Here is a 56,979-nt window from a genome sequence, read left to right on the forward strand (position 1 = left end):
AGGCGCTGCACTGAAACATCTTGCGCGGGCTGCCGTGCAGGACGCAGTGGGCTTGGCACCCGCAACGCGGGCAGCGGAAGCCGTCCGGCCATCGGGCCCGCTCCAGCGCCGCCTCGCACTGGGCCTCGGTGCCGTACTGGGCGATGAATGCCGGCAACGACATCCCCGGCTGAAACTGAATCCGATTCTGCGCCATGGTGGCACCCTCCGCTCGCTGTGTAGCCTCAGCGTACGCCCGGGGGTGGCTCACCCTGTGAGCCTGGCTGACTCTCGTCGCTAATCAGGAAAAGGCAAGCAGCCGAATCGGAAGCTACTGCACACCCGCGGCGGAACCGGTGCCAGCCGGTCCGCGGTGAGTAAAACCCCGATAGCGGTCAGGCCGGGCGGTGGGGACAGGCGTGGTCGTTACAGTCGCCGTACAGGACCAGGGCATGATCCTTGATGGAAAAACCGTGGTGCTGGGCCACCTCGCGCTGGCGCCGCTCGATCGTCTCGTCGAAAAACTCCTCGACCCGCCCGCACTGGTTGCACACGATATGGTCATGGTGGCCACCACGCTCCAGCTCGAACACCGCCTGATTGCCCTCCAGGTGCAGACGACAGACCAGCCCGGCCGCCTCGAACTGGGTCAGCACGCGATACACCGTGGCCAGGCCGATCTCCTCGCCGGATTCGAGCAGCTCGCGATAGATCGCCTCGGCCGTCAGATGCCGGGTCTCCGAAGTCTCGAGGATCTCGAGGATCTTCATCCGCGGCAGCGTGACCTTGAGTCCCGCCTTCTTGAGATTACTGGTTTCCATTGCCTGTTTTCCCGGTCCGATCCGCTTGAGAGCGGCGGGACGCTTTGGTGTACCATGCGCGTTCACGGCCCACCAGACGCCGAGGACCGCCCGCTCAGATGATCAAGATTCTCATTTCTATCGCCGTGGCCGCAAGCCTGCTGAGCGCCTGCGGCGGCCTCAACCAGTTCCGTCTGGATGTACAACAGGGCAACGTGATCGACCCCGTCCAGGTGGCGCAGATCCAGCCCGGCATGACGCCGCAGCAGGTCCGCTTCCTGATGGGGTCGCCCCAGCTGGAGCCCGCCTTCCGCGCCGATGAGCGCTGGGACTACGTCTACTACCGCCGCCCGGGCTTCGGGGCGACCGAGCGCCAGCGGGTCACAGTGCATTTTGCGAACGGCGTGGTCAGCCACGTGGATGCCGACATCCCGCAGCCGGTCGCGCTGGACGAGCACCCGGTGGACATGGACAACGACTGACGCTCGCCCGCATCCCCGAAGTGCCGCGGGCTCACAGGGCTCTCGCTATTCCTCCGCGTTCTCCGGCCCTGCGTCCTTCTTCGATTCGCCCCCGGCTTCCGCATCGCCCTTGCCCGGCTTCTTCTTGCGCCCCTTTCCGGCGCGCTGGCGGCGCACCTCCTTCGGGTCCGCGATCAGCGGACGGTAGATCTCGATACGGTCACGCGGCCGCAGCACGGTGTCGCGCCGGGTAATCTTGCCGAAGATCCCGACCTTCGCATTCTCCAGATCAATCTCCGGAAACTGCAGCTCGATCTCGGACTGGCGCAGCGCGGTATCCACCGTGGTGCCCTCGGGCACCACCAGTGGCAGGATCACCTGGCGGTCGGGCCGCGCATAGGCCACCTCCACGCGGATCATGCCGTCCGCGGCGGCCGGGGCCACGGGACTATCCGGCACCGTGGACCTCGCGCGCGCGCTGGACAAAGGCATCGACCAGCGAATTGGCAATCTGGTTGAATACCGGCCCGATCGCGAAGGCCATGATGCGGTTGGCGAACTCGAATTCCAGCTCCAGGGCGATACGGGTCTTGCCGCCCTCCACCTGGCTGAAGGTCCAGGTCCCGTGCAGTCGCCGGAACGGCCCGGAGACCAGGCGCATGTCGATGCTCTCCGGGCGTTTCAGGGTATTGCGGGTGGTAAATGACTTGTGCAACGCGCCCTTGGCCAGTTCGATCGTGCCTTCCACCTCGTGCTCGCCGCGCGGGCGCGCCGACGCACTGCGACAGCCCGGCAGGAATTCCGGATAGGCATCGACGTCGTTCACGAGATTGAACATCTGCTCCTGGGTGTAGGGCACATCCGCGTAGCGGCGAATCCTCGAGGCCATCAAATCAACTCCACCGCACGCAGGAAGACAAACAGGATCGCGACCGGAGCAACGAAGCGCACCAGGAAGTACCAGACCTGATACAGAGCCGGGTGCTTCATGCGCAGCTCGGACTGCACCGAGCGCTCGGTCATCCGCCAGCCCACGAAGATCGCGATCAGGAAGCCGCCCAGCGGCAGCAGGATGTTGGCCGTCACGTAGTCCAGCAGGTCCAGGATGCCCATGTCGAACAGGGTGTAGTCGGACCAGACGTTCAGCGACAGCAGCGCGCCAATCCCCAGGAACCAGGCCCCGATGGCGATCATCGCGGTCGCCATCACCCGGGTCAGACCCATGTTCTCGACCAGGAAGGCGACCGCCGGCTCGATGATGGAGATCGCCGAGGTCCAGGCCGCGAACACCAGCAGCACGAAGAACATGGTGCCGAAGTACAGTCCGCCCGGCATATCGGCGAACGCCAGCGGCAGGGTCACGAAGATCAGCCCCGGCCCCTGCTCGGCCGACAGCCCGGCCCCGAGCACGATGGGGAAGATCGCCAGCCCGGCCATGATCGCCACCAGGGTATCCGCCCCGACCACCGCCGCCGAGGTGCGCGCGATGGACGCCTCGCTCTGCAGGTAGCTGCCGTAGATCATGATCGCGCCCATCCCGAGACTGAGCGTGAAGAAGGCCTGGCCCATCGCCAGCAGCACCGCATTCGCCGACAGCGCGGAGAAATCGGGATACAGCAGGAACTGCAGGCCGGCGAAGAACTGACCCTCGACCATTGCATAGCCGACCATCACCACCAGCATCACGAACAGCAGTGGCATCAGGATCGTCACCGCCTTCTCCAGGCCCGACTGCACCCCGCGCGCGACCACCATCGCCGTCATCACCATGAAGATGGTGTGCCAGGCCAGCAGCGCCTCCGGGTCCGCCAGCATGTTGCCGAACATCGATTCGGAACCGTCCGCGTCCAGCCCGAGGAAGCCGCCCGTGCCCGATTTGAAGACGTACGACAGCGACCAGCCGGCCACCACGCTGTAGAAGGACAGGATCAGGAACCCGGCGAGGACCCCGATCCAGCCGATCATCCCCCAGGCGCGCGTGAGCCCCTCCTCGCGCGCCAGGGCGGACATCGTGTTGATCGGGCTCTGGCGCCCGCGCCGCCCCAGCAGGATCTCCGCCATCATCACCGGCAGGCCGATCAGCAGGATGCAGCCCAGATACACCAGCACGAAGGCCCCGCCGCCGTTCTCGCCGGCGATATAGGGGAAGCGCCAGATATTGCCGAGGCCGACGGCCGAACCGGTGGCCGCCAGGATGAAGGCCAGGCGGGTCGTCCATTGCCCGTGGATCGAGGTCGTGGCAGGCATCAGTGGCTCCTTTGTGAGCGGAGACGGAAGGCGTGTGCGCGGCCATCGCGCCCGGGCAGCGCCCGGGCCCGGGCGCACAGCGCGTCGCCGAGTCCGCCGGAATTGTGGGGCAGCGGGTCCTCAGGCTCAACTTTCACCACGGATGCAGGCCCATGCCGACTGCTTCGCCGCGCCGCCTGCAGTACACTGCGCGGGTTATGGGAAAGAAGAAGAAACAAGGCGGCGACAACTCCAGCACCATCGCGCTCAACCGCAAGGCGCGCCACGATTTCTTTATCGAGGACCGCCTGGAGGCGGGGCTGGAGCTGGAGGGCTGGGAGGTCAAGTCCATGCGCGCCGGGCGCGCGCAGCTCAGCGAGGCCTACGTGCTGCTGCGCAACGGCGAGGCCTTCCTGTTCGGGGCCCACGTCACCCCGCTGCCCACCGCCTCCACCCATATCAACCCCGACCCCAGCCGCACGCGCAAGCTGCTGCTCCACCGCTCCGAGATCAACCGCCTGGTCGGCGCGGTGGAACGCAAGGGCTACACCCTGGTACCGATGGCCCTGTACTGGAAGCGTGGCCGCGCCAAGCTCGAGATCGGGCTGGCCAAGGGCAAGAAGGAATTCGACAAGCGCGCCGCCAAGAAGGACAAGGACTGGGAGCGCGAGCGGGCGCGGATTTTGAAGCACAACTAACGCCGCGGCACCCCGCCCGCCGTCCCCGTTCCGGCTCGCGCCGGTCGCCCCGGCCCCATCCCTCGCCGTTTACGGTCCCTTCGTCCGGCCGCCTGCCTCGTGGTGGCTGGTCCTGGTTCGTCGTCTGGTGTTTACGGTGGCTCCGGTCCACATACTGCCCGGCGCTGACTCGCCAGCGCGCCCCGAGGCACTTTCTTGCTTGCCCAAGAAAGTGCCCAAAGAAGGGCACCCGGATTTCGCCCGGGAACCTCGCTCCGGACGCGCTGGGCCGGCGGCGCTGAACTCGCTACGCCTTCGGCTTCGCTCAGACATCCAGCGCCTTCTCCCGGCCCGAGAACCCTTCCGCAAGGGGCTCCATACGGGAGGCGAAGGTCAAAACCGAACGTGTCCCCACGTTTGCGCCTAACCATAGGCAACGCCGTCCGAAAGCCCCCGGCGCCCGCTGCGCGGGCGCGGCACGCAACGGCCGAGGGCCGAGCGTGCCCAAGATGTGCGAAGACCTAGCCTTCATCCACTGGCAAGACCATCGGGACGGCCGTTGTTTGGACCTGCCTCCCCGTTGTCGTCGCGCCGAGCGGAGAGGGTTTTCGCGGGAGAAAAGGCGCTGGATGTCTGAGCGAAGCGCAGCGTAGCGAGTTCAGCGCCGCCCGCGAAAAGCCTCGGAGCGAGGGAAACCCCGGCCCGCACAGCGGGCCGGGGTCGCGGCAGTCGGGCGTGTTTCTTGGGTACTTCTTTGCACGAGCAAAGAAGGACCTCGCGGCGCGCTGGCGAGTCAGCGCCGGGCAGTATGCGGACAGAAGCCACCGTAAACACCCGATGCTGAACCAGACCTAGCCACAACAGGGCAGGCGGCCGAGCGAAGGCACCAGAAGGCCGGAGCAGCTCCGCCGCCGGACGACGGAATCAGGCGTTGGCGCGCCAGCGGCAGGTGCCGCCGGCTGCCTCGTCGAGGGTCTGCAGGAGCGCCTCGTGCGCCGCCTGCTCCTCCGGCGTCGGCTCGATCACCGGAAGCGGCTTGCCCGAACGCCGCGCCTGGACGGGCCCGGCCGCGGCGTCGCCGTCACCCCCGGCATCCAGCGTCAGCGCCACCTGCCCCCCGGTCATCGCCAGATAGACATCCGCCAGCAGCTCGGCATCCAGCAGCGCCCCGTGCAGGGTGCGCCCGGAACCGTCCACCTCGTAGCGCTTGCACAGCGCATCCAGGGAGTTGCGCGCCCCGGGATGCATGCGCCGCGCCATCACCAGCGAATCCAGTACGGTGCAGACCTCGGCCACCTCGGTCGCCGGCGCCGCATCACCCAGCAGACGCAGTTCATGGTTGATGAAGCCGACATCGAACGGCGCGTTGTGGATGATCAGTTCCGCACCACGGATGAAATCGACGAACTCACCGGCCACGTCGGCAAAGCGTGGCTTGTCGGCGAGGAATTCGTTGGTGATCCCGTGGACCTCGACAGCGCCGGCGTCGATCTCGCGGTCCGGCTGCAGGTACTCGTGGAGCTTGCGCCCGGTCGGACGGCGGTTGTCCAGCTCCAGACAGCCGATCTCGATGATGCGGTGGCCGTCGGCAGGCTCCAGGCCCGTGGTCTCGGTATCCAGCACGATCTGGCGCATCGCGTTACCCCTCAGTTCTCGATCGGTTCACCGGCCAGCAGGGCGTCGATGCCCGCATTGGCCAGTTCATCGGCACGTTCGTTCTCCGGATGGCCGCTGTGGCCGCGCACCCAGTACCACTCGATATCGTGACGCTGGGCCTGCGCGTCCAGCGCCTCCCACAGGTCGCGGTTCTTGACCGGGGATCCGCTGGCGGACTTCCAGTTGCGCCGTTTCCACCCGGGCAGCCACTCGGTCACGCCCTGCTTCACATACTTGGAATCCGTGACCAGTTCCACCTTGCAGGAGCGTTTCAGGGCCTCCAGCGCGCGGATGGCGGCGGTCAGTTCCATGCGGTTGTTGGTGGTCTCCGCCTCGGCGCCGTAGAGCTCGAGCTCGCGCCCACCGAAGCGCAGGATCGCGCCCCAGCCGCCGGGACCGGGATTGCCGCGGCAGGCCCCGTCGGTATAGATGTACACACGTTCGTCAGCCATGCGTTCGGCGGGCTCCGGAATGATCGGTGCGCGAGGATACCAGCCCCGGCCGCATCGCGGGGTTGGGCATCGCAAAGCGGAACCGCTGTGCCGGGCGCAGGGGCATGTCCACACGTTTGTGGGCGACGGTCAGGATCATGCTGGCCAGCGGTGGCAGGCCGCGCAGGGTCCAGGCGTCCATGGTCGCCAGGCGCTTTTGCCAGGCGGCGGGCAGCCCCGGCGGGAGCAGGCTCAGGCTCCACTGATCGAGGACCTCCAGATCCGCCGCCTCCAGTAGCTCGCGATACTGGCGCCGGCGCAGTCCCTCGGGCACCGGTGAGGCGCGCACGCCGTTGCGCCCAACGTGCTGCAGGCGGTTGCCCTCCAGCAGAAACACGCGCCCCTCGGGTTCCAGCACGCGGGCCGCCTCGGCCACAACCGCCTCCGGATGGTCGCTCTGCGCGCAGGGATGGGCCAGCACGATGCGCCGGGCGCAGTCGGACTCCAGCGGCCAGGCCTCCGGATCCATGCGCAACACCGGATGCGTCGAGGCAATGCGGACCAGCGGCGCCTGCAGGGCGTCGCTGTCCTCCAGGATCGGCACCGGGGCCAGCTCCACGGCCAGGTCGCCGGGGCCCGGGTCACCGTAGCGACGAATGCGTTCCAGAAAGCGCTCGCGGACCCTGCGCCCCTGGGGCTGGGCGTACCAGTGCGCCAACCAGTTCAGGAACGGGTCTTGGTGATCCCCCATCTCTGGTTTATCCTCCAGCGCCATGAAACTACGCCTCCACTCGCGGCTGACCACCGCCATGACCCTGGGCCTGACGGCACTCTTCGCCTCTGCCTGTAGCCTACACGACTCCGAGCGCACGCTGGATACCTCGGCGGCGGATCAGCCCATCGTGGAACCGCGCACCACCGAGGATGTGCAGGCCGCGATGGAACGCCAGAGCCGCGACGCCGCACAGCGCGCCGCCGAGACGGATGACCTGTGGGAGCGCGCGCGCCTGGGCTTCGGCTTCAACGATGCGCTGGACCACGAACGCGTGGAGCGCTACATCCAGCACTACCGCGACCACCCGCGCATTATCGAACACAGCACTCGGCGGGCGGAGCCCTTCGCCTACTTCATCCTGTCGGAGATCGAGGCGCGCGACATGCCTGCCGAGCTCCTGCTGTTACCGATCGTCGAGAGCGGCTTCGTCGCCCAGGCGACCTCGCGCAGCCGCGCGGCCGGGATCTGGCAGTTCATGCCGGCCACCGGCGACTACTTCGACCTCGCGCGCGACCACTGGTACGACGGGCGCCGCGATGTCTACAAGTCCACGCTGGCCGCGCTGGACTACCTCCAGGCCCTGCACCGCCGGTTCGACGACTGGTACCTGGCGCTGGCCGCCTACAACTACGGCCAGGGCAACATCCAGCGCGCGATCGACCGCAACGCCGCACGCGGCGAGCCCACCGACTACTGGAGCCTGGACCTGCCCGCCGAGCCCACCGCCTACATCCCGCGGCTGCTGGCCCTGCGCCACCTGTTCCTGGACCCGGACAGCCACGACATCGCCATCACGCCCATTGCCAACGAGCCGGCCCTGGAGATGATCGAACCCGGTCGCCAGGCGGACTTCTCGCTGATCGCGGAACTCGCCGACCTGGACACCGAGACCCTGAAGCAGCTCAACCCGGGCTATCACCGGCACGCCACCCATCCCGGCGGCGCGCAGCACCTGTTCGTCCCGCGCGAGGCCCTTCCGGTCCTCGAGACCGCGCTGGAGACACGCGATGACGAACCTCTGATCCGGTTCCGGGAGTACACCGTGCGCATGGGCGACAACCTGGGCCGGATTGCCGAACGCACCGGCACCCGGGTGGCGGTGCTGCGCGACATGAACAACCTGAACGGCGACCTGATCCGCGCCGGGCAGACGCTGCGCCTGCCAGCCAGCGCCTCCGGCGAGGACACCCCGGTACAAGTCGCCGGCGACAACGGCCAGCCCGCCGAGGATTACGAGGTCCAGCCGGGTGACAGCCTGTGGCATATCAGCCAGCGCACCGGCATGTCCATCGGGGCGCTGCGCGCCGCCAACGGTCTGGAGCCGGACGCGATCCTGCGCCCGGGCGACACGCTGAAGGTCGTGCGCGCCGATCCCGAGCGTGGCCCCGATGGCCGGCGCGTCGAGTACGAGGTCCGCCCCGGCGATTCCCTGTCGACCATCGCCCGTCGCCACCAGGTCAGCATCGGGGATCTGCGCCGCTGGAACGGGCTGAACGGCGACGGCATCCGCGCCGGCGAGACCCTGACCCTGTACCTGGCCAGCGCCGACCGGGAGACCCTGGCCCAGGGCGACGCCTGAAACAAGGCGCCCCACGAAAAAGCCCCGGGCAGGACCCGGGGCTTTTTTCGTGGGGAAGCGGGCGGCGCCTGCCGCCCGCGCGACACCGGAGATCAGGCGGCCCGGCGATCGCCCTCGCCGCTGGCATCCACTCGGTTCCAGGCCTGCATGCCGCCCACCACGTTGTACACCTGGTGGTAACCCAGGCGCTGGAGGATGGATCCCGCCACGGTGGAGCGGTAGCCACTGCCGCAGACCACCGCCACCGGCTCGGCCTTGTCGATCCCGGGGATGCCGGTGCGGGTATCGGCCACCGGCTGATTGACCGCGGCCTCCGCATGGCCGGCCTCGAACTCGGAGACGGCCCGAACATCGACCAGGCGCAGGCGCCCGTCGGCGATCGCGGTCCGCGCCGCTGGGGCATCCAGCTGGGCAAGCGTGGCCAGGGGCAGCCCGGCACTGGCGTATGCCGCCATGCCACCGCGGACAAAGCCCTCGATATAGTCACGGCCGGTGCGTACCAGCTGGCGCACGGCCTGCTCGATCACCGCGGGATCCCCGTTCCGGTCCACCAGCACGATCGGAGTATCGTCCGGCGTGACCCAGCCGGCCCAGTTGGCGAAACCGCCGTCGATGCCGATGCCCAGGGCCCCGGGGATATGACCGCCCCCAAAGGCCAGCGGATCGCGCAGGTCGATCACCGTCACCTCGCCGGCGGCGGCACGGCTCGAAACCGCGTCCGGGTCCAGGGCCGTCATGCCAGGCAGCGGGATCACCGCCTTCGGCCCCTCGGAGTTGATCCGCTTGTTGCGCGGATAGAAATCGGGGATCGGCGGCAGCCCGTTCAACAGCTGGTGCACAAAGGCGTCCTCGTCCAGCGACGGGTCCAGGTACGGGTTGGTCCGACGCTCGTAGCCGAGCGTGGAGACCGGCCGACCGGCCATCCCGGCGCCACAGGCCGAGCCCGCACCGTGGCCCGGATGCACCTCGACCCCGTCAGGCAGATCCGCCAGCTTCTCGCGCACGCTGTGGAACATCTGCCGCGCCAGCGCCTGCTTGGCCTCCTCGCCGAGCAGGTCCGGCCGACCCAGGGAGCCCACGAACAGGAAGTCACCGGTGATGATCGCGATCGGATCCTCGCCGGAGCGGGCCCCGTCATAGACCACGAACATCAGGTGTTCCGGGGTGTGCCCCGGTACATGGCGGGTCTCTATGCGTACATTGCCGAGCTGGACCGCATCCCCCTCGACCAGGTCCTCGTGCGGGAACTGCACCTGAAAATGCTCGCCCGCATCGTGCCCGGACAGCAGCAGACGGGCGCCGGTCTTGTCCGCGAGTTCGCGGGCGCCGGAGGCGAAATCGGCGTGGATGTGGGTATCCATCACGCGGGTGATGCGATAGCCGTTGCGCTCGGCGTACTCCAGGTATACGTCGACGTCGCGCTGCGGATCGATCACGGCGATCTCGCCGCTGCCCTGACAGCCGACCACGAAGGAATGCTGGGACAGGCCGGGATCGACAAAGCGTTCAAATATCATGCGGACCTCCTCGCGTTGGCTTTTGCATGAATGTCCGACTATTTTGGTCAGGTATTAGCGCAAAAGTTCCTGGCCACGCGAGTCTGCGCAACGGGTGCCTCGTCCACCCGCCGGCCGAATCCACCACGAAGCCACGACATAGGGCAAGGTCAAAGGCGCTTCACAGGAAGACAGGAAGGTCCGAAGGAATCAATGCAGCCCAAAAAACACTGAGGGCGGACCGTAGCCAGGGAGGGTCCAGCCAATCCCATCAACAGCCTTCTAACCTTCCACCCTTCCTGTCGATTGCTTTTGCCCTTGGTTTTTTCGTGTCTTGGTGGTGACTCTTGTCGGACGGCAGGAGACGATCGGCGCGGAGGGCCGCGACTCGGTTACGCGGGTGTATCGGACTCCCAGGGTTCCAGGCGGGTCGTCTCCGGGTCCAGGCCCGCGGCGCGGAAGAGCTGTTCGAAGCGGCGTTGCGGCAGGTGCAGGCGGAGCTGGATCGATCCGTCCGGCGTGGTCTGTTCGGCCTCCACGGCCTTTTCCTCGTAGAGCTGGGCACGCAGCCGACCGGCCGCGGCCGGCAACTCGAACCAGCCCTGGGTCATGGACTCGGTGAAGGTCTCGGCCAGGCGCTGTTCCAGGCGCGCCACGCCCTCGCCGGTACGGGCCGACAGCCAGAAGGCGTCATCCGCCAGGCCGAAGCGCTCGTCCGGATCCTCGGCCGGGTTCTCCAGCTGGTCGATCTTGTTGTAGACCCGCCAGCAGGGCACGTCCTCGGCACCGATCTCCGCGAGGACCTCCTCGACCTGGCGGATGCGCGCAGCGCGCTCCGGGTCGGCGGCGTCGATCACGTGCAGCAGCAGGGCCGCCTCGCGGGTCTCGGTCAGGGTCGCCTTGAAGGCAGCGACCAGCTCGTGCGGCAGGTCGCGCACGAAGCCCACGGTGTCGGCCAGGATCAGTGACTGGTGCGGCGCCAGGTCCAGGCGCCGCAGGGTCGGGTCCAGGGTCGCGAACAGCTGGTCCGCCTGATAGACGTCGGAATGCGTCAGGCGATTGAACAGGGTGGACTTGCCGGCGTTGGTGTAGCCCACCAGCGAGACCGTGGGGATCTCGTTGCGCAGGCGCGCCTGACGGCCCTGTTCACGGGTGCGCTCCACTTTCTCCAGGCGCCGCTCGATATGCTTGATGCGCCCGGCCAGCAGACGCCGGTCAGTCTCCAGCTGGGTCTCCCCCGGGCCACGCAGGCCGATCCCGCCCTTTTGCCGCTCCAGGTGGGTCCAGCCGCGCACCAGGCGCGTGGACATGTGGCGCAGCTGCGCCAGCTCCACCTGGAGCTTGCCCTCGTGGGAACGGGCGCGCTGGGCGAAGATGTCGAGGATCAGCCCCGAGCGGTCCAGCACCCGGCACTTCAGGTGGGCCTCGAGGTTGCGTTCCTGGCTGGGCGACAGGGCGTGGTTGAAGATCACCACGTCGGCGCCGGTGGCCTCCACCGCCTCGCGGATCTCGTCGGCCTTGCCGGCCCCGACAAACAGTTTCGGGTGCGGCCGGTCGCGGGAACCCCGCACCACCGCCTGGATCTCGGCCCCGGCGGAACGCACGAGCTCGTCGAACTCCTGGACCTGGGCCTCGATATCGGGGTTGTCCCCGATGTTCAGCGCGACCAGGACGGCCGCGTTGCCAACAGCGGCCTCGCCGCCGCTCTCCGGACGCTCAAACAAGCCGGGGACCCGTCCTCATCAGGACTCGGCCTCCGCGGAGGCGGCCGCCTCGCCCTCGAGATTCATGTTCACCTGCCGGGCCGGGACGATCGTGGAGATGGCGTGCTTGTACACCATCTGCGAGACCGTACTGCGCAGCAACACCACGAACTGGTCGAAGGATTCGATCTGCCCCTGCAGCTTGATCCCGTTCACCAGGTAGATGGAGACCGGGATGCGGTCCCGGCGCAGCGCATTCAGGAAGGGTTCCTGCAACATTTGCCCTTTGGCCATCGGTGCGTTCCTTGATCGTTATTATTGGTTCGCGAGCCGCGCGAACGACTCTTTGCCGGCCCGCCGGTCGGCCTACCTGAAGCGTAGCATACCGGCTGCGGGCCGCCGTTAAACGCCCGCTCCGGCGTTATCCGGACGTCACCGCCGTCGCCGGCGTAGTGCGTGCCGCGCCGAACGCCTCCAGGGCCTGCGACAGATCTGCGTGCTCGGCGTTCAGCCGCGCATGCAGCGGGAAGCGCCGCAAACCGGTGAGCTGGCGCTTGGCCAGTTGCCGGGTCGCGGCGATGGCGCGCTCGCGAAAGGTCGCAAAGTCGTACTCCCCCGCCAGCCACTGCCAGCCCTGGCGATAGCCCACGGCCCGCTGCGACGGGTGCTCTGCGGTCAGCCCGGGCCGCCGGGTCAGGGCCATCAGCTCGTCGACGAATCCCGCCTCCAGCATCGCGTCGAAGCGCTCGGCGATCCGTGCCCGCAGGCGTTCCCGGTCCTCCGGCCACAGGGCCAGGGACACCCAGCCGGCCGGGACCTGCGCGGCCGCCCCCTGCTGGAAGCTCGACAGCGGCCGCCCGGTCGCCGCGTAGACCTCCAGCGCGCGCAGGATGCGTTGCGGATCGTTCGGATGGATGCGCGCGGCCGCAGCCGGGTCCACATGGGCCAGTTCGGCATGCAGGGCCGCGGCACCCTCGTGCGCCAGGCGGGCGCGCACGGACGCGCGCACCGTGTCCGGCACCGGCGGGATCGGGTCGAAGCCGTCCAGCAACGCGCGCAGGTACAGCAGCGTCCCGCCCGCCAGCAGCGCGACCCGGCCGCGCGCATGGATGGCGTCGATCGCCGCGCGGGCATCGCGGGCGAAATCGGAGGCGTTGTAGGTGTCCTCCGGGTCGCGGATATCCAGCAGGTGGTGCGGGACCCGGGCCCGCTCGGCCGCGTCGGGCTTCGCCGTGCCGATATCCATGCCGCGGTAGACCAGCGCGGAATCCACGCTGACGATCTCCGCGTCCAGGGCCTCGGCCAGCGCCAGCGACAGCGCGGTCTTGCCGCTCGCGGTGGGGCCGGCCAGCAGCACGACTGGCGGCCGGCCCGCTTCCAGTTCGGCCATCAGCGCCCTCGCAGGAACAGGCGATCCAGCGCCGAGTGGTCCAGCTCCACCCAGGTCGGGCGACCGTGATTGCACTGGCCGGAGCGCTCGGTGGCCTCCATGTCGCGCAGCAGCTGGTTCATCTCGGGCAGGGTCAGGCGCCGTCCCGAGCGCACGGAACCGTGGCAGGCAATGGTGCCCAGCACCGCTTTCATCGCGCCCTCGGCCCGATGGCTGTAGCCCACCGCGGCCAGGTCGGCCAGCACGTCGCGCACCAGCTGGGCGGTGTCCTGTCCGCGTAGCAGGGCCGGCGCCGCACGCAGGGTCAGGGCCTCCGGGCCGGTCCGGTCCAGCTCGAAGCCAAGCCCGGCCAGGAGGTCGGCGCGTTCCTCCGCCAGCTCCGCCTCGGCCGGGGTGACCTCCAGGGTCTCCGGTACCAGCAGCGGCTGCGAGGTGACCCGCGCCCCCTCCCACTCGCGCTTGAGGCGCTCGTAGGTGATGCGCTCGTGGGCCGCGTGCATATCCACCACGATCAGGCCACGGGCGCTCTCGGCCAGGATGAAGGTCTCGGCCACCTGGCCCAGTGCGAACCCGAGCGGCGGCATGGAGTCGGCATCCGGGTCCGTCGCGGTTGCCGTCGGCGCGGCGGCCGACGGCTGTTCGTAGGCGGCTGGTCGGGCCTCGGCCACCGCCGACGCCCCGCGGAACTCGGCCCAGGCCGCACCGAAGCCCGGATCGCGCCCGTATGGCTCCGGTCGCGGTTCGCGGGGTGGCGCGTACCCGCCATACCCGCCACCGGCGCCCGGCACGCCGAGCCCGGACAACGGGCGGTCCGTCGGTACCGGGCGGGACGCCTCCTGGCCTGCGAAGGCCGGCGCACCACGCGACTCGGGCACCGCGGCAGCATGCCCGGCGTCCCCCGGGCGCAGGGCCGCCAGCGCCTTGTGCAGGCTGTGGAAGATGAAGTCGTGGACCATGCGCGATTCGCGAAAGCGCACCTCCTGCTTGGTCGGGTGCGCGTTCACGTCCACCTGGGTCGGATCCAGCTCCAGGTCCAGTACGAACATCGGATGGCGCCCATGGTAGAGCACGTCCTGATAGGCCTTGCGCACGGCCGCAGCCAGCACGCGATCGCGGATCGCGCGGCCGTTGACGAAGAAGAACTGCTGGTCGGGCTGGGCCCGGGACTGGGTCGGCGAACCGAGCCAGCCGGACAGCGCCAGCCCGGCGCGCTGCTCGTCCACCGGCGTCGCATGTTCGAGAAAGGCATCGCCCAGCAGGGCGCGCACCCGTTCGGCGGGCTCTTCGGTGGCCGGCAGGTCCAGGGTCACGCGATCATTGTGGCGCAGACTGAAGGCCACCTCGGGGCAGGCGACCGCCTGGGTCCGGATCACGTTCTCGCAGTGGTTGTATTCGGTGCGCTCGGTGCGCACGAACTTGCGCCGCGCGGGGACGTTGAAGAACAGATCGCGCACCTCGACCGTCGTGCCCACCGGGTGCGACGCCGGGGCGGCCTCGCGGAAGACATCGGAGCCGTCCCCGGTCAGGCGCCAGCCGTTGCGCTCGCCGTCGACCATGGAGGTCAGCGAGAGCCGCGAGACCGAGGCGATGGACGGCAGGGCCTCGCCACGAAAGCCCAGGGTATGCAAGGCCTCGAGGTCGTCCATGCAGGCAATCTTGCTGGTGGCGTGGCGCGAAAGGGCCAGCGGCATCTCGTCGCGATAGACCCCGCTGCCGTTGTCGCTGATCTGGATCAGCCGGACACCGCCCTGCTCCAGACGCACGTCCACCCGCGTCGCGCCGGCGTCCAGGGCATTCTCGAGCAGTTCCTTGACCACCGAGGCCGGGCGCTCGATCACCTCGCCGGCCGCGATCTGGTTGATCAGTTGTTCGGAAAGCTTTGCGATCGCCACGGGCGACACCTGGGGACAGAAAACCGGGTGCCTAGCCTAACCGGGGCGGCGCCGGAGTGCCTAGGGAGACGCTGATTGAATCGCACGTCCGCGTTGGTGCCCCCTGTTTTCCGAGACAAGGCGCGTCGTGCAGCGGGTAGTGGTTCTACCCGCAAGCGGCGCAACGCAGGATCGGGGAACAGGGGGCACCAACCCCACAAGCCATTGAAAGCAGGGGCTCGGCCGCTTTCGCGTGCGCACGGCGTTGCGGCTCCCTTGTGCAGAATGACTGCACGGCAGTCACCGCGCCTTGTTCGCACGCAAAAGCGACTCGAGCGCGGACGTGCGATTCAATCAGCGTCTCTCTAGCCGGCGACTGGCCGATACCCGCAAGACGTGACAGGTTGCCCGGCGAAGGGGCTTACGAGTCGCGCGGGATCTGCAGGATCTGCCCGGCGTAGATGCGGTCGTCGCTCACGTTGTTGGCGGAGCGCAGATCCGCCAGCGACAGGCTGTAGCGATCCGCGATCCCCGAGAGCGTCTCGCCCGGGCGGATGATGTGCTGGTCCGGCTGGCCGTCGGCGATCAGGGTGCCCGGGCGGGCATGGGTGGAGAAGTACGAACGCAGGCCGGTCAGCAGGGCATCCGCCAGCGAGTTCTGGAAGCTGGCGCTGCGCAGCTTGCGCTCCTCGGAGGGGTTGGAGATGAATGCCGCCTCGACCAGGATCGACGGCACATCCGGCGAGCGCAGCACCGCGAAGTTGGCGCGTTCCACTTCCGGCTTGCGCACCTTGCCCACGCGATGCAGCTCCGCAATCATCCGCTCGGCCAGGGTGTTGCTGGCCTCCAGGCTGCCGCTCTGGGCCAGGTCCAGCAGGACATTGGCCAGGGAATCGTCCTTGCCGTTGATCGGCACGCCGCCCAGGCTCAGGTCCGCCTGGTTCTCGCGCTGGGCGAGGAAGCGCGCCGCCTCGCTGGAGGCCCCGCGCTCGGACAGCATGTACACCGAGGAACCCTGCACGCTGCGATTGGCGATGGCATCGGCGTGGATGGAGACGAAGACGTCCGCGTCTGCCTTGCGCGCCCGCTCGATGCGTTCGCGCAGGGGCAGGAAGTAGTCACCGCTGCGGATCATCACCGCCTGCATGCCGCGCTCGTTGTCCACGCGCTCGGCAAGGCGCTTGGAGATCTGCAGCACCACATCCTTCTCGCGGGTGCCGGCCGGGCCGATCGCGCCCGGGTCGTGCCCGCCATGGCCGGCGTCGATCGCCACCACGACATCGCGCAGGTTCTCCTGTGAGCGCCCGCGGCGGGAGGACCCGTTGTTCTCGGCCGCACGCGGGGCCGCGGGGGCATCCCCGGCCGTCAGGTCCAGCACCAGGCGGTGCGGGGCCCCCTGCGCCGGCATCAGCACGAAGCTGCGCGGCTCAACCGGCTTGCGCAGGTCGAAGACCACGCGCAGGTCGGAGCCGTTGCGCGCGGCATGGCGTACCGCCTTGATCGCCGAGCGCGGGTTGTCGCTGACCGCCAGATCCTCCACCGCCCGCGCGTTTTCGAGGTCCACCACCAGGCGGTCGGGGGACTGCAGGCGGAACATGGAGTACTCGGCCTCGCCATCCATGTCGAACACCAGGCGCGTGGTGTCGCCATCCACCGACATGCGGACCCGCTGCACGCCGGTACGGGCCAGGGCAGGCAACGGCATCCCGACCAGCCCCAGGGCAGTCATGGCGCGCAGCAGCTGGCGGCGGCGCAGATCCGGCAATGTTGGTTGGCCCACGGCGATTCCCTTTGTAATCAGGGGTTCTGACTACATTGTGGACGCTTTTTCTGGAAAAGCAATAGCGATTTTCGTTCTTTATGAGCGAGATATCGCGCATTTTGCGCGTGGCGGACCAACTCTGGAGCCCGCTCCCCCTGGGTGCGATCTCTCAACAGGCGGTTTACGAGGCAACGCCCTGGTCGCGCAGGGCCTGGCGATAGGCCTCGGCGAGCGGGCCCTCCAGGCGGAGCTCGCGCCCTTCCTCCCCGGTCGCGCGATGCGCCAGACGCACGACCAGATCCGGCGCCGGCAGCCAGCCGGCACCGCGTTCCGGCCACTCGACCAGCCACAGGCCCTCGCCCCCGAAGGCCTCGCGCACGCCCAGGTATTCCAGTTCCTCGGGGTCGCCCAGGCGGTAGAGATCGAAGTGCAGGACCTCGCGATCCGCCAGCCGGTACGGCTCCACCAGGGTGTAGGTAGGGCTGCGCACAGCACCCGCATGCCCCAGCCGGTGCAGCAGTCCGCGTACCCAGGTGGTCTTGCCCGCGCCAAGATCCCCCTCGAGAAACACGATGTTCGGGTGATCCAGCGCCGCCAGGGCCGCCCCGGCCGCCTCGGTGGCCTCCAGGTGCGGCAGTACCAGCGGGTCGGATGCCGCGCTCATTGCCCACCCCCGGCGGCGGCCGGCAGGGCATCGGCCAGGTCCCCGGCCAGCATGCCGCGGGCCCCGCCCAGACGATCGCGCGCCACCCGGGCGGTGGCACAGTGCCAGGCCGCCCCGGTCTCGGCCGCGCCGCGCGCATCCGCGCCCTGCGCCCGCAGCGCCGCGATGATGCCGGTCAGGACATCGCCGCTACCGGCGGTGGCCATGCCCGGATGCCCCCCGGTCACGCAGGCCAGCGGCCCGGCATCCGAGGCGGCCGCCACCAGCGTGCCGGCCCCTTTCAGCAGCACCACGCCGCCCAGGCGTTCGGCCAGGGCCCGGACCTGCCCCGGCCGATCGGCCTCGATCGCCGCGCGGTCCGTCCCCTGCAGGCGGGCCGCCTCGCCCGGGTGCGGCGTCAGCACCCAGTCCGCGGCCCGACGCGGCGCCTCGGCCAGGAGGTTCAGGGCATCGGCATCCACCACCCGGGGCATCTCGGCATCGGCCACGGCCAGCCACAGGCCCCGGCCCCAGGCGTCCAGCCCCAGCCCCGGACCCACGGCGACCACATCGACCCGGCGCATCAGCGCCTGCAGTTCGCCCGCATCGCGGACGCCCTGCACCATCAGTTCGGGGCGCTCCAGATTGGCCCAGGCCGCGTGTTCCGGGTGAGTGGCCAGGGTCACTCGCCCGGCGCCGGCGCGCAATGCCGCGGTCGCGGTCAGCCGGGCCGCGCCGGAATACCCCGGCGCGCCGCCCACGACCAGCACATGCCCACAATCCCCCTTGTGCGCCCCCGGGCGTCGGGGTGGCAGCCCCCGGGACCAGTCCGAGGGGCCGACACGGCGCGCCACCGGGGCCACGCCGTCGAAGATCGCAGGGGGCAGGTCCAGCGGCGCAACCTCCACGGCGCCGACCACGTCCACCGCGGGGCCCGTATGCAGCCCCAGCTTGTCCGCGATCATGGTGAGGGTGCGCTCGGCCCGCACCGCGCGTCCCAGAACCCGGCCGCTGTCGATGTCCACGCCCGAGGGCACATCGGCCGCCAGGACCGGGGCGCCGCTCGTGTTCAGCCGCTCGATCAGCGCGCCGTAGGCATCCGTCAGCGGGCGCTCCAGGCCGATCCCGAACAGGCAGTCCACCCAGACCTCCGCGGCCGCCGGGTCGAACGATTCCAGCGTGTGGACTTCGCCCCCGCCATCACGCCAGCGGGCGTGGGCACGGCGGCCATCGGAATCGGGGCGGGCCCGCGACGGCCCGCCATGGACCCGGACCTCCAGCCCCACCTCGGCCGCCAGCCGGGCCAGGACGTAGCCATCGCCCCCGTTGTTGCCGGGCCCGCAGACAATGCCGATACGACGGGCCTGCGGCCAGTGACGGCGCAGGGTGTCCAGGAGGGCCTGGCCGGCCCGCTCCATCAGCTCGCCCGGCGCCATCCCGGGCAGGGCCAAACCGGCGGCATCCAGGGCGCGCATGCCCGCGTTGTCGAACAGTGCGCTGGTCAATGCTTGTGGGTCGGGTTCATGATTCACGCCATTACCTCCGTCGCGGAAGCCAAATCGTGCCTCAGCGCCTCGATCCACGCCAATGCACCGAACTGGCCGAACGTATCCGTACGTGGGGCGGCGAGTTGGGCTTTCAGGCCGTGCGCATCGCCCCCGCCGAGGTCCCCGCGGAGGATCGCCGGCACCTGGATGAATGGCTCGCGCAGGGTTCGCACGGCGAGATGGGCTGGATGGCCGAGCGGGCGGCCCTGCGCCACGCCCCGGATGCCCTGGTCCCGGGCGTACAGCGCATCATCAGTGTCCGCATGGACTACTTCCCGCCGGCCAGCCGGCGTCCGGCCATCCAGCTGGCCGGGCAGGACCGCGCCTATATCTCCCGCTACGCCCTGGGACGCGACTATCACAAGCTGCTGCGCAAGCGCCTGACCACTCTCGCACACCGCATCGAGGCCGAGGCGGGCCCGTTTGGCTATCGCGCCTTCACCGACAGTGCCCCGATCCTCGAGAAGGCCCTGGCCGCCCGGGCCGGGCTCGGCTGGATCGGCAAGAACACCAATCTGCTCGCGCGCGAGAGCGGTTCCTGGTTCTTTCTCGGGGAGCTGTTCACCGACCTGCCGCTGCCGGTGGACGAGCCGGCGGGCGAGCACTGCGGCCAGTGCACCGCCTGCCTGGAGGTCTGTCCCACGCAGGCCTTCCGCGGCCCGTATGACCTGGACGCCCGGCGCTGCATCTCCTACCTGACCATCGAGCTGAAGGGTTCCATCCCCGAGGATCTGCGCCCGCTGATCGGCAACCGCATCTACGGCTGCGACGACTGCCAGCTGGTCTGTCCGTGGAACCGCTTTGCCGAGGTCTCGGCGGAACCCGACTTCATCGCCCGCCACGGCCTCGACAGCGCCAGCCTGGTCGAACTGTTCGCCTGGGACGAGGCCACCTTTCTCGCCCGCACCGAGGGCATGGCGGTCCGCCGCATCGGCCACCCGCAGTGGCTGCGCAATCTCGCGGTGGCCCTGGGCAACGGCCCGGCAACCCCGGAGGCGGAGGCCGCCCTCGCCGCCCGTGCGGACCACCCGTCGGAACTCGTGCGCGAACACGTGGCCTGGGCCCGGGAACAGCTGCGCGCGCGCCGCGGCGCGGTGCCCCCGTCGCCGGAGACCCTGTCCCGGCTGACCCGCGCACCCCGGTAGCCGAGTACTCCGGTAGTCCGCTCGGCGCAGGTTGCCAGCATCGGCGCGACCGGCGACACTCGGGGGCCAAACGCAGCGTCCCCCCGGGCCCCGCCCACCACGAAAGGCTCCGTTCCTCGCCATGCCCGACCACCCGGACACCACGCGCTACCAGCGGATCTTCGAACAGGCGCCCGAGGCCCATCTGGTCCTGGACCGGCGCGGCGGGATCGTCGCGGGCAACCAGGCCGCCTGCGAGCTGCTGGGCTACACCCGGGCCGAACTGACCGGCGGCGTGCACATCACCGACCTGGACCTGCAGGCCACCCAGGACGATGTGGACGCCGCCCATTCGGACCCGGACAACCGCCTTCCCGCCCACTTCGAGAGCCGCTACCGGCGGCGCGACGGCAGCGAGTTCCCGGCCGAGGTCCACATCAATGCGATCCGCACCGACGGCGAGATCGAGGTCTTCACGACCTTCCGCGACATCACTCGCGAACGTCAGTCGGAACAGAACCTCCGGCGCCTCGAGACCCAGCTCGGGGCCACCGTGCGGCATGCCCCGCTGATCCTGTTCGCGCTGGACGCCGACGGCCGATTCACCCTCTCGGAGGGGGCCGGCCTGCACGCCCTGGGCCTGAGCCCCGGCGAGGTCGTCGGTCGCGACTTCCGCGAGGTCTATGCCGATCACCCCGACACCCTCGCGGCCGCCGAGCGGGCCCTGGCGGGCGAGGCCTTCCAGTTCGAGGACTCGGTCAACGGGACCCACCTGAGCGTTTCCTGGATCCCGCTGAAAGACAGCGACGGCGTACTCGGCGTCGCCTGGGACATCACCTCGCTGCGCGCCGCCGAGGCGGCTACCGGGGCCGAGCGCGACCGCCTGCTGACCACCCTGCAGTCAATCAGCGACGGCGTCATCACCACCGATACCGCCGGACGCCTGACCTACCTCAATCCCGCGGCCCAGGCCCTGCTGGGGGTCGACGCGACCGCCGCCCAGGGCCAGCGCGTGGACGAACTCCTGGATCTCGAGGACACCCGTACCGGGGCGAGCGTGCACCACCCGGTGGAACAGTGCCTGAAGCTCGGCGCAAGCACGGAGTCACCCGAGCGCATCCTGCACCGGGCCGACGGCGCGATCCGCGTGGTGCGCATGCTGGCCTCGCCGCTGCAGCGACCGGACCGGGCCTCCCAGGGCGTCGTGATCGTGCTCCACGACCACACCGAACTGTGGCAGATGACCCAGCAGCTCAATCATCAGGCGAGCCACGACGACCTGACCGGCCTGTGCAACCGGCGCGAATTCGAGCGACGTCTGGAGGAGGCCCTGCGCACCCTGCAGGGGGACCAGACCCCGCACGTGGTGTTCTACATGGACCTCGACCAGTTCAAGATCATCAACGACACCTGCGGGCACCAGGCCGGCGACGAGCTTCTGCGCGAGCTGTCCGAACGCCTGCTGCACCTGATCCGCGAGAACGACACCCTGGCCCGCCTCGGCGGCGACGAATTCGGCCTGCTGCTGTGTCACTGTCCGCTGGAGCGCGCGGAGGCGATCGCCCAGCGAATACTGGAGACCGTCCAGGCCCTGCGCTTCCAGTGGGAGGACCGGCGCTTCGATGTCGGGGTCAGCATCGGCCTCGTCCCGGTCGGCGGCCCGGAACAGACCCTGCCCGAGATCCTCAGCCAGGCGGATTCCGCCTGCTATGCCGCCAAGGAGAATGGCCGCAACCGGATCTACGTCTGGCAGCCCACCGACCAGGCCCTGCGCCGGCGGCGCGGGGAGATGGAATGGGTTGGCCGCATCCGCGCGGCGCTGGACGAAGGGCGCTTCGAGCTGTTCGGCCAGGCGGTGCATCCGCTGGGGCCCACCGATCCGGACCTGGCCCATGTCGAGGTGCTGATGCGCCTGCGCGACGAGGAGGACCGGTTAATCCCGCCGGGCACCTTCATCCCCGCCGCCGAGCGCTATCACCTGATGCCGGACATCGACCGCTACGTAATCGACAGCGCCTTCGCGATGCTGTCGCGGCATCGCGCGGCGCACGCTGACGGCCCCCGCTGCGACCCGACCGTCGCGATCAACCTCTCGGGCCAGTCGCTGGCCCAGGAGAGCATGCTCGAGTTCGTCACGGAGCGCCTGCAGCACTACGCGATCCCGCCTCAGTGCATCATCTTCGAGATCACCGAGACCGCGGCGATCAGCCACCACGAGCGGGCCCAGAGCCTGATCCGCACCCTGCGCTACATGGGCTGCCGCTTCTCCCTGGACGACTTCGGCAGCGGGCTGTCGTCCTTCGGCTACCTGAAAAACCTGCCGGTGGACTTCATCAAGATCGACGGCAGCTTCGTGCGCGACATCGCCCACAACGCGGTGGACTCGGCCATGGTCACGGCCATCCACCGTGTCGGCCACGTCCTCGGTCTGCGCACCATCGCCGAATGCGTGGAGTCCGAGGCCACCATGGAACGCCTGCGCGAGATCGGCCTGGACTTCGTGCAGGGCTTCTACCTGTCGCAACCCACGCCCCTGGAGCAGCACCTGGAACCCGCGGACAACGCCAGCCACTGACCCCTTATTTCTGAGTGTTTTCCTTGGTTTTTGCCGGCGCTTTCGCGGCCGCGGCCGCGACTTGCTAGCGTATCGACAAACCAGAAACGGAAAGCCACGCACCCATGCCGTACTCGGAAGAACGCATTACCTCCACGCACCGCTGGTCGGACAAGACCTTCAGCTTCACCACCACGCGACCGGAGGGGCTGGAGTTCAAGAACGGGCAGTTCGTGACCCTGGGCCTGCGCCCCGAGGGCAAGTTGATCCCGCGTGCCTACTCGATCGTCTCCGAGCCCGAGGCCGAGGAACTGGAGTTCCTGAGCATCCATGTGCCGGATGGCGCGCTGACCAGTCGCCTGGCCGAGGCCGGCCCGGGCGACTCGATCTGGATCAACACCAAGGTCACCGGCTCGCTCACCTTCGACTACGTGCAGCCAGGCCGCACCCTGTACATGCTGGCCACCGGCACCGGTCTGGCCCCGTTCATCTCGCTGATCCGCAGCCCGGAGCTGTTCGAACACTTCGAGAACGCGGTGCTGGTGCACAGCGTGCGCACGGTGGAAGAACTGGCCTACCGCCAGGAGATCGAGTCGCGCATCAGCGACCGCCTGCGCTACGTGCCCACCGTGACCCGCGAAAACCACGACTTCGCCTGCCCGATCGCGCAGCAGCCGTACGACAACAACCAGCGCGGGGCCGACATGTTCCGCTCCGGCGAACTGAGCCGCATCCTCGACCTGCCCCCGGCCGATCCGGAGCAGGACCGCGTGATGCTGTGCGGCAACCCGGCCATGAACCGCGAGATGAGCGAATGGCTCACCGAACACGGCTGGACCCAGACCAACTACAAGGGCGTCGGGACCTTCACCGTCGAGCAGGCCTTCGTGACCACCATGTCCGACTCGGACGACTGAGTCCGCGACGGGCGGCGCTCAGGCCCCCGCCAGCAGGATCCAGCGCGCCTCGTTGATCCGCTGCAGGGTTGCCGTGTCGCCCCCGCGATCCGGGTGGTGGCGCTGCGCCATCCGGCGGTACTGATGGCGGACCGTGTCGGCGTCCACGGGGTCGGCCAGCTCCAGCACCGCCAGCGCCTGGTCGCGCCGCTCATCCCGCCCCATGCGGGCCCAGAACTCGCCCAGCAGCGCCTCCACCGCGGCCGCATCCATCCGCTCCAGCTGGGTCAGGTCCAGATAGTAGGCCCGCAGCGGATCGCGGAGCACCGGCAGGCCCTCCGCCCTCGGTCGCGACCCGCCCCTCGCCGGTTCGATCCCGATATCCAGACAGTGGATGCGCACCCACTCGCCTTGCGGCCACAGCCGCTCGCGCAGCCGGTACAGGCAATGAAACAGCAGGAAGTGGGTCTGGAACAGGCTCAACGGCTCGCGCAGCCGCGCGCCGGCAAACGGTTCCACGCCCTGATCGCGCAACTGCGCGATCAGGGCGTGCTCGGTCAGCCCGGACGGCCGCGCCCGCAGGCACTCCAGTACCGGTTCCAGCAGCGCCGCCGCCACCGGCGCCCCGGTCGTCTCATCCGCCTCGATCATGCGCCCGGAAACTCGCCGTCGACATACACCCAGCGCCCATCCTCGCGGCGAAAGCGGCTGCGTTCGTGCAGGCGCACCCCCTGGCCACGCACCCGCGAGCGGGCAACGAACTCGACCCAGCCCTCCCGGTCCTCCGGCCCCCCGGCCCCGGTCGCGCGGATCGTCAGCCCCAGCCAGCGCTGGTCCGGCTCCAGCATCAGGGATTCCGGTCGCGTCTCCGGGGCCCAGGTGGCCAGAAGATAGTCCTCGCGCCCCTCCACGAAGGCGGCATAGCGCGAACGCATCAGCGCCTCCGCCGTTGGGGCCGCGGCCGCACCGTCCAGAAACGCCCCGCAGCAGGCCGGCCGGTCCCGCCCGGACCCACAGGCGCATGTACCCCCCTTCCTGCGGCTGGCCTTGCCCAAGCGATACCCCCCTCATCGAAGTCCCCGCCAGCATGCCCGAGCCATCGCCCGGGGTCGAACCCTCACATTGGGGCTGGTCTTTCACCTGTGGAAACGTTAGGTTGCGAAAGCACCCAAGGGAACGCTGATTCATGGCCAACATCCTGATCATGGGCTGCGGCGATCTCGGCTGCGGCGTCGGAGAACAGCTCGCCGCGGCCGGCCACACGGTCTGGGGCCTGCGCCGCCAGCCGGGGCGCATCCCGAAACCGATCCAGCCGCTGGCCGGCGACTTCGCCCGCGCGGACGCGCTGCCGCCGCTGCCCCCGGCGCTGGATACCGTCTATTTCATCGCCACCCCGGGCGAGTTCACCGAGGCCGCGTACCGCCGCGCCTATGTCGACGGCCTGCGCAACACCCTGGCCGCGCTGGAGCAGGCCCGCCAGCATCCGCGCCGCATCGTGTTCGTCTCCAGCACCTCGGTCTTTGGCGCCGACGACGGGCGCTGGGTGGACGAGACCACCCCGGCCGAGCCCACCCGCTTCTCCGGGCGCTGCCTGCTGGAGGCCGAGCAATTGCTGGCCGACAGTCCGTTGGCCGGTGTGGTCGTGCGCTTTGGCGGCATCTACGGGCCGGGGCGCGAATATCACCTGCGCAAAGTGCGCGAGGGCATTCGCGGCCAGCACGAGGCGCCGGTCTGGACCAACCGCATCCACCGTGAGGACTGCGTGGGGCTGCTGACCCATCTTTTCCATCTGGACAACCCCGAGCCGCTTTATCTGGGCGTCGATGACGAACCGGCCCTTCGCCACGAGCTGCTCGGCTGGCTGGCGCAGGCGATGGAGATCGATCCGCCCGGGCCGCCGCCGATGCCCGACGGTGCGGTCTCCGGCAAGCGCTGTCGCAACGCGCGGCTGCATGCCAGTGGCTATCGCCTGCGCTATCCCGACTACCGCACCGGCTATCGCGCCCTGCTCGACCAGATCGCCACCACCTGACCCAAGCCCTCACGCCTTGCAGGCTGAGCCCCGTCGGCCCTTGATGTTTCGTGCTTCGTCTGGCCGCCTGCCCTGTGGTGGCTGGTCCTAGTTCTGCATCCGGTGTTTACGTGCCTTCGGTCCGCCGCCTGCCCGGCGCTGACTCGCCAGCGCGCCCCGAGTGACTTCTTTGCTCGTGCAAAGAAGTCACCAAGAAACACGCCCGACTGCCGCGACCCCGGCCCGCTGTGCGGGCCGGGGTTTCCCTCGCTCCGAGGCTTTTCGCGGGCGGCGCTGAACTCGCTACGCTGCGCTTCGCTCAGACATCCAGCGCCTCTGATCCCGCGAAAACCCTCTCCACTCGGCGCGACGACAACGGGGAGGCAGGTCAAAACAACGGCGGTCCCGACGGTCTAGCCAGTGGATGAAGGCTAGGTCTTCGCACATCTTGGGCGCGCTCGGCCGTTGGCCGTTGCGTGCCGCGCCCGCGAGCGGGCGCCGGGGGCTGTCGGTCGGCAAGGCCGTTGTTGTGTCGTGGGGTCGGAATACCTTCTGTCTTGACCTTCCTCCCCCGTATGGAGCCCCTTGCGGAAGGGTGCTCGGGCCGGGAGAAGGCGCTGGATGTCTGAGCGAAGCGCAGCGTAGCGAGTTCAGCGCCGCCGGCCCGAGAGCCCTGGAGCAAGGTTCCCGGGCGAAATCCGGGTGCCCTTCTTTGGGTCCTTTCTTGGGCAAGCAAGAAAGGACCTCGCGGCGCGCTGGCGAGTCAGCGCCGGGCAGTATGTGGACCGGAGCCACCGTAAACACCAGAGGACGAACCAGGGCCAGCCACTACTAGGCAGGCGGCCAGACATAACCAACGTAAACACGAGAGCCGGCGGCGGGCGGCGCGCGCGCGGCGCCGTTATAATGCGCGGCTTTCCCCACATTCCGACCCGAGCGCGCCCGCGATCATGGACAAAAGCTTCGACCCCAAGAGCATCGAGCAGACCCAGTACGAACGCTGGGAGGCCGCGAACATCTTCGCGCCGCCGGAGTCGGGCGAGGCCAACTACTGCATCCTGCTGCCGCCGCCGAACGTGACCGGCACGCTGCACATGGGGCATGCCTTCCAGCACACCCTGATGGACACCCTGATCCGCTACCGCCGCATGCACGGCGACCGCACCCTGTGGCAGGGCGGCACCGACCACGCCGGGATCGCCACCCAGATGGTGGTCGAGCGCCAGCTGGCCGCCGACGGCAAGAGCCGCCACGACCTCGGGCGCGAGCAGTTCCTCGAGGCCGTCTGGGACTGGAAGGGCCAGTCCGGCGGCACCATCACCCGCCAGATGCGCCGGCTGGGCGATTCGGTGGACTGGTCGCGCGAGCGCTTCACCATGGACGACGGGCTCTCCGAGGCGGTGCGCGAGGTCTTCGTGCGCCTGCATGAGGAGGGCCTGATCTACCGCGGCAAGCGCCTGGTCAACTGGGACCCGGTGCTGCACACCGCGCTGTCCGACCTGGAGGTGCTGTCGGAGGAGGAAAACGGCCACCTGTGGCACTTCCGCTATCCGCTGGCCGACGGCTCAGGCCACCTGACCGTGGCCACCACTCGCCCCGAGACCATGCTGGGCGATACCGCCGTCGCGGTGCACCCGGAGGACGAGCGCTACCGCCACCTGATCGGCCAGATGATCCGCCTGCCGCTGGTCGGGCGCGAGATCCCGATCATCGCCGACGACTACGTCGAGGCCGAGTTCGGATCCGGCTGCGTGAAGATCACCCCGGCGCACGACTTCAACGACTACGCGATGGGCCAGCGCCACGACCTGCCGGTGATCAACATCTTCAATGTAGATGCACGGATCATCGGACCAGGTGACGAAGCCACCCTTGGACTCAGGAACAGGGCCGAAATGCCGAGCGGCGGCAAAATGTTCGTTGACGATGCGCCGGATGGCCAATTCCCTGAAGAGTACATTCCTAAGAAGTATCAGGGTCTGGATCGGTATGAGGCGCGCCAACAAATCGTGGCCGACATGGATGCCGCAGGGTTACTGGAGAAGACTGAAGACCACAAGCTGATGGTCCCGCGCGGCGACCGCTCCGGCACCGTGGTCGAGCCCTACCTGACCGACCAGTGGTACGTGAAGGCCGGCCCGCTGGCCGAGCCGGCGATCAAGGCGGTGGAGGACGGCCGCATCCGCTTCGTGCCGGAGAACTGGTCGAAGACCTACTTCGAGTGGATGCGCAACATCGAGGACTGGTGCATCTCGCGCCAGATCTGGTGGGGCCACCGGATCCCGGCTTGGTACGACCGCGATGGCAACGTGTATGTGGGGCGTTCCGAGGACGAGGTGCGCGAGAAGCACGGCCTGGGCGCCGAGGTGGCGCTGGAACAGGACGAGGACGTGCTCGACACCTGGTTCTCGTCCGCGCTGTGGCCGTTCTCCACCCTCGGCTGGCCGCAGGAGACGCCGGAGCTCAGGGACTTCTACCCGACCAGCGTGCTGGTCACCGGCTTCGACATCATCTTCTTCTGGGTCGCCCGCATGATCATGATGGGCGAGCACTTCATGGGCGACGTGCCCTTCCGCGAGGTCTATGTCACCGGCCTGATCCGCGACTCGGAAGGCCAGAAGATGTCCAAGTCCAAGGGCAACGTGATCGACCCGATCGACCTGATCGACGGCATCAGCGCCGACGACCTGGTGGCCAAGCGCACCCAGGGCCTGATGCAGCCGCAGATGGCGAAGAAGATCGAGAAGACCACGCGCAAGGCCTTCCCCGACGGCTTCCCCGCGTTCGGAACCGATGCTCTGCGCTTCACCCTGGCGGCACTGGCCACCACCGGACGCGACATCAAGTTCGACCTCGGTCGCATCGAGGGCTACCGCAACTTCTGCAACAAGCTGTGGAACGCCTCGCGCTTCGTATTAATGAACGTCGAGGGCCACGACTGCTCGGCCGCGGACGACACGGCGGAGCACCGCACCCTGGCCGATCGCTGGATCCTCGACCGCCTGGCGGCCACCGCCGAGACCGCCACGCAGCAGCTCGATGCCTACCGCTTCGACCTCGCCGCGCAGACGCTCTACGAATTCACCTGGCACGACTACTGCGACTGGTACCTGGAGCTGACCAAGCCGGTCCTGAACGACGAGGCCACCCCGGACGCGGTCAAGCGCGCCACGCGCAATACGCTGGTCACCGTGCTCGAGGCCCTGCTGCGCCTGCTGCACCCGGTGATGCCGTTCATCACCGAGGCGATCTGGACCAGTGTGAAGCCACACGCCGGGATCGGCGACGACGTCGAGTTCCTGGTGCAGTGCCGCTGGCCGGCGCAGGACGGCTTCCCGCGTGATGCCACCGCCACCGCCGAGCTCGACTGGGTCAAGGACTTCATCACCGGGCTGCGCCGCATCCGTGCGGAAATGGACATCGCCCCGGGCAAGCCGCTGCCGGTACTGGTGAAGAACTGGACCGACGCCGACCAGGAACGCTACACCCGCCACCGCGGCCTTCTGGAATTCCTGGCCAAGCCGGAAAGCGTCACCTGGCTGGACGCCGCCGACGAGGCGCCGGAATCGGCGATGGCCCTGGTCGACGACATGCAGCTGCTGATTCCGCTGGCCGGCCTGATCGACAAGGACGCCGAGCTGGCCCGCCTGGACAAGGAGATCGGCAAGCTCGACAAGAACCTCGAGCAGAGCGAAAAGCGCCTTGCCAACGCAAGCTTCGTCGACCGCGCCCCGGCCGACGTGGTGCAAAAGGAACGCGACCGCGTCGCCGAGATGCACGCCACCCGCGACCAGCTCGCCGCCCAGCGCGAACGCATCCGCGCGATGTAAGGGCCTGTATTCACCACGAAGCACACGAAGACACGAAGAAGGTCAAGGGCGAAGGGCGTTTAACAGGAAGTCGGGAAGACCGGAAGAACGAACAGGGACTAAAGGCGCTGTCCAGATGCCACCGCCTTGGGCGCAGCCCGCTGCACAGCTAGGCCAACCACCGTAAACCCTTCCCGTCTTCCCATCTTCCTGTAGATGTTTTTCCGGTTTTCTTCGTGCCTTCGTGCGCTTCGTGGTGAACAACTCAGCTAATGCGTTCGAGCATGCCGCGGTGGCGGATGAGGCGGGCAAAGCCGCGGCCCACATGGTACCAGTGCAGCATCCAGGCCTCCCGTGCCAGTCGGGCCGCGGACACCCGCGAGCCCAGCTCGGCCGGACAGGGGCAGACGCGCAATCCCATGCCACGCGCCATCGCCGCCGACCGGGCGAGATGGAAGCGGCTGGTAATCAGCACCAGCGGCGCGCCGTCATGCGGCTCCCGCGCCAGCAGGTCACGGGCATTGCGCAGGTTCTCCAGGGTGTGCCGGGAGGCATCCTCCGTCTGGATACGCTCGGCCGCAATGCCGTGGCGGCGCAGAAATGCGGCGCCCGCGGCGGCCTCGGTCGGGCCCTGCGGGGACGTCTGCCCGCCCAGCACGAGGATCCGGGCCTCGGGGTTGCGCCGCGCCAGCCGCACCGCGCGCAACAGGCGCAGACGGTACCCCGGACCTGGCGCCCCGGCCTCCAGTTGCTGCCCCAGCACGAGGATGCACCGGCCCCTTCCGGGGCAGCGAAGCTGTCGTGACCAGCGCAGGGCATGGGTCCACAGCAGCAGCCAGGAGAGGCCGCCGGTTGCCAGGATGATCAGGTTCGACAGCGCGAAGGTCGCCAGGCCATCCGCGCCGATGCGCCGCAGTCCGACCCGTGCCGCACCCACGCGAGTCCGCTCAGGCCTCGTCTTCGGGGGTCGTGCCGCCGGTGAAACGCAGCCGCGCGTTGCGCCGGCGCCGCGCCCAGAAGTGCAGGGCCCGTGGCAGATTCAGCGCCATCTGGGTGTAGTACACGGCCTTGAAGGCGCGCAGCGACCACTGCACGCGGGTGTTGCGGTAGACATCGCCGGCCAGCAGGGAGATCACCGCCTGCTCCATGCCCAGGGTGTTGCGCGGCCCCATGAACAGCTTGCGCATCACCGGGCTGTTGAAGCGGTAGATCAGCCAGGAGAAGCGGCGTACGCCCCGGCGAACGTCGCGCTCGAACGCCCGCAGGTAGCGCCCGGCGCGCGCCGGACGCGCGAGGCAGCGGTCCACCGCTTCCGCGGCGCGGAAGCCCCCCGACATCGCGATATAGACTCCGCTGGAGAACACCGGGTCGACAAAGGTAAAGGCATCGCCCACCAGCAGGTAACCCGGCCCGTGGGCCTGACGCGAGCGGTAGGAGAAATTGCCGGTGGCATTCACCGGACCGGCCAGTTCCGCGCCCTGCATGCGATCGAACGCCGGGGGACACAGCTTCAGCGTCTCCCACAGGAACGCCTCCGGCTTGGTCCTGCGCGTCTTCAGGTATTCCGGAAAGCACACCGCGCCCACGCTCATCGCACCGTCACGCAGCGGGATCATCCAGATCCAGCCATGCTGGAACCAGTAGATACTGATGTTGCCGGCATCTCTTCCGGGACGCCGCGGCACATTATTGAAGTGGCCGAAGATGGCCGCGCTGTTGTGCTCCGCGTTGCGCGTCTTCAGATCGAGGCGGCGCGCCAGGAAGGTATCGCGCCCGGAGGCATCGACCACGAAGTCGGCCTCGAACTCCAGCGTGTTCCCGGCCGCGTCGCGCGCGGTCACCTGCTGGGTCCCGCCGTTCGCCGGGTCGGCCAGGGCCACATCCGAGACCGTCACCTCCTCCAGCACCCGGACCCCCAGGCGCGCGCTGTTCTCCAACAGCAGGTGATCGAACTCCGAACGCCGCACCTCGTAAGCCGAAGCGGGGGTATCGTCGTTCAGGGCACGTTCGAAGTAGTAGGTGCGCGGCGCATCGGGCGCCTCGGGGATGGTGAACTCGGCCCCATGCTTGGGGATGCCGAGGGTCGCGACCGCGTCGGCAATCCCCAGCTCCTCGAACAGCGGCATGTTCATCGGCAGCAGGGATTCGCCGATGTGGAAACGCGGATGCCGGGCCTTCTCCAGCAGCACCACGTCGCGACCCTTCTGCGCCAGCCGGGAGGCAACGGTGGAACCGGCCGGACCGCCGCCAATGACCAGTACCTGACAGCGACCGTCCGTTCCCGCGTTCTCTACCGCTTGTTTCAAATGCTGTCTCCACTGGCCATCCGGGCGCCCAAAACGGCGACCCGAACCGGTCGCGAGGGTACCACGACCCCCAAGGTGTGGGTATCATCGGCGCCCAGCAGGGTGACCGCCACGCGAAGTGGAAGTTCGCGGGCGGTCACAAAACCGCACATCACGACACCCCGGGGGAACACGTGGCATCGCAAACAGCGTTCGAACAGGAAGTCGCCCAACTGATCGTCGACAGTCTCAATCTGGAGGACGTGACGGCGGGGGAGATCGAGCCGGAAGACGCCCTGTTCCGCGACGGGCTGGGTCTGGACTCCATCGACGCCCTGGAACTGGCCCTGGCGATCTCGCGCGCCTACGGCGTCCAGATCCGTTCCGACGACGAGAACAACCGCCAGATCTTTGCATCCCTGCGCGCCCTGAGCGCCCACATCGAGGCGAACCGAGCCGCGTCGTGAACACCCCCCTCGCCGCCAGCGTGGCCCTGTGCTATCCGGTCGCGGTCGTGCTCGGCGTGGCCTTCGAGGTCCCCTTGCTGCCGCTGGCGATCCTGGCCGTGCTGATCCTGGTGGCGAGCTGGGGGGCCCTGGGGCCCGCCGGGCGGGCCGCGCTGGTCCTGGCGCAGGCCGCCACCGTCGCCCTGTTACTGACCCTTGGCGCCGGAACCTGGCTGCTGTACACCATCCCGGTCCTGATCATGGGGCTGCTGGCGTGGCTGTTCGCGCGCTCGCTGCGCCCCGGCTCCACGCCGCTGATCACCCGCTACGCCCTGGCCATGGGCGCCTCCGACACCCCCGCGGTGCATCGCTACACGCGCAATCTGACCATCGCCTGGGCGCTGCTGTGCGGTGTCCTCGCCCTGGTCTCCGCCTGGCTGGCGCTGTTCGCCTCCGCAACGACCTGGGCGCTGTTCGCCAACGGAATCAACTACCTGCTGCTGGCCAGCCTGTTCCTGCTGGAGTACCCGCTGCGCCTCTGGCTGCTGCGCGACGAGCCGCGCAGCGGTTTCCTGGCCTACCTGATCGAGCTCGCGCGGGTCGATCACCACCGGATGCTGAGGCACCCGTGACGGACCCGACAACGGACATGCGGCCGCTGATCGCCGAAGCCCCGGAACCGCTGGCCCGGATCGGGGATCGCCGGGTCTCGCGCGCGGCGTTCCTCGCCGACGTGCAGGCACTGGCCGCGCAACTGCCGCCGGCCCGCGCGGCCTTCAATCTGTGCCAGGACCGCTACCACTTCGCGGTCGCCTTTGCCGCGATCCTGCTGCGGGGTCAGACCAACCTGCTGCCGCCCAACCGCGGCCGCACGACCCTGGCCGAGATCGCCGGCCAGTATCCGGATGCCATCGCCCTGGTGGACGGCCCGGACGCCGAGATCGCCATCCCGGTCCTGCGCGTCGCCGCCCGCGGCGAGGCGGGCGAGGCCATGGGCCCCGTGCCCGCGATCCCTGGCGAGCAGACCGCCGTCCTGGCGTTCTCCTCCGGCAGTACTGGCACGCCCACGGCGCACGCTCGCAGCTGGACGGCCCTGCATGCGGTCACCGCCCAGGCCCTGGAGGCCCTCGACCTGGCGGGCCACCCCGGCCCCACCCTGGTCGGCACGGTGCCGCCACAGCATATGTACGGCCTGGAATCGACCGTGCTGTATGCCCTGCTGGGGCACACCACGCTGCTGGCCGGGCGCCCGTTCTACCCCGAGGACGTGCGCACGGCGCTGGCCGACAGCGCCCCGGCGGTGCTGGTGACCACGCCCTTCCACCTGAAGGCCTGCCTGCGCGCCGGCCTCGAGTGGCCGTCACCGACCCGCATCCTCTGCGCCACTGCGCCGCTGTCCCCGGATACCGCCGCCCGGGCCGAGCGGGTCTTCGGCTGCCCCCTCGACGAGATCTACGGCTGCACCGAGGCGGGGGCCATCGCCACGCGCCGCACGACCCGCGAGTCCGCCTGGACCACCTATCCCGGGGTGGAGATCCATCCCGGAGAGACCGGGCGCGCGTGGGTCCGGGGCCCGCAACACCCCGCGCCGGTGCCGCTTCCGGACCATATCGAGGTGCAGGACACGCGCCTTTTCCGCATGGAAGGCCGTCTCGCCGATCAACTGAATATCGCCGGCAAGCGCGCCTCGCTGGCCGATTTGAACCGGCGCCTGAATGCCATCCCCGGGGTGCTCGACGGCGTCTTCATCCCGCCGGATCCCGAATCGGACACGCACGGCGTCACCCGCCTGGCGGCCCTGGTGGTCGCCCCGAAACGCAGCGAAGCCGAAATCCAGGCGGCACTGGCCGACTGCATGGACCCGCTGTTCCTGCCGCGCCCACTGGTGCGGGTCGACCACCTGCCGCGCTCGGCCACCGGCAAGCTGCCGCGTCAGGTCCTGCTGGACCTGCTCGCCCACCACGGCCAGTGCGCCTGACGGCGCGCCGCCCCATGCAACCGACGGCCGTCCAGTCCACCATCCGCCGCATCGGGGCCGAGCACCCGTCCCTGCCCGGGCATTTCCCCGGCCACCCGGTGGTCCCCGGCGTGGTAATCCTCGATCAGGTGGCAGCGGTCGCGCGGGCCCACGGTCTCGGACCGGTCGCGGCCCTCCCGCAGGTCAAGTTCCTCGCGCCGCTGACACCGGAGGCCGCGTTTCGCATCGAGATCGACCCGCCCGGTCGTGGCGGGCGACAGGGGTTTCGCGTCGTGGCCGCCGAGAGCGAGCCACCGGTCACCTTCTGTTCCGGCCAGCTGGTCACGCTCCACGACACCCCGGACCGATGAGCCGCGCCTGGTTCCAGCAGGCGGAACGGGGCTCGCCGCTGGCCCTGCGCATCATCCTGTGGGTGGCCCTCAATCTCGGGCGCCGGGCCAGCCGCGCGTTGCTGTACCCGATCACCGCGTATTTCCTGCTGTTCGCGCCGCAGTCGCGGCGGCACAGTCGCAATTACCTGCGCCGGGCGCTGCAGCGCGAGCCGCGGCTGGCGGACCTGGCGCGCCACCTGCACAGCTTCGCCGCGGTGATCCTCGACCGGGTCTTCCTGCTCGCCGGGCAGGATGCCTGCCTCGATATCCGGGTCCACAACCGCGAGACCTTCCTCGAACACGTGGACAGCGGCCGCGGCGCGATCCTGCTGGGCGCGCACCTCGGCAGCTTCGAGGCCCTGCGCGCCCTGGCGGTGGGCAAGTACGACTTCCCGGTGCGGGTCCTGATGTACAGCGACCACAACCAGAGCATCACCCAGGTCCTGGAGGCGCTGAATCCCGAGGTGGCCGCATCGGTAATACCGCTGGGCCGCACCGAGACCCTGATCCAGGCCCGCGAGTGCCTGGACCGCGGAGAGCTGATCGCCACTCTGGGCGACCGCGTCGCCGAGAGCGACAAGATGGTCGCCTGCGACTTCCTCGGCGACACCGCGCTGTTCCCCCAGGGGCCGTTGCTGCTGGCCGCGGTACTCAAGGTCCCGGTGATCCTGTGCTTCGGGCTCTATCGCGGCGGCAACCGCTACGATATCGTCTTCGAACCCTTCGCCGAGACCCTCGACGCCCCGCGCGGGCAGCGTGACGAGATCCTGGCCCAGTGGGTACAGCGCTATGCCGACCGCCTCGCGGCGCGGGTACGCGAGGCCCCCTACAACTGGTTCAATTTCTATGACTTCTGGGACGATGCATCCAAATAGGCGAGGCCACGGCCTTGGCCCGCGTATCCGCCAGTCCGGCATCACGCTGATCCTGGCCTTGGGTCTTCTCGCCCCTGTATCGGCCTTGGCCAACGACACCCTCGGCGCATTGCTGGAAGCCCTGACCACCGAGCGGGAAGCGACCCTCGCGTTCGAGGAGCGCCGCGACGATCCGATGCTGGAATTCCCGGAGACACGTTCGGGCTCGCTTGCCTTCGAGCCCCCCGATACCCTTACCCGCCAGGTCGACGGCCCGCGTGGCGAGACCGTGCACATCGAGGGCGACACACTCACCCTGGAACGGCGTGGCTCCAGCCGCGAGATCGACCTGAACGAACAGCCCGCCCTGGCCACCCTGACCGGCCTGTTCCGCGCCCTGCTGAACGGCGACCGCGAGCAACTGGAGGCCGATTTCGAGATCGAGCTGACGGGCGACATGGAGGCCTGGACCCTGGAGCTCGTCCCACGGGACCGCGCCCTGCGCCGCATGGTCCCCGAACTGACCCTGACCGGCGCCGGCGACGAACTACGCGAACTGATCACGGTCGAGTCCGGCGGACACCAAAGCCACATGCGCTTCGAGCCGCCACAGTACGCGGACTAGGGAAACACTGATTGATGTGCCCGTCCCGCATCGCCCTGGGCCTGTGGCTGGCCGCGCTCACGCTGGCCACGCTCACGCTGGCCCTGCGCGGCGAACTGGTTACCGACCTGCAGGGCTTTGCCCCGGACCCGGTCAGCGCCGACGGCATCGTGCTGGATCCCGGGGCCGGCCCGGCCGGACGTATGTTGCTGCTGGCGATCGCCGGGGGCGAGGCACGCGATCGGGCCGCGGCCAGCGATGCCCTGGTCGCCGCTCTGGAGGATGTCCCGGACGTGGCGGGCGTCCACAACGGCCGCCTGGACCCCGACGACCCGGCCCTGGAATTCCTGATCGAACATCGCTACCTGCTGAGCCCGCGAATCCATGCCGATGCCTTCAGCCAGGATGCCCTGCGCGAACACCTGCAGGCGCGCCGCGATGACCTCTCCAGCGCCGTCCCGGAGCTGCCCCGGGAACTGATCCCGCGCGACCCCACCGCCGAGACCCGGGTCGTTCTGGAGCAGCTCGCCACCACCGGCGGCCGTGCAACGACCGGGCCGGACGGGGTCTGGGTGACCCCCGATCGTGAACGGGCGCTGCTGGTGCTGCGCAGCACCGCCGACGGCATGGACCTGGACGCCCAGGCGGCCCTGATCGAACGCACGCGCACCGCCTTCGCCGACCTCGACCCGCCGGAGCTGCGCCTGCAGATCGCCGGCCCGGCGGTCATCGCGGTGGAATCGCGGGCCACCATCCGAGGCGAGGTCACCTGGATCACCACCGGCGCCAGTATCGCCCTGGCCCTCCTGCTGCTGGCGGTGTTCCGCCACCCGCATCCGGTCTGGCTGGCGGCCGTACCGCTGGCGAGCGGCATCCTGATCGCGGCGGCGGTGGTCACTACGGTCTTCGGGCACCTGCACGGGATCGCGCTGGCCTTCGGCATCACCGTGCTGGGGATCGCCCTGGACTACCCCTTGCACCTGTTCGCCCATGCGCAGCGGCGCGACAGCCCGCACCTCGGGGACGCACGCCTGGCGCAGGCCGCGCGCGAACTGGGGCCCGTGATCGCCCTGGGCGCTGGCAGCACCGTGCTGGTGTTTGCCCTGATGGCCCTCACCGGCTTCTCCGGCATGGCGCAGCTGGGACTCTTCGTGCTGACCGGAGTGGCCGTGGCCGCCGTGACCACCCGCTGGGTCCTGCCGGTCCTGGTACCCGCCCGGTTGCAGCGCGAGGGCCTGCCGGCTCCGAGGCTGCCGGTCCCGGTCGCGCTCGCGCACCCCCCGGCGCTGGCCCGCTGGGGCGTCGCCCTGCTGGCCCTGGCCGCGGTCGCCGTGGTGGCGAGCGCCGATCCCTTTCCGTGGGAAGACCGCCTGTCCGCGCTGCACCCGGTGCCGGAGGAGCAGGTCACGCTGGACCAGGAGCTGCGGGGCGCACTGGGGTTACCGGACGTCCGCCACGCCCTGCTGATCACTGCCGACTCCGCGGAACGAGCCCTGCGCGCCAGCGAGGCCCTGGTCCCGGAGCTGGAAGCCCTGCGCGCATCCGGGCTCGTGGACGGCTTCGGCCACCCCGCCGAGGTACTGCCAAGCCGGCAGCGCCAGCAACAACGCCAGGCCGCGCTGCCGCACCCCGATGACCTGCGCGAACGCCTGGCGGCGGCGAGCGCGGATCTCGGGTTCCGCGAGGGGGCCTTCGCACCCTTTGTGGAGGACATCTCGGCGGCCCGCGAGCAGGCTCTTCTGGCCCCGGAGACCCTGCCGGACGGCCCCCTGCGCAACGCGCTCGACCCCTTGCTTCAGCCACACGAGGACGGCCAGGGCTGGACCGCCTGGGTCCGCCTGCAAGGGGTCCGGGATGACGAGGCCCTGGCGCGCTGGGCCGCAGACATCCCGCGGGCCGACCTGTCGGAACGGGAGGGGACCGGCGCAGGCGTGCACCACATCGATTTCTTCCGGGCCTCCGAGGAACTGGTCATCGGCTTCCGCGACGAGGCCCTGCAGCGCCTGGCGCTGGGTCTTGTGGCCGTCGCGCTCCTGCTGCTGGTCGCCACTCGGGCCCCGGGGCGCAGCCTGCGCATCCTGACGGCCGTCGGCACCGGCTTGCTGCTGACCCTGGCCGCGCTGATCCTGCTGGGCGTCCGGCTGTCGCTGTTCCACCTGATCGCGCTGCTGCTGATCGCCGGGCTGTGTCTGGACTACGCGGTGTTCTTCAGCCGCACCCTGCGGGATGCCGCGGCGCGCCTGCGCAACCTGCGCTCGGTCGGCGTCTGCGCGCTGTCGACCCTGGTGGTATTCGGGCTGCTGGCCCTTTCCAGCCTTCCGGTCCTGCAGGCCCTGGGCCTCACCGTGGTGCTGGGCGTGGTATTTTCCTTCCTCGCGGCGGCCCTGCTGGCGCCCGAGGTCAACCCAGGAAAACACTGATCCAGGCGAGGCCGCCTGACACCCATCCACCCGGAATCGCCTCCGGCCACTATCCACAGAACACGCCCCATGGACCCACTGGTCATCACCGCCCACACCCTGACAAGCGCCGCCGGAACCGGGATCGCCGCCAACGCCGAGGCCCTGCGCAACGGGGTCAGCGGGCTGCGCCCCTGCGATCTGGAAAGCGTGAGTCTGGACACCCACATCGGCCGCGTGCCCGGCGTGGAGGCCATCACCCTGAAAGGCGAGCTCGCCCCGTTTCAGTGCCGCAACAACCAGCTCGCCGAACTGGGCCTGCGCCAGGATGGCTTCGCCGACGCGGTGGCGGCCGCCGTTGCGCGCTACGGCGCCGACCGGGTGGCCGTGCTGCTGGGCACCAGCACCTCGGGCATCGCCGCCACCGAGGCCGCCTACCACCGGCGCGACCCGCAGACCAGGGCCCTGCCCCCGGATTACGACTACCAGCACACCCAGAACATGTTCTCGCTGGCCGATTTCGTCGCCACCCGCTTCGGCCTGTCGGGGCCGGCCCTGGTGGTCTCCACCGCCTGCTCGTCCAGCGCCAAGGTCTTCGCCGATGCCCGTCGCTACATGGCCGCGGGGCTTTGCGACGCGGCCGTGGTCGGCGGTGTCGACAGCCTGTGCGGCATGACGCTGTATGGCTTCAATGCCCTGCAACTGGTGGCCGCGCAGCCCTGCACCCCGCTGGACCGCGACCGCGCCGGGATCTCGATTGGCGAGGCCGCCGGCTTCTTCCTGCTGGAACGCCCCTCGCCGGATACCACGGGACCACGGCTGACCGGTCACGGCGAATCCAGCGACGCCCACCACATGTCCGCCCCGCACCCCGAGGGCCTGGGGGCCGCGACCGCCTTGCAACAGGCGCTGGAGCGCGGCGGACGGCGGGGCGACGAGATCGACTACGTGCTGATGCATGCCACCGCAACCCCGGCCAACGACGGCGCCGAGGGCCGCGCCCGCGCGCCGTGGGCACCAAGGGTCTGACCGGACACACCCTGGGCGCCGCCGGCGCGGTGGGCGTGGCCCAGGCCCTGGCCAGTCTGGACGGCGGCTTTGTGCCACCCACGGCCGGCCTGAAGATGCTGGATCCGCAACTGGACCTCGAGGCCCGCGGCGAGGCGGAACCGCGCCCGGTACAACGGGTACTGGTGAATGCCTTCGGCTTTGGCGGCAACAACTGCAGCCTGCTGCTGGAGGCCGCGCCATGAAGGCCATTGGACTCCATGCCGTGGGGCTGCTGGGCCCGGGACTGGACGACTTCGACAGTGCCCGCCCCGTGCTGGCCGGCGAGACCCCGCTGGCGAGCCGCGAGGTCCACGTCCCTCCGCCCGGGCTGCTTCCGGCCAACGAGCGCCGACGCACCACCGCCACCATCCGCCTCGCCCTGAAGGTCGCGGAAGAGGCCACCGAAGGGGCCGATCGCAGCCGGCTGCGCAGCGTGTTCGCGTCATCCTCCGGCGACATGGACATCATCGACCGCATCTGCGATGCCCTGACCCAGCCGGAGCCGGTAGTGTCGCCGGTGCAGTTTCACAACTCGGTGCACAATGCCCCGGCCGGCAACTGGTCGATCGCGACCCGCAACCCGGCGCCGGCCACGGCGCTGTCCGGCTACAACGCCAGCCTGGCCGCGGGGCTGCTGGAGGCCGCGACACTGCAGCTGGACGAGGGCGGCGACGTCCTGCTGGCCTGCTACGACGTGCCGTCCATGGACAGCTTCATCCACGTGCGGCCCATCCATCACCCCTTTGCCGTGGCCCTGCGCCTGGGCCCGGTGGACGGCGCACCCTGGCAGCTGCAGCTCGACCTCGGAGGGCCGGCCGCGGCCGACCCCTGCCACAGTGATGACCTGGAGGCGCTGCGCGCGAGCAATCCGGCCGCGCGCGCCCTGCCCCTGCTGGAACGGCTGGTCCGGGGCACGCCCGGAAATGTTACGCTTGAGGCGCCGCTGGGCCGGTCCCTGAACATCCGGGTCGGGCCCTGAACCATCCGCCCGGATCAGGAAGATCCCGCGCATGTCATCCCGACCCGAGACCCTGGATCACGAGGCCATCTGCCGGCTGCTGCCGCATGCCGGCGCAATGTGTCTGCTGGATACGGTGGAGGCCTGGTCCGACACCACCATCCATTGCCGTGCCGAAAGCCACCGCGACCCGGCCAACCCGCTGCGCGGCGAGGCCGGGCTGCATGCCCTGGCGGCGCTGGAATACGGCGCCCAGGGCATGGCCGTGCACGGCGCCCTGCTGGCCGATGCCGGGCCGGCGCGCGCCGGCTATCTGGCGGCGGTGCGGGATCTGCAGCTGCAGACCCGTCGCCTCGACAGCCTGGGAGCGGCACTGGAGATCCACGCGGACTGCATCCTGTCGGACCGCAACAGCTCCATCTACGACCTGCGCGTAAGCGCGGGCGCACAGCCGGTGCTGAGCGCCCGCGCGACCGTCATCCTGCAACCCGCCGACGACGAGGACAGCCCGTGACTGCACGCGCCCTGATTACCGGCGGCAGTGGCGCCATCGGCGCCGCCATCGGCCACGCCCTGGCCATGGCCGGCCACGAGGTCATCCTGCATGCCCATCGCAACGCCGCCGCGGCCGAGGCGACCGCCGATGCCATCCGTGCCGATGGCGGCCAGTCCCAGGTGCTGGTGTTCGACATCACCGACGAGGGGGCCTGCCGCGAGACGCTGGAACCCCTCGCGGCCGAGCAGCCGGTACAGATCCTCGTCCACAACGCCGGCATCCACGACGACGCGCCACTGGCCGGGATGCGCCGCGAACAATGGGACCGCCCGATCGATGTCGGCCTCAACGGCTTCTACAACGTGACCCAGCCGCTGCTGCTGCCGATGATCACCACCCGCTGGGGCCGGGTGATCGCGATCTCCTCGGTAGCCGGGCAGATCGGCAATCGCGGCCAGACCAATTACGCGGCGGCCAAGGCCGGCCTGCACGGCGCCATCCGCTCGCTGGCCCAGGAGGTCGCCTCGCGCGGCATTACCGCCAACGCGGTCGCCCCCGGCATCATCGAGAGCCCCATGAGCGAGGGCAGCTTCGATGCCGAACATATCCGCAATCTGGTGCCGATGCGCCGCGCCGGCCGGCCCGAGGAAGTCGCGGGCGTGGTCGGCTTCCTGGCCAGCGACGCAGCCAGTTACGTCTCCGGCCAGGTGATCGGTGTCAACGGCGCCCTCGCCTGACGCCTCCATGAGCACGGTCGTCGCCCTGATCCCCGCCCACAACGAGGCGGCCACCGTCGAAGCGGTGGTGGCCGGCGCCCGCGCGCAGGTGGACCGGGTGATCGTGGTGGACGACGGATCCGAGGACGCCACCGCCCGCCTGATCGAGGATCAGGCCGAAGTCCTGCGCATGGACGAGAACAGTGGCAAGGCCAGCGCCCTGTGGGCCGGGATGCAGCATGCCCTGGCCACCGGCGCCGAGGCGGTGGTGACCCTGGATGCCGACGGCCAGCACGACACTACCGAGATCCCCGCGCTGGTCGCCGCGTGGCACGAGACGCCGAACCGGCTGGTCCTGGGCGCACGCCTCAAGGGCCGCGAGCACACCCCGCCGCTGCGCCTGTTCGGCAACCGCATGGCCGACTTCTGGATTGCCTGGGCCTCCGGGCAGCCCCTACGGGACTCCCAATCCGGCTTCCGCCTCTACCCGGCCGCCCTGCTGCGGCGCCTGGACCTGGCCCACCACCGGGCCCGCGGCTTCGTGTTCGAGAGCGAGGCCCTGATCGTCGCCGAACGCCTGGGATTCCCGGCACGGGTGGTCCCGGTACGCTGCATCTACCCGGAAAACCACCGCCCCAGCCACTACCGGCCGACCGCGGATACCCTGCGGATCATCGCCATGGTTGCCGGCCACCTGCTGCGCCGCGGAATGCGCCCGCTGGGGCTGCTGCGGTCGCTGGGCGTGATCCGCCGTTAGGGAGACGCTGATTGAATCGCACGTCCGCGTTGGTGCCCCCTGTTTTCCGAGACAAGGCGCGTCGTGCAGCGGGTAGTGGTTCTACCCGCAAGCGGCGCAACGCAGGATCGGGGAACAGGGGGCACCAACCCCACAAGCCATTGAAAGCAGGGGCTCGGCCGCTTTTGCACGCGAACGGCGTTGCGGCTCCCTTGTGCAGAATGACTGCACGGCAGTCACCGCGCCTTGTTCGCACGCAAAAGCGACTCGAGCGCGGACGTGCGATTCAATCAGCGTCTCCCTAGACGCACGCCCCGGTGCCCTTGGAAACGACGCTTCCGCAGGTCTACACTCCCCGCGCATCCATTAAGGGAAACACTATGAATACCAAGACGTTGCTGGTGATCATCTTCGCCGCCCTGATCGCGCTGGCGGGCTGCCGCGGCACGGTTCCCGTGCAGGACATCAGCGATACCACGGTCACGAATGTCGACGGCGACCGTCCGAGCGCCGAGCAGATGGAACGCGCGATCCGCACCGCCGGGGCTTCGCTCGGCTGGCGCATGGAAGAGGCCGAGCCCGGGCTGCTGGAAGGCCGGCTCAGCCTGCGCGACCACGTCGCCGTGGTGGAGATCCCGTTCGCTGCGGGCGAATACAGCATCCGCTACAAGGACAGCGCCAACCTGAACTACGAAGACGGCAACATCCACCCGAACTACAACAACTGGATCCAGAACCTGGACAACCAGATCCGCGCCCAGATCTCCGCCCTCTGATCCCGCCCCGCGTCGGGCACACCCCGGCGCGGAGGGCTCCAAGGGCAAGGGCCTTTGTTCACCACGAAGCCCACGAAGGCACGAAGAAAACCCGCTCTGAAGAACCGCTACAGGAAGGGGAGAAGGTCGGAAGGACTGCGAGGGCACGCAACCCATGTGTACGTTGCCTTGCGAGCCACCTTCCCGTCTTCGCGTCTTCCTGTGAGCGCTACTCGGCTTTTCTTCGGGCCTTCGTGGGCTTCGTGGTGATAACAGGTTTTTTCAGTAGCGGCGGTCAGTCGGGGCGCGGGCGGTCGTCCGGCTTGCGGGGCTCTTCCCCCGAACCCTTGGCGGCGGGCTCGTCGTCCTGGGCGTCCGATTCGTTGGCGCCGCCGGCGGCCTCGCCCGGGCCGGTCCCGTAATCGCGGCGTGTCATGTGCGACAGCAGCTGGCCGGCGCGGTCCTCGAGGCGGTCGCGGGTCGGTTTGTCCGCCAGCTCCTCGGCGCTCTGGGCCAGGTGGTGATAGAGGTCGCGGTAGGACCCGGCCATGGTCGCGAACAACGTGGCCGTGCGGTCGAAGTGGTCGTTGACCTGGCTGCGGTAGCGCGTCAGTTCCTGCATGCGCCGATCCAGTTCCTCTTCCAGCTCGCGGATCAGCTTGCGTTCGTCACTGGTCACGCGCCCCACCCAGAAACCCACCAGGGCGGCGATCACGATGGCCAGGATCCCGAGGGCCACCCACAGCCCCACTGCTGTCTGCTCTTCCACCACGACATCCTCTGCAAATGGAGGGGCCATTGTGCCGCAGGCCCCGGTCGAACGCACTTCCGGGCATGCTAACCTCGCCACACAGCCAGGAACCCGGAAGACCCGCATGATCGATCCACAACACGCGCAACAGATCCGCCAGGCCCAGGCCGGCCTGATCAACCTGGTGGTCCAGGCCACCCAGAACCCGGAAACCCGCCGCGAGCTGGAGCCGGTCCTGAACCAGGCCCACGAGGCTGGCTGGGGCGAACTGATCCAGCGCATTCGCCGGGTACTCGACGGCGAGCGCGACCCTTCCCTGCTGCAGGGTCTGGACGACGAGGACACGGTGATCCTGACGGCCATCCTGAACGGGCTGCAGGACCCCTCCACCCTGCCCGACCCGGAGCAAAGCGGCGACCCGGCCCAGGCGGCCCCGGGACTGGCGCAGATGATCCACGGAGCCGCCCGCGGCGATGCCCAGTCGCTGCACTGGCTCTCCCAGATGGCCGAGCAGATGAGCCGCGCCGGGGGCGACATGGCCCGCCTGGGCGGCATTACCAAGCGCCTGGTGGACGGCGAGCGCGACCCCGACGTGCTGTGTCGCGGCATGGGCTCGCAAGGCGAATCGCTGGTGCTGTCCATCTTGTCGGAACTGGGCAAGCTCGAACGCCACTGACCCGACATGCGCCGTCGCAGCGACAACGCGGCCCCGCTACGGCGCCGCTTCCGCCTCCCGCCCTGGCTCCTTGCGGTACTCAGTCTGTGGCTGCTGCAGGGCTGCGCGGCCGTGACGCTGCAACCACCGGACGACCCGGAAGGCCCGGTTACCGTGGCCCTGCTGGACCATGGACGACACTCCAGCCTGATCCTGCCAGCCGGGAAACCGGGGGCCTGGCTGCGCTACTCCTACGGCGACTGGGTTTTCTATGTCGAACGCCGGACCGGGCCGCTCCAGGGGATCTCCGGGTTGCTCGTACCGACCCGCGCCGCGCTCGGACGCCAGGTACTGACCGGCCACGAGCTCGGGCCATCCACGCTGGGGCAACTTCGGGTACCACTGGCGGACTTTTACCTGCTGACGGTTCCGGGGGCACGGGTCGAGGTCCTGCGCGACGAGCTGGAAGGCATCTGGCAAGCGGGATACGACGAACGCAAGACCTCGCCGGAATGGGACATGGCCTTCGTCGAGCATCCGGAGGCCTACACCCTGCGCAACAACTCCAATCGCATGGTCGCGCGCTGGCTGACGACGCTGGACGTCGAAGTCTCCCGCGCGCCGATCCTGTCCAACTGGCAGACCGAGTCCCCCTGAGTTCGCAAGGCACTTTTCACCACGAAGCACACGAAGGCACGAAGAAACCCGCAAGAGCATTTACAGGAAGATGCGAAGGTCAGAAGGGGGCGAGAGGGTGCGCAATCCTCGTGGCTTGTGCATCGTCTCAGGAATCTTCCGATCTTCGCGTCTTCCTGTTGGCGCTTTCTGGATTTTCTTCGTGCCTTCGTGTGCTTCGTGGTGAACAAACGGGGTGCACCCGTCAGAGGTCGTGGGCCCACTCGAGGACGGCGTCCTGCAGGTTGCGCCCCATGCCGCGGTGGGCGCGTGGATCGTTGACCAGCACCACCACCGCCAGGTCATCTCCACCCCGCGTCCGTACATAGCCGGCCACCGCGGACACCTCGTTGAGATGCCCGGTCTTCAGATGCATCCGCCCGCGCAGATCGCGCTGGCTGCCGTTACGGAAGCGGTTGCGCAGGGTCCCGTCCAGCCCGGCCAGGGCCAGCGAGGACTGGAACTCGGGCCGGTGCGGGTGCTGCCAGCCCGCCTCCAGGATGCGGCCCAGCTGGCGCGAGGTCATCCGCGAGTCGCGGCTCAGGCCCGAACCGTTGTCGACCACCATGCCCGCAACATCGACGTCCAGCCCGCGCAGGGACTCCAGCAGGGCCTGCTGCCCCTTTTCCAGCGTCGCCGGCGGGGTGAAGTGACGCGCCCCCAGGGTCAGCAGCAGATGCCGGGTCATCACGTTGGAGCTCCACTTGTTGGAGACCCGGATCAGATCCGACAACGGGCGCGAGGTGTGGCGCAGGATCGGTTCGTCGTACAGCACCGGCAGCACGCCGGGGCGGATGTCCCCGGTCAGCTCGCCGCCCCACTGCGACCAATGCAGGCGGAACATCTCGGCATGGTTGGCCTCCGGCGCGAGCACCGAGCGCAGCAGTTCATAGTCGCCACAATTCACCGGGTATTCGCCGGCCAGGGTCACGCGCTGCGCCTCGGGATCGGCATCGAAACGGATCCCGCGCTGCCAGGCGCCGCAGCTGCCCCGCGTCGGCTGCAGGCGATTGACGACATCCAGCCCCGGCAGGGGCGGGTCCACCGTCACGTCGATCCCGTTCCCGTGCCGCTCCGGTCGCACGCGAAAGCGCTGTGCGTTGGCGTTCACATGCAGGGCATAGGGCAGCTGGTTGTAGGCCCGCAGCGGCTGGTCATTGAAGGCGGCAGGGTCCCCGGATGGCAGTTCGAAATGCGAGGCGTCGAGGATCACGTTGCCCTCGATACGACGCAAGCCGGTCTGGCGCAGCTGCCCCAGCATGCGCCAGTGTTCCTCGCTGACCATGCCGGGATCGCCCGTACCGCGGATCACCAGGTCCCCCGCCAGTACCCCGCCGCGCACCGGGCGCGTCGCCCAGACCTCGGTGGTCCAGGTGTAGTCCGGGCCCAGCTCGTTCAGGGCCGCCAGCGAGGTGGCCAGTTTCATGGTCGACGCCGGGTTGTACGGCTGATCGGCGTTCAGGCGCGCGAGCACCGCCCCGTCCGACATCCGCTGGACCCAGAGACCGACATTTTCCGGCGGCAGGCGCTGACTCTCGATCGCCCGCTGCAGCGGCTGCGGGAGGTGTTCGAACTGGGCCTGCGCCGTCAGCGGCGCAAGCCAGAGCGACAGCATCAGACAGAGGGCAATAGCCCACCCGGAACGAACCGGAAGGGGGCCTGGGCGGCGCGCAAAAAGGCGAGGGGGCATAGGGGTCCGACCATCCTGCAAACGTGCGGGGCAACAGTCCCTATAGTGTGCCGGCACCCCGGCCGGGACAAGCCCTTCGCGTCACGCTCTCGACCAGGGAAAATCGAGTACCTGATCGAGGCTGGAAACCCCCAGCAACCGCATCAGCAGCCGGTCCACGCCCAGGGCCACCCCGGCGCAGTCGGGCAGTCCGGCGTCCAGCGCCGCCTCCAGGTAGTCATCGGGGGGCGGCAGGGGCTGTCCGCGCGCACGCCGGATGGCGATGTCGCGTTCGCGGCGGCGGCGAAACAGCTCGGGATCGGTCAGTTCGTGATAGCCGTTGGCCAGCTCCAGGTCGCCCCAGTACAACTCGAAGCGCGCGGCGTACCCCGGGGATTCCGGACAGGGACGCGCCAGCACGGCCTGGCTCTCCGGATAGTCGACCACGACGGTCAGCCGGTCCGGCGGGAAGCCCGGGGCAATCACCAGGCTGATCAGCGCATCCAGCCAGCCATCCCGGTCAAGCTCGCCCGCCACCGCGAGCCCGCGGGCCGCCGCGGCCCGTTCCAGCTCCTTGGCCTCCGCGGCGGCCGGGTCCAGCCCGAGGGTCGACCGGAACAGCTCGGCATAGGGGATCACCACGCAGCCGCGGGGCGCGTGCCACTCGCGGGATTGCGCGGCCTGATCCGCGATCAGGGCAACCACCTCGCGCGCCAGGTCCCGATGGTCCAGCCGGTGGCGATACCACTCCAGCAGGGTAAATTCCGGGTTGTGGCGCGGCCCGGACTCGCCGCCCCGGAAGACCCGGGCGATCTGGTAGATATCCGGGGCCCCATCCGCGAGCAGGCGCTTCATCGGGTACTCCGGAGAGGTCTGCAGGTAGCCCTGCTCGCCGCCGGGGGCGCGTGCCTCCCAGCTTTCCAGCATCGGATCCTGCGGGGCGCCCCGGCCCAGGATCGGGGTCTCGACCTCGAGCACCCCGCGATCCGCGAAGAAGGCCCGCAGACCCGCCAGCAGACGGGCCCGCGCCGCCCGGGCCGGCGCCGCGCCCGGCCGCCAGTCACTCACCTCCGAACCCGGGGGCAGATGCGATCAGACGCGGGAGACGTATTCGCCGTTGCGGGTGTCGACCTTCACGGTCTCGCCTTCCTCGACGAACAGCGGGACCTTGACCACCGCACCGGTCTCCAGGGTCGCCGGCTTGGTACCGCCCTGAGCGGTATCGCCGCGCACGCCCGGATCGCACTGGGTAATCTTCAGCTCGGTGAAGGCCGGCGACACCACCGACAGCGGCTCGCCGTTCCACAGGGTCACGGTGCAGATATCCTGCTCCTTCAGCCACTGCCCGGAATCGCCCAGCGCGGCCTCGCTCACGGCATACTGCTCGAAGGTGTCCGGCACCATGAAGTGCCAGAACTCGCCATCGTTGTAGAGATACTGCATCTCGGTGTCCATCACGTCGGCCGCCTCCACCGACTCGCCGGACTTGAAGGTCTTCTCCAGCACCCGGCCCGTACGCAGATTGCGCAGCTTGACCCGGTTGAAGGCCTGGCCCTTGCCCGGCTTGACGAACTCGTTTTCCACGATGGCCTGCGGATCGCCGTCCAGCAGCAGCTTGAGACCGGCCTTGAATTCGTTGGTACTGTAGGTTGCCATTGCGTGCTGTTCCTCGATGATGCGTGGCACGGGCATACCGCCCCGTCCGGAAACGATTCATGCCCACAAAGCCCGTCATGATAACGCGCGAGCCGCGCGGAACCCAGCCACCCGCGCCGCGTGCCACGCCGGCCTGGCAGCAGGCGCTGGCGCGCGCGGTCGCCGATCCCGAGGCCCTCGCCGCACGCCTCGGGTTGCCGCTCGACGACCTGCCGGGCATGCAGACCGGGCACCGACTGTTTCGCACCCGCATCCCGGAGAGCTACCTGGCGCGCGTGCGCCCGGGGGACCCGCGCGACCCGCTGCTGCTGCAGGCCCTCCCGGATGCCCGCGAGGCCCTGGAGGCCCCGGGCTTCGTCAGCGACCCGGTCGGCGATCACGACGCCCTGGCCGCACCCGGCGTGGTGCACAAGTACCACGGCCGCGTGCTGCTGCTGACCACCGGGGCCTGCGCCATCCACTGCCGGTACTGCTTTCGCCGCGAATTCGACTATGCCGAGCACAATCCGGCCCGGGATGACTGGGCGCCCGCGCTGGAGTACATCGCGGCGCATCCGGACATCCGCGAGGTCATCCTCAGCGGCGGCGATCCGCTGAGCCTCTCCGATACCCGCCTGGCCCGACTGGCCCAGCGGCTGGGCGCCATCCCGCACCTGGAACGCCTGCGCATCCACTCGCGCCTGCCGGTCGTCCTGCCGGAGCGGGTCGACGACCGCCTGCTGGATTGGCTCGGTCAGGGGCGGCTGCAGCACATCCTGGTGCTGCACGCGAACCACCCGCGCGAATTCGCCGCCCCGGCCGACGCGGCACTCATCCGCCTGCGCGCCGCCGGCGTCACGCTGCTCAACCAGGCGGTCCTGCTGGCCGGGATCAACGACGATGCCGCCACCCTGATCGAACTGCAGGAGGCCGGCTTCCGCCTGGGCGTCCTGCCCTACTACCTGCACCAGCTCGACCGCACCCGCGGCACGGCCCATTTCGAGGTTTCGGATCGCCGCGCACAAGAACTCCACCGGGCCCTCCATGCGCGGCTGCCGGGCTACCTGGTTCCACGCCTGGCGCGCGAGATCCCGGGTGCATCCGGGAAGACCCTGCAAGCCCCGTAGGCCGGGCGTGAGCAAAGGCCGACGCCTCCCACACCAAAAACACGGTTTGCTGCTACAGTAGCGCCAGACCCGGGGCGTGAACGCGTTCTCCGGAGAGTCCCACGCAACCGGCCCAGCGACCACTGGACACGCCCATGCTGCACGCCCTGCCCGAGCTGCCCGCCCAACCGGCCGGCCCCGCCAGCTTCCCGCACCGGACGCCGCAGGCCCTGCGGGCCTGGTGCGCGGAACTGCCCGGCAGCGAGCCCGAGCTCGGCATGCAGCAACTCGGCGAGGCCCTCGAAGGGCTCAACCAGATCGCGCTGCAGCCCGGGGTTCGCGCCAGCCTGGTGCGCATACTGGAAGACCACCTCCTGCCCCTGTTCCCCGTGCTGGAGCGCCTGCTGCGCCAGCGCCCCCTGCCACTGGGGCGCCGCAGCCGCGATCGTGCCGAGGTCCTCGGCAGCGCCCTGCGCGCTCTGCTCCAGGCCGAACTGCTGGTGGTCCGGGAGCGCATCGACGCCGACGACACCCGGCACGCGGAACGCCTGACCGCGCCCCTGCAGGCCGCCGTCGCGCTGCTGGGCGCGCTCGCCGTGCACCACTGGCGGCTGTATCAGAACCTGCCCTCCGGTCACTGGCAGCAAGTCTACGACCTGCTGCGCCTGGCACGGACCCAGCACATCGCCGACCACGGCCCCGCCACCGACCAGCGCTTCGGGCCGCTGGATACGGACCGCATCGAGGCCATGAGCGCGCGCCTCATGGTGCTGGGAAGTACCGACCCGAACGCCCTGAAGATGGGCGAGATGGACTTGCTGGTTCGCTGGATCAACGCGATCGCGCTGACCTGCACCGCCGCTCCCGACCCGGACCCGCATCCCGACCTGCCGGTGCTGCGCTGCGAGCTCGAGCGCGACCATGCGCCGGGACTGGTCCTGCGCGACCAGCCCGCCGGCGACCTGGCCTGCTTCGTGGAGCTGGGCCCGGCCCTGGCCGCACTGCGCGACGCCCCGGAAAACCTCGAGCCGGTGCAAACCGGCAATGCACAGGCCCTGGCCGAGCATCTCCTGCGCCTGTGGTCGCACCTGCCCACCCGGCGGCACAGTCGCGAGCGAGCGGGCGACCTGCAGCAGGTCTGCGTCATGGGACTGGAACGCATCCATGACTTTCTGCTGGCGGAGATGGAGCGTCGCCGTGACGCCGGCGCCCGGGAACTCGACACGGACGAGAACGGCGAGGCCGGCCTGAAGTCCGTGCAGCAGCGTGATCGCGGCGTCAGCGTCTTCGAGATGTCGCCCGCGGCACTGCGGGGGTCGGATCTCGCTCTGGTCGACAGCCCGCCCGCCGCCGGTCGCGACAGCGATCTCCGGCCGCTCGCGGACGACACCCCCGGCCCCGCCGCGACCGCCTGGGAAGACGTCGGGCGCGGCCTCGAGATCGCCGGCCACGACGAACCGACAGGGCCCATCACCAAGCGCCACCCTCCGGAACACTGGCAGGTGGACGACATCGGCGCCGGGGGCGTCCGCCTGTGCCTGGACGCACCACAGCAGCCCTTGTTGATTGGCGACCTGGTCGGGCTGCGCGCCGTGGACGGCCACCGCTGGACGGTCGGGGTGCTGCGCTGGATTCGCTTCGACGATCAGGTCGGCGAACGCATCAGCATCGGCGTGGAGTTCCTTGCCAATCGCTGCCTCCCCATGCAGATCCAGGATTTTCGCAACGGGGTCGCCGCCGGGGTCCCGCAGCCGGGCCTGTTTGCGCCACAACGAACGGATGCCGACGGGGCCGCCCTGTTTCTGCCGGCCCAGGTCTTCGACCACGAAAAACGGGTGGTCTGCTGGCTGAACGACCGCGCCCGCGTTCTGGAACTGGACAGCGAGCGCACGGGGACTACCCTGTTCACCGAGGTGGGCTGCCGCATGACTGCGCTCGAGGTCGGCAGCCCGACCGCGGAATCCCCCGGCACGGAGGCGGACCCCGGCCTCGCGAATGACAACGGACTGTCCCTCACCACCCGCAACCGCGACGACCAGGCCCCATGAACGAGACCATTCGTACCCTCTTCGTTACCAGCAATCCGAACCGGGCGGAAGAGGTCATCAGCAGCATCCGAACCCGCGGCAGTGCGATCCGCCCGGAGCAGGTTTCGACCACCGACGCCCTCGCCGAGGCGCTGGAGAACCGGCGCTTCGACGTGATCGTACTGATCGAACCCGGCCTGAGCCTGGCCCGCGAGCACGTGGACGAGGCCCAGCATGCCTCCGGCCGGCGGATCCCGGTCGTGATCCTGACCGAACGCCCGGAAGCGGAACGCGTGGATGACTACGAGGCCGGTGCGTACGCGGTGGTGGATCACGAACTGCACGAACTGGCCAGCCTCCTCACCATTCGCGCCGCCGAACAGTTCCAGCTGCGCCAGCGACTGGGTCGCATGGACGCGTCGCTGCAGGAGTCCGAGCGCCGCTGCCAGCTGTTGCTGGACAACTCGCGCGACGCCATCGCCTACGTCCACGAGGGCATGCACATCTACGCCAACGCCTCCTGGCGCGAACGCTTCGGCATCGGCGACCCGGAGGACGTCGATGGCCTGCCGCTGATGGATCTGGTCGCGCCGGAGAGCCGCGACGAACTGAAGGGGCTGCTGCGACGCTTCCAGAACGGCGAGGAGGGCGACCAGACCCATCAGGCCTTCCAGCTGCAGGCCTTCGACGGCACCCCGTTCGAGGCCAACCTGCGCCTCTCCACCGCCAGCGTCGAGGGCGAGGCCTGTACCCAGGTCCTGCTGGATTCGGCCCAGGAGGACCCGGAACTGGCGGAGAAGATCGATTACCTGTCGCAGCGCGATCTGGTCACTGGCCTCTACAACCGCCAGCACTTCACCGGCATGATCGAGACCGCGCAGGGCCAGGCCGCGCAGTCGGAGAAGCCCTTCGCCCTGATCACGCTGGCGGTGGACCGCTTCGCGGAAATTCGCGCCAACGTCGGGATGTCCGCCAGCGACCTGCTGCTGGCCGACATCGGCAAGCTGATCGAGGACCAGTTCCCCGAGCCGGCCATCACCGCGCGCCTGGAGGCCGAGCACTTCGGCATCCTGGTGCCGGATACCCGCCGCAACGAGGTGGAGAGCCGCGTCCACGGTCTGATGGAGGCGGTCACCGGGCGCGTGTTCGAGCTCGGCAACGCCTCCACCAACTGCACCCTGTCCGCCGGCATCGTGATCGCCGACGAGACTGCGGTGGATACCGAGGAGCTACTGTCGCAGGCCGACCGCGCACTGCAGGAAGCGGTGGAAGCCGGCGGCGGGACCCACTGCTTCTTCCGCCCGGCCGAGGGCGAGATGACCCAGGCACAGGCCGACCAGCAATGGCGGCTACGCATCCAGGACGCCCTCGATCACGACCGTCTGGAGCTGCTGTACCAACCGATCGTGAACCTGCACGGGGCCGACCGGGCGCGCTATTCGGTGTTCGTGCGGCTGCGCGATGCCGAGGGTCATATCCACGAACCGGAGGCCTTCCTGCCCAGCGCCGAGCGCACGGAGATGGCCCAGCCCATCGACCGCTGGATCCTGAAGACCGCCCTGGGCGTCCTCGCGGAACAGCTGAAGAAGGACCCCGGTACCCAGTTCTTCCTCAAGCTGACCAATGGCTCGCTCGGCGATCCCTCGGTGGTCAGCTGGCTGCACGACGACCTGCACGCCCTGCGCATCCCCGCCGACAACGTAGTGGTGGAGCTGAAGGAACCCACCGTGGTAACCCACCTGAAGCCGGCGATCCACGTGGCCCGGGGCCTGCAGGAGATGCACGGCCACCTGTGCATCGACGACTTCGGCAACGGCCTGAACCCGTTCCAGTTGCTGCAGCACCTGGAGGCGGACCACATCAAGCTGGACCCGTCGTATGTGAAGAACCTGGCCGAGAGCGAGGAGAATCAGCAGCTGATCCGCGAGCATACCGAGGCCGCGCACGCCAAGGGCAAGCAGGTGATCGTGCCGTATGTCGAGGACGCCAGTGTGCTCGCCGTGCTCTACAGCCTGAACGTCAACCTCGTGCAGGGCTACTTCCTGCAGGCGCCGATGCCGGCCCCCACCTTCGACTTCGCCTCAACCTGAGCCCCGCGCGCCCTCACCCCATTTTTCACCACAGAGCGCACAGAGAACACGGAGAACGGCAAAGGACTGTTCACCACGAAGCACACGAAGGCACGAAGAACATCCTGTGCGGGTTCTTGAACATAGGGCGAGTCGTGGCGGTCAACGGTCCCGTATCCGACACGACACTGACCACGAGCACTCACCCACAATCCCTGCCTTTCTCCGTGAACCCTGTGGCCTGCGTGGTGACCCCGCCCTCAGTCTTTCCTTCGTGTCTTCGTGCGCTTCGTGGTCAGCCAACCGCCCTTGACCTGACACACCGGAACCGCCTGTCCCTGATGCACCCCCAACGCTCAGAAGGCCGCGTTGCCACGAGCACAGGTGCGGGAATCACCACGCGGCGAGAGGGAGCCCGCGAGTGAGCGGTCGGGGCTGGCCGTCGTTCTAACGCAACAGGCCGCGGTTTACGCCGGGGCCTGTGCGGAACAGCGAACGCGTTTCGGGAAAGGGCTATTTCGACCAGAAGTTCAGGTCCTCGAAGAAGCCCTTCACCCCGTCCACCCAGGACTGCGCCTGCGGACTGTGCTTGGTCCCACCGGCCTGGGTGGATTCCTCGAACTGGCGCAGGAGCTGCTTCTGCTCCTTGGTCAGGTTGATCGGCGTCTCCACCACCACGCGGCAGATCAGGTCGCCGACGGCACCGCCGTGCACCGACTTCACGCCCTTGCCGCTGACCCGGAACTGCTTGCCGGTCTGCGTCTCCGCGGGGACCTTCAGCTTGACCCGGCCGTCCAGCGACGGGACCTCCAGCTCGCCGCCAAGGGCGGCGGTCGCGAACGACACCGGCACCTCGCAGTGCAGGTCCGAGCCCTCGCGCCGGAACAGCTTGTGCGGCTTCACCCGCACCTGCACGTAGAGATCACCCGGCGGACCGCCATTCATGCCGGCCTCGCCCTGGCCGGCCAGACGGATGCGATCGCCCGAGTCCACACCGGCCGGGATCTTCACGTCCAGCGTGTTCTGCTCCTGCACCCGACCCTTGCCGTGGCAGGACTTGCAGGGGCTGGAGACGATCTTGCCGGAGCCCTCGCAGCGCGGGCAGGTCTGCTGCACCGAGAAGAAGCCCTGCTGGATGCGTACCTGCCCGACCCCGTTGCAGGTCGGGCAGGTCTCCGGCGAAGTCCCCGGTTCGGCGCCGGAGCCGTCGCAGGCCTCGCAGGACACCGTGGTCGGGATGCGAATCTTGACCTCGGTGCCGAACACGGCTTCCTCGAGCGTCAGGTCCAGGTTGTACTGCAGGTCGGAGCCCCGGTAGGCGCGCTGACCGCGGCCGCCTCCACCACCCCCGAAGATATCGCCAAAGATATCCTCGAAGATGTCGCTGAAGTTGGAGGCCCCGGCCCCGCCGCCGAAGCCGCCGGCCGAACCGTCCACGCCGGCATGGCCATAGCGGTCGTAGGCCGCACGCTTCTGATCGTCGCTGAGGACGTCGTAGGCGGCGCGCGCCTCCTTGAACTTGGCCTCGGCCTCCTCGTCCCCCGGGTTGCGGTCGGGGTGGTACTTCATTGCCAGGCGGCGAAAGGCCTTCTTGATATCGGCGGCCGAGGCGTCCTTGGCGACGCCCAGCACCTCGTAATAGTCGCGTTGTGACATGGTCATTTCCAGGTAGATCGTTCGCGCGAACGCGGAGTGCCTTCACGCAAACGCCCGGAGGTACCGTGTACCCCGGGCGTGGCGTGTGGTCGAAGTCCGGCGGCGCCAAGGCGCCGCCGGACGGGCATCAGCCCTGCTTCTTCTGGTCGTCGTCGACTTCCTCGAACTCGGCGTCCACGACATCGTCGCCCTGCTGGCCGCTGTCGGCCTGCTCGGCACCGGCCTCGCCCGCGGCGTCCGCGTTCTGGGCATAGGCCTTCTCGGCCAGCTTGCCGGAGGCCTCGGCCAGCTTCTGCGTGGCCTGTTCGATGGCGTCGGCGTCCTCCCCTTCCATCGCGGTCTTGACCTCGGCCACGGCCGACTCGATCGCGGAGCGCTCGTCGTCGGAGACCTGGTCGCCCAGATCCTTCAGCGACTTCTCGGCGGAGTGCACCAGGGCATCGGCCTGGTTGCGTGCCTGGACCAGCTGCTGGAACTTCTTGTCTTCCTCGGCATGCGCCTCGGCGTCCTTGACCATCTGTTCGACTTCCTCTTCGGACAGACCGGAGGAGGCCTTGATCACGATCTTGTTCTCCTTGCCGGTCGCCTTGTCCTTGGCCGAGACGTTCAGGATGCCGTTGGAGTCGATGTCGAAGGTGACCTCGATCTGCGGCACACCGCGCGGCGCGGCCGGGATGTCCTGCAGGTCGAAGCGACCCAGCGACTTGTTGGCGCTGGCCATGTCGCGCTCGCCCTGCAGCACGTGCACGGTCACCGCGGTCTGGTTGTCCTCGGCGGTGGAGAACACCTGGTTGGCCCGGGTCGGGATGGTGGTGTTCTTCTCGATCAGCTTGGTCATCACACCGCCCATCGTCTCGATGCCGAGCGACAGCGGGGTCACGTCCAGCAGCAGCACGTCCTTCACGTCGCCACCCAGCACGCCAGCCTGCACCGCGGCGCCGACGGCAACGGCCTCGTCCGGGTTCACGTCCTTGCGCGGCTCCTTGCCGAAGAACTCCTGCACCGCTTCCTGCACCTTGGGCATGCGGGTCTGGCCGCCGACCAGGATCACGTCGTCCACCTCGGAGGCGGACAGGCCGGCGTCCTTCAGCGCGACCTTGCACGGCTCGATGGAGCGCTTGACCAGGTCCTCGACCAGGCTCTCCAGCTTGGCGCGGGTGATCTTCAGCGCCAGGTGCTTCGGCCCGGTGTTGTCGGCCGTGATGTACGGCAGGTTGACCTCGGTCTGCTGGCTGGAGGACAGCTCGATCTTGGCCTTCTCGGCGGCCTCCTTCACGCGCTGCATCGCCAGCGGATCGCCCTTGATGTCGATGCCCTGGTCCTTCTTGAACTCGTCGACCAGGTAGTCGATCAGGCGATTGTCGAAGTCCTCGCCACCCAGGAAGGTGTCGCCGTTGGTCGCCAGCACCTCGAACTGGTGCTCGCCGTCCACCTCGGCGATCTCGATGATCGAGACGTCGAAGGTACCGCCACCCAGGTCATACACGGCGATCTTGCGATCCCCGCGCTGCTTGTCCATGCCGTAGGCCAGCGCGGCCGCGGTCGGCTCGTTGATGATGCGCTTGACCTCGAGCCCGGCGATCTTGCCGGCGTCCTTGGTCGCCTGACGCTGGGAGTCGTTGAAGTAGGCCGGGACGGTGATCACCGCTTCGGTGACCTCCTCCCCGAGGTAGTCCTCGGCGGTCTTCTTCATCTTCT

52 protein-coding genes and 2 pseudogenes (1 of these 54 only partly in view) are annotated in these 56,979 nt (G+C 69.1%); 27 read left to right on the forward strand and 27 right to left on the reverse strand.

The window, feature by feature from the left end:
- On the reverse strand, positions 1 to 196 hold a 196-nt coding region (locus D106_RS14280; RefSeq protein ID WP_018879900.1), incomplete at its 3' end, for a transposase.
- Positions 197 to 374: 178 nt separating this feature from the next.
- The gene (gene fur, locus D106_RS0109660) at positions 375 to 800 is read right to left on the reverse strand and encodes a ferric iron uptake transcriptional regulator (protein ID WP_017940353.1); all 426 of its coding nucleotides are present in this window, start codon (positions 798 to 800) and stop codon (positions 375 to 377) included.
- 98 nt (positions 801 to 898) lie between these two features.
- On the opposite strand from fur, the gene D106_RS0109665 reads away from it, so the two are divergent.
- Complete coding sequence (locus D106_RS0109665; RefSeq protein ID WP_017940352.1) at positions 899 to 1,261, forward strand: outer membrane protein assembly factor BamE; 363 nt, start codon at positions 899 to 901, stop codon at positions 1,259 to 1,261.
- Positions 1,262 to 1,306: 45 nt separating this feature from the next.
- On the opposite strand, the gene D106_RS0109670 is transcribed toward D106_RS0109665, so the two are convergent.
- The 3 genes from D106_RS0109670 to D106_RS0109680 are packed head-to-tail and all read right to left on the reverse strand — an operon-like array spanning position 1,307 to position 3,487.
- Positions 1,307 to 1,660 carry an RnfH family protein gene (locus D106_RS0109670; RefSeq protein ID WP_051074742.1) on the reverse strand — a complete coding sequence of 118 codons (354 nt, stop codon included), beginning with the start codon at positions 1,658 to 1,660 and terminating at the stop codon, positions 1,307 to 1,309.
- Between the two features lie 28 nt (positions 1,661 to 1,688).
- Positions 1,689 to 2,129: a type II toxin-antitoxin system RatA family toxin gene (locus D106_RS0109675; RefSeq protein WP_018879901.1), complete on the reverse strand. Its 441-nt coding sequence runs from the start codon at positions 2,127 to 2,129 to the stop codon at positions 1,689 to 1,691.
- Positions 2,129 to 3,487 (reverse strand): sodium-dependent transporter, encoded by a 1,359-nt coding sequence (locus tag D106_RS0109680; protein ID WP_017940349.1) that lies wholly within the window; start codon positions 3,485 to 3,487, stop codon positions 2,129 to 2,131. Before D106_RS0109680 ends, D106_RS0109675 begins: the two co-directional genes overlap by 1 nt.
- Before the next feature lie 197 nt (positions 3,488 to 3,684).
- On the opposite strand from D106_RS0109680, the gene smpB reads away from it, so the two are divergent.
- A complete protein-coding gene (gene smpB / locus D106_RS0109685) occupies positions 3,685 to 4,164 on the forward strand; it encodes an SsrA-binding protein SmpB (protein WP_018879902.1) in 480 nt (159 codons plus the stop codon).
- Positions 4,165 to 4,468: 304 nt separating this feature from the next.
- Here the strand turns inward: smpB and D106_RS15280 are convergent, their stop codons facing one another.
- The 4 genes from D106_RS15280 to D106_RS0109700 all read right to left on the reverse strand — a co-directional run bounded on the left by D106_RS15280 (position 4,469) and on the right by D106_RS0109700 (position 7,005).
- Entirely contained in the window at positions 4,469 to 4,675 is a 207-nt protein-coding gene (locus tag D106_RS15280) for a hypothetical protein (RefSeq protein WP_081620076.1), read from the reverse strand.
- Positions 4,676 to 5,067: 392 nt separating this feature from the next.
- Positions 5,068 to 5,778 (reverse strand): DNA polymerase III subunit epsilon, encoded by a 711-nt coding sequence (dnaQ, locus tag D106_RS0109690; RefSeq protein ID WP_018879903.1) that lies wholly within the window; start codon positions 5,776 to 5,778, stop codon positions 5,068 to 5,070.
- An 11-nt stretch (positions 5,779 to 5,789) separates the two neighbouring features.
- Positions 5,790 to 6,251 (reverse strand): ribonuclease HI, encoded by a 462-nt coding sequence (gene rnhA / locus D106_RS0109695; RefSeq protein WP_018879904.1) that lies wholly within the window; start codon positions 6,249 to 6,251, stop codon positions 5,790 to 5,792.
- A complete protein-coding gene (locus tag D106_RS0109700; protein ID WP_028485091.1) occupies positions 6,244 to 7,005 on the reverse strand; it encodes a hypothetical protein in 762 nt (253 codons plus the stop codon). Before D106_RS0109700 ends, rnhA begins: the two co-directional genes overlap by 8 nt.
- Here D106_RS0109700 and D106_RS0109705 point away from each other — a divergent pair.
- A complete protein-coding gene (locus D106_RS0109705) occupies positions 7,004 to 8,584 on the forward strand; it encodes a LysM peptidoglycan-binding domain-containing protein (RefSeq protein ID WP_026280509.1) in 1,581 nt (526 codons plus the stop codon). The genes D106_RS0109700 and D106_RS0109705 overlap by 2 nt on opposite strands.
- Before the next feature lie 92 nt (positions 8,585 to 8,676).
- On the opposite strand, the gene D106_RS0109710 is transcribed toward D106_RS0109705, so the two are convergent.
- The 8 genes from D106_RS0109710 to D106_RS0109745 all read right to left on the reverse strand — a co-directional run bounded on the left by D106_RS0109710 (position 8,677) and on the right by D106_RS0109745 (position 18,954).
- The gene (locus D106_RS0109710) at positions 8,677 to 10,101 is read right to left on the reverse strand and encodes a rhodanese-like domain-containing protein (RefSeq protein WP_018879905.1); all 1,425 of its coding nucleotides are present in this window, start codon (positions 10,099 to 10,101) and stop codon (positions 8,677 to 8,679) included.
- A 371-nt stretch (positions 10,102 to 10,472) separates the two neighbouring features.
- Positions 10,473 to 11,804 carry a ribosome rescue GTPase HflX gene (gene hflX / locus D106_RS0109715; RefSeq protein WP_018879906.1) on the reverse strand — a complete coding sequence of 444 codons (1,332 nt, stop codon included), beginning with the start codon at positions 11,802 to 11,804 and terminating at the stop codon, positions 10,473 to 10,475.
- Positions 11,805 to 11,822: 18 nt separating this feature from the next.
- Positions 11,823 to 12,077 carry an RNA chaperone Hfq gene (hfq, locus tag D106_RS0109720; protein ID WP_018141991.1) on the reverse strand — a complete coding sequence of 85 codons (255 nt, stop codon included), beginning with the start codon at positions 12,075 to 12,077 and terminating at the stop codon, positions 11,823 to 11,825.
- 127 nt (positions 12,078 to 12,204) lie between these two features.
- Positions 12,205 to 13,173, reverse strand: coding sequence for a tRNA (adenosine(37)-N6)-dimethylallyltransferase MiaA (gene miaA / locus D106_RS0109725; protein ID WP_018879907.1), 969 nt, complete (start codon positions 13,171 to 13,173; stop codon positions 12,205 to 12,207).
- The gene (mutL, locus tag D106_RS0109730) at positions 13,173 to 15,065 is read right to left on the reverse strand and encodes a DNA mismatch repair endonuclease MutL (RefSeq protein ID WP_018879908.1); all 1,893 of its coding nucleotides are present in this window, start codon (positions 15,063 to 15,065) and stop codon (positions 13,173 to 13,175) included. The genes miaA and mutL overlap by 1 nt, the downstream gene beginning before the upstream one ends.
- Positions 15,066 to 15,465: 400 nt before the next feature.
- Positions 15,466 to 16,773 (reverse strand): N-acetylmuramoyl-L-alanine amidase, encoded by a 1,308-nt coding sequence (locus D106_RS0109735; RefSeq protein WP_051077457.1) that lies wholly within the window; start codon positions 16,771 to 16,773, stop codon positions 15,466 to 15,468.
- Between the two features lie 214 nt (positions 16,774 to 16,987).
- A complete protein-coding gene (tsaE, locus tag D106_RS0109740) occupies positions 16,988 to 17,470 on the reverse strand; it encodes a tRNA (adenosine(37)-N6)-threonylcarbamoyltransferase complex ATPase subunit type 1 TsaE (RefSeq protein WP_018879910.1) in 483 nt (160 codons plus the stop codon).
- Positions 17,467 to 18,954: a bifunctional ADP-dependent NAD(P)H-hydrate dehydratase/NAD(P)H-hydrate epimerase gene (locus D106_RS0109745; protein ID WP_018879911.1), complete on the reverse strand. Its 1,488-nt coding sequence runs from the start codon at positions 18,952 to 18,954 to the stop codon at positions 17,467 to 17,469. The genes tsaE and D106_RS0109745 overlap by 4 nt, the downstream gene beginning before the upstream one ends.
- Before the next feature lie 56 nt (positions 18,955 to 19,010).
- Between D106_RS0109745 and queG the strand changes: the two genes are divergently transcribed.
- The 3 genes from queG to D106_RS0109760 all read left to right on the forward strand — a co-directional run bounded on the left by queG (position 19,011) and on the right by D106_RS0109760 (position 23,591).
- On the forward strand, positions 19,011 to 20,141 hold the full coding sequence (gene queG / locus D106_RS0109750) for a tRNA epoxyqueuosine(34) reductase QueG (protein WP_018879912.1): 1,131 nt from the start codon (positions 19,011 to 19,013) through the stop codon (positions 20,139 to 20,141).
- A 121-nt stretch (positions 20,142 to 20,262) separates the two neighbouring features.
- On the forward strand, positions 20,263 to 22,695 hold the full coding sequence (locus D106_RS0109755) for an EAL domain-containing protein (protein WP_018879913.1): 2,433 nt from the start codon (positions 20,263 to 20,265) through the stop codon (positions 22,693 to 22,695).
- A 104-nt stretch (positions 22,696 to 22,799) separates the two neighbouring features.
- The gene (locus D106_RS0109760) at positions 22,800 to 23,591 is read left to right on the forward strand and encodes a ferredoxin--NADP reductase (protein ID WP_018876122.1); all 792 of its coding nucleotides are present in this window, start codon (positions 22,800 to 22,802) and stop codon (positions 23,589 to 23,591) included.
- A gap of 18 nt (positions 23,592 to 23,609) precedes the next feature.
- Here the strand turns inward: D106_RS0109760 and D106_RS0109765 are convergent, their stop codons facing one another.
- Positions 23,610 to 24,221 (reverse strand): DNA-J related domain-containing protein, encoded by a 612-nt coding sequence (locus D106_RS0109765; protein ID WP_018879914.1) that lies wholly within the window; start codon positions 24,219 to 24,221, stop codon positions 23,610 to 23,612.
- A complete protein-coding gene (locus D106_RS0109770) occupies positions 24,218 to 24,625 on the reverse strand; it encodes a YchJ family protein (protein WP_369771501.1) in 408 nt (135 codons plus the stop codon). The genes D106_RS0109765 and D106_RS0109770 overlap by 4 nt, the downstream gene beginning before the upstream one ends.
- 131 nt (positions 24,626 to 24,756) lie before the next feature.
- Between D106_RS0109770 and D106_RS0109775 the strand changes: the two genes are divergently transcribed.
- The 3 genes and pseudogenes from D106_RS0109775 (at position 24,757) to D106_RS0109780 (ending at position 29,411) form a co-directional block, all read left to right on the forward strand.
- Positions 24,757 to 25,602: an SDR family oxidoreductase gene (locus D106_RS0109775; RefSeq protein WP_018879915.1), complete on the forward strand. Its 846-nt coding sequence runs from the start codon at positions 24,757 to 24,759 to the stop codon at positions 25,600 to 25,602.
- 403 nt (positions 25,603 to 26,005) lie between these two features.
- A pseudogene (locus D106_RS15390) lies at positions 26,006 to 26,210 on the forward strand (hypothetical protein).
- A 321-nt stretch (positions 26,211 to 26,531) separates the two neighbouring features.
- On the forward strand, positions 26,532 to 29,411 hold the full coding sequence (locus D106_RS0109780; protein WP_018879916.1) for a valine--tRNA ligase: 2,880 nt from the start codon (positions 26,532 to 26,534) through the stop codon (positions 29,409 to 29,411).
- Positions 29,412 to 29,655: 244 nt separating this feature from the next.
- On the opposite strand, the gene D106_RS0109785 is transcribed toward D106_RS0109780, so the two are convergent.
- Together D106_RS0109785 and D106_RS0109790 are read right to left on the reverse strand one after the other, a co-directional pair.
- Entirely contained in the window at positions 29,656 to 30,327 is a 672-nt protein-coding gene (locus D106_RS0109785; protein ID WP_018878771.1) for a YdcF family protein, read from the reverse strand.
- A gap of 10 nt (positions 30,328 to 30,337) precedes the next feature.
- Positions 30,338 to 31,696 (reverse strand): NAD(P)/FAD-dependent oxidoreductase, encoded by a 1,359-nt coding sequence (locus D106_RS0109790; protein ID WP_018879917.1) that lies wholly within the window; start codon positions 31,694 to 31,696, stop codon positions 30,338 to 30,340.
- A gap of 173 nt (positions 31,697 to 31,869) precedes the next feature.
- Here D106_RS0109790 and D106_RS0109795 point away from each other — a divergent pair, with 173 nt between their 5' ends.
- The 13 genes and pseudogenes from D106_RS0109795 (at position 31,870) to D106_RS0109855 (ending at position 43,059) form a co-directional block, all read left to right on the forward strand.
- The gene (locus D106_RS0109795) at positions 31,870 to 32,142 is read left to right on the forward strand and encodes a phosphopantetheine-binding protein (RefSeq protein WP_026279160.1); all 273 of its coding nucleotides are present in this window, start codon (positions 31,870 to 31,872) and stop codon (positions 32,140 to 32,142) included.
- Positions 32,139 to 32,753: a hypothetical protein gene (locus D106_RS0109800; protein ID WP_018879918.1), complete on the forward strand. Its 615-nt coding sequence runs from the start codon at positions 32,139 to 32,141 to the stop codon at positions 32,751 to 32,753. Before D106_RS0109795 ends, D106_RS0109800 begins: the two co-directional genes overlap by 4 nt.
- 17 nt (positions 32,754 to 32,770) lie before the next feature.
- A complete protein-coding gene (locus D106_RS0109805; protein ID WP_018879919.1) occupies positions 32,771 to 34,099 on the forward strand; it encodes an AMP-binding protein in 1,329 nt (442 codons plus the stop codon).
- Positions 34,100 to 34,113: 14 nt separating this feature from the next.
- The gene (locus D106_RS0109810; protein ID WP_026280640.1) at positions 34,114 to 34,449 is read left to right on the forward strand and encodes a hypothetical protein; all 336 of its coding nucleotides are present in this window, start codon (positions 34,114 to 34,116) and stop codon (positions 34,447 to 34,449) included.
- Positions 34,446 to 35,345, forward strand: a complete 900-nt coding sequence (locus tag D106_RS0109815) for a lipid A biosynthesis acyltransferase (protein ID WP_018865748.1) — start codon at positions 34,446 to 34,448, stop codon at positions 35,343 to 35,345. Before D106_RS0109810 ends, D106_RS0109815 begins: the two co-directional genes overlap by 4 nt.
- 58 nt (positions 35,346 to 35,403) lie before the next feature.
- The gene (locus D106_RS0109820) at positions 35,404 to 35,949 is read left to right on the forward strand and encodes a LolA-related protein (protein WP_038035260.1); all 546 of its coding nucleotides are present in this window, start codon (positions 35,404 to 35,406) and stop codon (positions 35,947 to 35,949) included.
- A 14-nt stretch (positions 35,950 to 35,963) separates the two neighbouring features.
- The gene (locus D106_RS0109825; RefSeq protein WP_018879922.1) at positions 35,964 to 38,348 is read left to right on the forward strand and encodes an MMPL family transporter; all 2,385 of its coding nucleotides are present in this window, start codon (positions 35,964 to 35,966) and stop codon (positions 38,346 to 38,348) included.
- A gap of 69 nt (positions 38,349 to 38,417) precedes the next feature.
- Positions 38,418 to 39,580, forward strand: a pseudogene (locus D106_RS14285) (beta-ketoacyl-ACP synthase).
- Positions 39,577 to 40,356 (forward strand): beta-ketoacyl synthase chain length factor, encoded by a 780-nt coding sequence (locus D106_RS0109835; RefSeq protein ID WP_018879925.1) that lies wholly within the window; start codon positions 39,577 to 39,579, stop codon positions 40,354 to 40,356. Before D106_RS14285 ends, D106_RS0109835 begins: the two are co-directional and overlap by 4 nt.
- 31 nt (positions 40,357 to 40,387) lie before the next feature.
- Positions 40,388 to 40,849, forward strand: a complete 462-nt coding sequence (locus D106_RS0109840; protein WP_018865753.1) for a hypothetical protein — start codon at positions 40,388 to 40,390, stop codon at positions 40,847 to 40,849.
- Positions 40,846 to 41,568 carry a 3-oxoacyl-ACP reductase FabG gene (gene fabG / locus D106_RS0109845; RefSeq protein WP_018879926.1) on the forward strand — a complete coding sequence of 241 codons (723 nt, stop codon included), beginning with the start codon at positions 40,846 to 40,848 and terminating at the stop codon, positions 41,566 to 41,568. Before D106_RS0109840 ends, fabG begins: the two co-directional genes overlap by 4 nt.
- A gap of 7 nt (positions 41,569 to 41,575) precedes the next feature.
- A complete protein-coding gene (locus D106_RS0109850) occupies positions 41,576 to 42,304 on the forward strand; it encodes a glycosyltransferase family 2 protein (protein ID WP_018879927.1) in 729 nt (242 codons plus the stop codon).
- Between the two features lie 359 nt (positions 42,305 to 42,663).
- Positions 42,664 to 43,059 (forward strand): hypothetical protein, encoded by a 396-nt coding sequence (locus D106_RS0109855; protein WP_018865756.1) that lies wholly within the window; start codon positions 42,664 to 42,666, stop codon positions 43,057 to 43,059.
- A 274-nt stretch (positions 43,060 to 43,333) separates the two neighbouring features.
- On the opposite strand, the gene D106_RS0109860 is transcribed toward D106_RS0109855, so the two are convergent.
- Positions 43,334 to 43,807, reverse strand: a complete 474-nt coding sequence (locus D106_RS0109860; protein WP_026279162.1) for a YhcB family protein — start codon at positions 43,805 to 43,807, stop codon at positions 43,334 to 43,336.
- A gap of 106 nt (positions 43,808 to 43,913) precedes the next feature.
- Between D106_RS0109860 and D106_RS0109865 the strand changes: the two genes are divergently transcribed.
- Positions 43,914 to 44,465: a hypothetical protein gene (locus D106_RS0109865; RefSeq protein ID WP_018879928.1), complete on the forward strand. Its 552-nt coding sequence runs from the start codon at positions 43,914 to 43,916 to the stop codon at positions 44,463 to 44,465.
- Between the two features lie 6 nt (positions 44,466 to 44,471).
- A complete protein-coding gene (locus D106_RS0109870; RefSeq protein ID WP_018879929.1) occupies positions 44,472 to 45,101 on the forward strand; it encodes a hypothetical protein in 630 nt (209 codons plus the stop codon).
- Positions 45,102 to 45,324: 223 nt separating this feature from the next.
- Here D106_RS0109870 and dacB read toward each other — a convergent pair whose 3' ends face one another.
- The 3 genes from dacB to efp all read right to left on the reverse strand — a co-directional run bounded on the left by dacB (position 45,325) and on the right by efp (position 48,444).
- Positions 45,325 to 46,734 (reverse strand): D-alanyl-D-alanine carboxypeptidase/D-alanyl-D-alanine-endopeptidase, encoded by a 1,410-nt coding sequence (gene dacB / locus D106_RS0109875; protein ID WP_018879930.1) that lies wholly within the window; start codon positions 46,732 to 46,734, stop codon positions 45,325 to 45,327.
- A gap of 156 nt (positions 46,735 to 46,890) precedes the next feature.
- Positions 46,891 to 47,856: an EF-P lysine aminoacylase EpmA gene (epmA, locus tag D106_RS0109880; RefSeq protein ID WP_018879931.1), complete on the reverse strand. Its 966-nt coding sequence runs from the start codon at positions 47,854 to 47,856 to the stop codon at positions 46,891 to 46,893.
- Between the two features lie 24 nt (positions 47,857 to 47,880).
- Positions 47,881 to 48,444: an elongation factor P gene (efp, locus tag D106_RS0109885; RefSeq protein WP_026279163.1), complete on the reverse strand. Its 564-nt coding sequence runs from the start codon at positions 48,442 to 48,444 to the stop codon at positions 47,881 to 47,883.
- A gap of 77 nt (positions 48,445 to 48,521) precedes the next feature.
- On the opposite strand from efp, the gene epmB reads away from it, so the two are divergent.
- From epmB to D106_RS0109900, 3 genes are all read left to right on the forward strand, one after another.
- Positions 48,522 to 49,550, forward strand: coding sequence for an EF-P beta-lysylation protein EpmB (gene epmB / locus D106_RS0109890; protein WP_018879933.1), 1,029 nt, complete (start codon positions 48,522 to 48,524; stop codon positions 49,548 to 49,550).
- A gap of 134 nt (positions 49,551 to 49,684) precedes the next feature.
- Complete coding sequence (locus tag D106_RS0109895; protein WP_018879934.1) at positions 49,685 to 51,577, forward strand: hypothetical protein; 1,893 nt, start codon at positions 49,685 to 49,687, stop codon at positions 51,575 to 51,577.
- Complete coding sequence (locus tag D106_RS0109900; protein WP_018877329.1) at positions 51,574 to 53,646, forward strand: EAL domain-containing protein; 2,073 nt, start codon at positions 51,574 to 51,576, stop codon at positions 53,644 to 53,646. The genes D106_RS0109895 and D106_RS0109900 overlap by 4 nt, the downstream gene beginning before the upstream one ends.
- 492 nt (positions 53,647 to 54,138) lie before the next feature.
- On the opposite strand, the gene dnaJ is transcribed toward D106_RS0109900, so the two are convergent.
- Complete coding sequence (gene dnaJ / locus D106_RS0109905) at positions 54,139 to 55,287, reverse strand: molecular chaperone DnaJ (protein ID WP_018876097.1); 1,149 nt, start codon at positions 55,285 to 55,287, stop codon at positions 54,139 to 54,141.
- Between the two features lie 121 nt (positions 55,288 to 55,408).
- Positions 55,409 to 56,979 carry the 3' portion of a molecular chaperone DnaK gene (gene dnaK / locus D106_RS0109910; RefSeq protein ID WP_018879935.1) on the reverse strand. 361 nt of this gene lie beyond the right edge of the window, so only the last 1,571 of its 1,932 coding nucleotides appear in the window; its start codon lies beyond the right edge, outside the window; it ends in the stop codon at positions 55,409 to 55,411.

It is taken from the genome of Thioalkalivibrio sp. ALE9 (genome assembly GCF_000377445.1).
Classification (GTDB): domain Bacteria; phylum Pseudomonadota; class Gammaproteobacteria; order Ectothiorhodospirales; family Ectothiorhodospiraceae; genus Thioalkalivibrio.

Bases quoted from the DNA above. Each gene is read 5' to 3' on its own strand.
- D106_RS0109855 (WP_018865756.1), top strand. From the start codon at position 42,664: ATGAATACCAAGACGTTGCTGGTGATCATCTTCGCCGCCCTGATCGCG.
- D106_RS0109665 (WP_017940352.1), top strand. From the start codon at position 899: ATGATCAAGATTCTCATTTCTATCGCCGTGGCCGCAAGCCTGCTGAGC.
- D106_RS0109815 (WP_018865748.1), top strand. From the start codon at position 34,446: ATGAGCCGCGCCTGGTTCCAGCAGGCGGAACGGGGCTCGCCGCTGGCC.
- D106_RS0109760 (WP_018876122.1), top strand. From the start codon at position 22,800: ATGCCGTACTCGGAAGAACGCATTACCTCCACGCACCGCTGGTCGGAC.
- miaA (WP_018879907.1), bottom strand. From the start codon at position 13,173: ATGGCCGAACTGGAAGCGGGCCGGCCGCCAGTCGTGCTGCTGGCCGGC.
- D106_RS0109805 (WP_018879919.1), top strand. From the start codon at position 32,771: ATGCGGCCGCTGATCGCCGAAGCCCCGGAACCGCTGGCCCGGATCGGG.
- fur (WP_017940353.1), bottom strand. From the start codon at position 800: ATGGAAACCAGTAATCTCAAGAAGGCGGGACTCAAGGTCACGCTGCCG.
- D106_RS0109835 (WP_018879925.1), top strand. From the start codon at position 39,577: ATGAAGGCCATTGGACTCCATGCCGTGGGGCTGCTGGGCCCGGGACTG.
- epmB (WP_018879933.1), top strand. From the start codon at position 48,522: ATGATAACGCGCGAGCCGCGCGGAACCCAGCCACCCGCGCCGCGTGCC.
- D106_RS15280 (WP_081620076.1), bottom strand. From the start codon at position 4,675: ATGAAGGCTAGGTCTTCGCACATCTTGGGCACGCTCGGCCCTCGGCCG.
- D106_RS0109680 (WP_017940349.1), bottom strand. From the start codon at position 3,487: ATGCCTGCCACGACCTCGATCCACGGGCAATGGACGACCCGCCTGGCC.
- D106_RS0109810 (WP_026280640.1), top strand. From the start codon at position 34,114: ATGCAACCGACGGCCGTCCAGTCCACCATCCGCCGCATCGGGGCCGAG.
- dacB (WP_018879930.1), bottom strand. From the start codon at position 46,734: ATGCTGTCGCTCTGGCTTGCGCCGCTGACGGCGCAGGCCCAGTTCGAA.
- efp (WP_026279163.1), bottom strand. From the start codon at position 48,444: ATGGCAACCTACAGTACCAACGAATTCAAGGCCGGTCTCAAGCTGCTG.
- D106_RS0109700 (WP_028485091.1), bottom strand. From the start codon at position 7,005: ATGGCGCTGGAGGATAAACCAGAGATGGGGGATCACCAAGACCCGTTC.
- D106_RS0109850 (WP_018879927.1), top strand. From the start codon at position 41,576: ATGAGCACGGTCGTCGCCCTGATCCCCGCCCACAACGAGGCGGCCACC.
- rnhA (WP_018879904.1), bottom strand. From the start codon at position 6,251: ATGGCTGACGAACGTGTGTACATCTATACCGACGGGGCCTGCCGCGGC.
- D106_RS0109670 (WP_051074742.1), bottom strand. From the start codon at position 1,660: ATGATCCGCGTGGAGGTGGCCTATGCGCGGCCCGACCGCCAGGTGATC.
- smpB (WP_018879902.1), top strand. From the start codon at position 3,685: ATGGGAAAGAAGAAGAAACAAGGCGGCGACAACTCCAGCACCATCGCG.
- D106_RS0109895 (WP_018879934.1), top strand. From the start codon at position 49,685: ATGCTGCACGCCCTGCCCGAGCTGCCCGCCCAACCGGCCGGCCCCGCC.
- D106_RS0109865 (WP_018879928.1), top strand. From the start codon at position 43,914: ATGATCGATCCACAACACGCGCAACAGATCCGCCAGGCCCAGGCCGGC.
- D106_RS0109840 (WP_018865753.1), top strand. From the start codon at position 40,388: ATGTCATCCCGACCCGAGACCCTGGATCACGAGGCCATCTGCCGGCTG.
- dnaQ (WP_018879903.1), bottom strand. From the start codon at position 5,778: ATGCGCCAGATCGTGCTGGATACCGAGACCACGGGCCTGGAGCCTGCC.
- D106_RS0109870 (WP_018879929.1), top strand. From the start codon at position 44,472: ATGCGCCGTCGCAGCGACAACGCGGCCCCGCTACGGCGCCGCTTCCGC.
- D106_RS0109755 (WP_018879913.1), top strand. From the start codon at position 20,263: ATGCCCGACCACCCGGACACCACGCGCTACCAGCGGATCTTCGAACAG.
- hfq (WP_018141991.1), bottom strand. From the start codon at position 12,077: ATGGCCAAAGGGCAAATGTTGCAGGAACCCTTCCTGAATGCGCTGCGC.
- D106_RS0109780 (WP_018879916.1), top strand. From the start codon at position 26,532: ATGGACAAAAGCTTCGACCCCAAGAGCATCGAGCAGACCCAGTACGAA.
- D106_RS0109705 (WP_026280509.1), top strand. From the start codon at position 7,004: ATGAAACTACGCCTCCACTCGCGGCTGACCACCGCCATGACCCTGGGC.
- D106_RS0109900 (WP_018877329.1), top strand. From the start codon at position 51,574: ATGAACGAGACCATTCGTACCCTCTTCGTTACCAGCAATCCGAACCGG.
- tsaE (WP_018879910.1), bottom strand. From the start codon at position 17,470: ATGAGCGCGGCATCCGACCCGCTGGTACTGCCGCACCTGGAGGCCACC.
- D106_RS0109765 (WP_018879914.1), bottom strand. From the start codon at position 24,221: ATGATCGAGGCGGATGAGACGACCGGGGCGCCGGTGGCGGCGGCGCTG.
- D106_RS0109825 (WP_018879922.1), top strand. From the start codon at position 35,964: ATGTGCCCGTCCCGCATCGCCCTGGGCCTGTGGCTGGCCGCGCTCACG.
- D106_RS0109735 (WP_051077457.1), bottom strand. From the start codon at position 16,773: ATGACTGCCCTGGGGCTGGTCGGGATGCCGTTGCCTGCCCTGGCCCGT.
- D106_RS0109775 (WP_018879915.1), top strand. From the start codon at position 24,757: ATGGCCAACATCCTGATCATGGGCTGCGGCGATCTCGGCTGCGGCGTC.
- dnaJ (WP_018876097.1), bottom strand. From the start codon at position 55,287: ATGACCATGTCACAACGCGACTATTACGAGGTGCTGGGCGTCGCCAAG.
- D106_RS0109710 (WP_018879905.1), bottom strand. From the start codon at position 10,101: ATGATATTTGAACGCTTTGTCGATCCCGGCCTGTCCCAGCATTCCTTC.
- D106_RS0109675 (WP_018879901.1), bottom strand. From the start codon at position 2,129: ATGGCCTCGAGGATTCGCCGCTACGCGGATGTGCCCTACACCCAGGAG.